Source organism: Paraburkholderia sp. (genome assembly GCF_004298475.1).
Lineage (GTDB): Bacteria > Pseudomonadota > Gammaproteobacteria > Burkholderiales > Burkholderiaceae > Paraburkholderia > Paraburkholderia denitrificans.
Window position 1 is genome coordinate 114,010 of record NZ_SCRP01000034.1, and the last position, 56,433, is coordinate 170,442.

At 66.5% G+C, this 56,433-nt stretch carries 54 protein-coding genes and 2 tRNA genes (2 of these 56 cut by a window edge); 29 read left to right on the forward strand and 27 right to left on the reverse strand.

The features are described from left to right. The 13 genes from EPN59_RS17290 to EPN59_RS17350 all read right to left on the reverse strand — a co-directional run. Nucleotides 1-377, reverse strand: the beginning of a protein-coding gene (locus tag EPN59_RS17290; protein WP_293038510.1) for a DegQ family serine endoprotease. It extends 1,132 nt beyond the left edge of the window; 377 of the gene's 1,509 nt are visible here — the first part of the coding sequence; its start codon is at nucleotides 375-377; its stop codon lies beyond the left edge, outside the window. Nucleotides 378-397: 20 nt separating this feature from the next. Further along, a complete protein-coding gene (locus EPN59_RS17295; RefSeq protein WP_293046490.1) occupies nucleotides 398-1,438 on the reverse strand; it encodes a MucB/RseB C-terminal domain-containing protein in 1,041 nt (346 codons plus the stop codon). Nucleotides 1,439-1,443: 5 nt separating this feature from the next. After that, complete coding sequence (locus tag EPN59_RS17300) at nucleotides 1,444-2,106, reverse strand: RseA family anti-sigma factor (RefSeq protein ID WP_293036812.1); 663 nt, start codon at nucleotides 2,104-2,106, stop codon at nucleotides 1,444-1,446. A 102-nt stretch (nucleotides 2,107-2,208) separates the two neighbouring features. Next, on the reverse strand, nucleotides 2,209-2,808 hold the full coding sequence (gene rpoE, locus EPN59_RS17305; protein WP_293036777.1) for an RNA polymerase sigma factor RpoE: 600 nt from the start codon (nucleotides 2,806-2,808) through the stop codon (nucleotides 2,209-2,211). A gap of 136 nt (nucleotides 2,809-2,944) precedes the next feature. Beyond that, nucleotides 2,945-3,439 carry a protein YgfX gene (locus EPN59_RS17310; protein WP_293036780.1) on the reverse strand — a complete coding sequence of 165 codons (495 nt, stop codon included), beginning with the start codon at nucleotides 3,437-3,439 and terminating at the stop codon, nucleotides 2,945-2,947. Continuing rightward, a complete protein-coding gene (gene fabF, locus EPN59_RS17315) occupies nucleotides 3,436-4,677 on the reverse strand; it encodes a beta-ketoacyl-ACP synthase II (protein ID WP_293036782.1) in 1,242 nt (413 codons plus the stop codon). Before fabF ends, EPN59_RS17310 begins: the two co-directional genes overlap by 4 nt. 216 nt (nucleotides 4,678-4,893) lie before the next feature. Next, nucleotides 4,894-5,133: an acyl carrier protein gene (gene acpP, locus EPN59_RS17320; RefSeq protein ID WP_004197638.1), complete on the reverse strand. Its 240-nt coding sequence runs from the start codon at nucleotides 5,131-5,133 to the stop codon at nucleotides 4,894-4,896. Between the two features lie 167 nt (nucleotides 5,134-5,300). Continuing rightward, entirely contained in the window at nucleotides 5,301-6,050 is a 750-nt protein-coding gene (gene fabG, locus EPN59_RS17325) for a 3-oxoacyl-ACP reductase FabG (RefSeq protein ID WP_293036785.1), read from the reverse strand. A gap of 45 nt (nucleotides 6,051-6,095) precedes the next feature. Further along, entirely contained in the window at nucleotides 6,096-7,043 is a 948-nt protein-coding gene (gene fabD / locus EPN59_RS17330) for an ACP S-malonyltransferase (protein ID WP_293036787.1), read from the reverse strand. 113 nt (nucleotides 7,044-7,156) lie between these two features. Then, the gene (locus EPN59_RS17335) at nucleotides 7,157-8,146 is read right to left on the reverse strand and encodes a beta-ketoacyl-ACP synthase III (RefSeq protein WP_293036789.1); all 990 of its coding nucleotides are present in this window, start codon (nucleotides 8,144-8,146) and stop codon (nucleotides 7,157-7,159) included. After that, complete coding sequence (gene plsX, locus EPN59_RS17340) at nucleotides 8,146-9,249, reverse strand: phosphate acyltransferase PlsX (protein WP_293036791.1); 1,104 nt, start codon at nucleotides 9,247-9,249, stop codon at nucleotides 8,146-8,148. The genes EPN59_RS17335 and plsX overlap by 1 nt, the downstream gene beginning before the upstream one ends. 142 nt (nucleotides 9,250-9,391) lie before the next feature. Continuing rightward, nucleotides 9,392-9,571 (reverse strand): 50S ribosomal protein L32, encoded by a 180-nt coding sequence (gene rpmF / locus EPN59_RS17345; protein ID WP_018441573.1) that lies wholly within the window; start codon nucleotides 9,569-9,571, stop codon nucleotides 9,392-9,394. Between the two features lie 121 nt (nucleotides 9,572-9,692). Continuing rightward, on the reverse strand, nucleotides 9,693-10,340 hold the full coding sequence (locus tag EPN59_RS17350; RefSeq protein ID WP_293036795.1) for a DUF177 domain-containing protein: 648 nt from the start codon (nucleotides 10,338-10,340) through the stop codon (nucleotides 9,693-9,695). A gap of 408 nt (nucleotides 10,341-10,748) precedes the next feature. Between EPN59_RS17350 and EPN59_RS17355 the strand changes: the two genes are divergently transcribed. Beyond that, the gene (locus EPN59_RS17355) at nucleotides 10,749-11,384 is read left to right on the forward strand and encodes a Maf-like protein (protein ID WP_293036797.1); all 636 of its coding nucleotides are present in this window, start codon (nucleotides 10,749-10,751) and stop codon (nucleotides 11,382-11,384) included. After that, entirely contained in the window at nucleotides 11,381-12,100 is a 720-nt protein-coding gene (locus tag EPN59_RS17360; RefSeq protein WP_293036799.1) for an SAM-dependent methyltransferase, read from the forward strand. Before EPN59_RS17355 ends, EPN59_RS17360 begins: the two co-directional genes overlap by 4 nt. Before the next feature lie 95 nt (nucleotides 12,101-12,195). On the opposite strand, the gene EPN59_RS17365 is transcribed toward EPN59_RS17360, so the two are convergent. The 4 genes from EPN59_RS17365 to EPN59_RS17380 form a co-directional block, all read right to left on the reverse strand. Further along, complete coding sequence (locus EPN59_RS17365) at nucleotides 12,196-13,200, reverse strand: S49 family peptidase (protein WP_293036801.1); 1,005 nt, start codon at nucleotides 13,198-13,200, stop codon at nucleotides 12,196-12,198. A gap of 15 nt (nucleotides 13,201-13,215) precedes the next feature. Next, the gene (locus EPN59_RS17370; protein WP_293036803.1) at nucleotides 13,216-13,626 is read right to left on the reverse strand and encodes a Rieske 2Fe-2S domain-containing protein; all 411 of its coding nucleotides are present in this window, start codon (nucleotides 13,624-13,626) and stop codon (nucleotides 13,216-13,218) included. Further along, complete coding sequence (locus EPN59_RS17375; RefSeq protein ID WP_293036805.1) at nucleotides 13,605-14,264, reverse strand: HAD-IA family hydrolase; 660 nt, start codon at nucleotides 14,262-14,264, stop codon at nucleotides 13,605-13,607. The genes EPN59_RS17370 and EPN59_RS17375 overlap by 22 nt, the downstream gene beginning before the upstream one ends. Before the next feature lie 64 nt (nucleotides 14,265-14,328). After that, nucleotides 14,329-15,390, reverse strand: coding sequence for an RluA family pseudouridine synthase (locus tag EPN59_RS17380; protein ID WP_293036807.1), 1,062 nt, complete (start codon nucleotides 15,388-15,390; stop codon nucleotides 14,329-14,331). 827 nt (nucleotides 15,391-16,217) lie between these two features. On the opposite strand from EPN59_RS17380, the gene EPN59_RS17385 reads away from it, so the two are divergent. The 6 genes from EPN59_RS17385 (at nucleotide 16,218) to EPN59_RS17410 (ending at nucleotide 23,626) form a co-directional block, all read left to right on the forward strand. Beyond that, nucleotides 16,218-19,430 (forward strand): Rne/Rng family ribonuclease, encoded by a 3,213-nt coding sequence (locus tag EPN59_RS17385; RefSeq protein WP_293036809.1) that lies wholly within the window; start codon nucleotides 16,218-16,220, stop codon nucleotides 19,428-19,430. A gap of 171 nt (nucleotides 19,431-19,601) precedes the next feature. Beyond that, nucleotides 19,602-20,714, forward strand: a complete 1,113-nt coding sequence (moaA, locus tag EPN59_RS17390) for a GTP 3',8-cyclase MoaA (protein WP_293046494.1) — start codon at nucleotides 19,602-19,604, stop codon at nucleotides 20,712-20,714. Between the two features lie 7 nt (nucleotides 20,715-20,721). Next, nucleotides 20,722-21,378 (forward strand): molybdenum cofactor guanylyltransferase MobA, encoded by a 657-nt coding sequence (gene mobA, locus EPN59_RS17395; protein WP_293046497.1) that lies wholly within the window; start codon nucleotides 20,722-20,724, stop codon nucleotides 21,376-21,378. Between the two features lie 102 nt (nucleotides 21,379-21,480). Next, nucleotides 21,481-22,776, forward strand: a complete 1,296-nt coding sequence (glp, locus tag EPN59_RS17400) for a gephyrin-like molybdotransferase Glp (RefSeq protein ID WP_293046500.1) — start codon at nucleotides 21,481-21,483, stop codon at nucleotides 22,774-22,776. Nucleotides 22,777-22,844: 68 nt separating this feature from the next. Beyond that, the gene (locus tag EPN59_RS17405) at nucleotides 22,845-23,120 is read left to right on the forward strand and encodes a hypothetical protein (RefSeq protein ID WP_293033670.1); all 276 of its coding nucleotides are present in this window, start codon (nucleotides 22,845-22,847) and stop codon (nucleotides 23,118-23,120) included. After that, nucleotides 23,120-23,626: a GNAT family N-acetyltransferase gene (locus tag EPN59_RS17410; protein WP_293033672.1), complete on the forward strand. Its 507-nt coding sequence runs from the start codon at nucleotides 23,120-23,122 to the stop codon at nucleotides 23,624-23,626. The genes EPN59_RS17405 and EPN59_RS17410 overlap by 1 nt, the downstream gene beginning before the upstream one ends. 147 nt (nucleotides 23,627-23,773) lie before the next feature. Here EPN59_RS17410 and rmuC read toward each other — a convergent pair whose 3' ends face one another. The 5 genes from rmuC to pncB form a co-directional block, all read right to left on the reverse strand. Further along, nucleotides 23,774-25,291, reverse strand: a complete 1,518-nt coding sequence (gene rmuC, locus EPN59_RS17415; RefSeq protein WP_293033674.1) for a DNA recombination protein RmuC — start codon at nucleotides 25,289-25,291, stop codon at nucleotides 23,774-23,776. Beyond that, the gene (locus EPN59_RS17420; RefSeq protein WP_293033703.1) at nucleotides 25,288-26,277 is read right to left on the reverse strand and encodes a D-glycerate dehydrogenase; all 990 of its coding nucleotides are present in this window, start codon (nucleotides 26,275-26,277) and stop codon (nucleotides 25,288-25,290) included. The genes rmuC and EPN59_RS17420 overlap by 4 nt, the downstream gene beginning before the upstream one ends. Before the next feature lie 77 nt (nucleotides 26,278-26,354). Beyond that, nucleotides 26,355-27,776, reverse strand: coding sequence for a sodium:proton antiporter (locus EPN59_RS17425; RefSeq protein WP_293046503.1), 1,422 nt, complete (start codon nucleotides 27,774-27,776; stop codon nucleotides 26,355-26,357). Between the two features lie 85 nt (nucleotides 27,777-27,861). After that, nucleotides 27,862-28,533, reverse strand: coding sequence for a lactate utilization protein C (locus EPN59_RS17430; RefSeq protein WP_293046506.1), 672 nt, complete (start codon nucleotides 28,531-28,533; stop codon nucleotides 27,862-27,864). Nucleotides 28,534-28,649: 116 nt separating this feature from the next. Continuing rightward, entirely contained in the window at nucleotides 28,650-29,852 is a 1,203-nt protein-coding gene (pncB, locus tag EPN59_RS17435; protein ID WP_293033680.1) for a nicotinate phosphoribosyltransferase, read from the reverse strand. A 380-nt stretch (nucleotides 29,853-30,232) separates the two neighbouring features. On the opposite strand from pncB, the gene fdxA reads away from it, so the two are divergent. The 8 genes from fdxA (at nucleotide 30,233) to EPN59_RS17475 (ending at nucleotide 34,953) form a co-directional block, all read left to right on the forward strand. Continuing rightward, entirely contained in the window at nucleotides 30,233-30,556 is a 324-nt protein-coding gene (gene fdxA / locus EPN59_RS17440; RefSeq protein WP_293033682.1) for a ferredoxin FdxA, read from the forward strand. A 270-nt stretch (nucleotides 30,557-30,826) separates the two neighbouring features. Then, nucleotides 30,827-30,902: transfer RNA gene (locus EPN59_RS17445), tRNA-Asn, on the forward strand. Between the two features lie 91 nt (nucleotides 30,903-30,993). Beyond that, nucleotides 30,994-31,069 (forward strand) — tRNA-Asn (locus EPN59_RS17450). A gap of 155 nt (nucleotides 31,070-31,224) precedes the next feature. Then, complete coding sequence (locus tag EPN59_RS17455; protein WP_293033684.1) at nucleotides 31,225-31,716, forward strand: CreA family protein; 492 nt, start codon at nucleotides 31,225-31,227, stop codon at nucleotides 31,714-31,716. A 46-nt stretch (nucleotides 31,717-31,762) separates the two neighbouring features. Continuing rightward, complete coding sequence (locus EPN59_RS17460; RefSeq protein ID WP_293033686.1) at nucleotides 31,763-32,659, forward strand: AraC family transcriptional regulator; 897 nt, start codon at nucleotides 31,763-31,765, stop codon at nucleotides 32,657-32,659. A 256-nt stretch (nucleotides 32,660-32,915) separates the two neighbouring features. After that, nucleotides 32,916-33,626, forward strand: coding sequence for an AzlC family ABC transporter permease (locus tag EPN59_RS17465; protein WP_293033705.1), 711 nt, complete (start codon nucleotides 32,916-32,918; stop codon nucleotides 33,624-33,626). After that, the gene (locus EPN59_RS17470) at nucleotides 33,623-33,946 is read left to right on the forward strand and encodes an AzlD domain-containing protein (protein WP_293033688.1); all 324 of its coding nucleotides are present in this window, start codon (nucleotides 33,623-33,625) and stop codon (nucleotides 33,944-33,946) included. The genes EPN59_RS17465 and EPN59_RS17470 overlap by 4 nt, the downstream gene beginning before the upstream one ends. A gap of 239 nt (nucleotides 33,947-34,185) precedes the next feature. Continuing rightward, a complete protein-coding gene (locus EPN59_RS17475; RefSeq protein ID WP_293033690.1) occupies nucleotides 34,186-34,953 on the forward strand; it encodes a DUF4088 family protein in 768 nt (255 codons plus the stop codon). 21 nt (nucleotides 34,954-34,974) lie between these two features. Here the strand turns inward: EPN59_RS17475 and EPN59_RS17480 are convergent, their stop codons facing one another. Further along, complete coding sequence (locus EPN59_RS17480; RefSeq protein WP_293033692.1) at nucleotides 34,975-37,101, reverse strand: ATP-dependent helicase; 2,127 nt, start codon at nucleotides 37,099-37,101, stop codon at nucleotides 34,975-34,977. A 315-nt stretch (nucleotides 37,102-37,416) separates the two neighbouring features. On the opposite strand from EPN59_RS17480, the gene EPN59_RS17485 reads away from it, so the two are divergent. From EPN59_RS17485 to fumC, 4 genes are all read left to right on the forward strand, one after another. Then, a complete protein-coding gene (locus tag EPN59_RS17485; protein ID WP_233863831.1) occupies nucleotides 37,417-37,638 on the forward strand; it encodes an RNA-binding S4 domain-containing protein in 222 nt (73 codons plus the stop codon). A 130-nt stretch (nucleotides 37,639-37,768) separates the two neighbouring features. After that, the gene (locus EPN59_RS17490; RefSeq protein ID WP_293033695.1) at nucleotides 37,769-39,166 is read left to right on the forward strand and encodes an MATE family efflux transporter; all 1,398 of its coding nucleotides are present in this window, start codon (nucleotides 37,769-37,771) and stop codon (nucleotides 39,164-39,166) included. 396 nt (nucleotides 39,167-39,562) lie between these two features. Continuing rightward, nucleotides 39,563-41,182, forward strand: a complete 1,620-nt coding sequence (locus tag EPN59_RS17495; protein ID WP_293033707.1) for a phospholipase D family protein — start codon at nucleotides 39,563-39,565, stop codon at nucleotides 41,180-41,182. Between the two features lie 130 nt (nucleotides 41,183-41,312). Then, nucleotides 41,313-42,713: a class II fumarate hydratase gene (fumC, locus tag EPN59_RS17500; RefSeq protein ID WP_293033697.1), complete on the forward strand. Its 1,401-nt coding sequence runs from the start codon at nucleotides 41,313-41,315 to the stop codon at nucleotides 42,711-42,713. Between the two features lie 116 nt (nucleotides 42,714-42,829). On the opposite strand, the gene EPN59_RS17505 is transcribed toward fumC, so the two are convergent. Further along, nucleotides 42,830-43,336, reverse strand: coding sequence for an acyl-CoA thioesterase (locus tag EPN59_RS17505; RefSeq protein WP_293033709.1), 507 nt, complete (start codon nucleotides 43,334-43,336; stop codon nucleotides 42,830-42,832). A 72-nt stretch (nucleotides 43,337-43,408) separates the two neighbouring features. Then, nucleotides 43,409-43,552: a hypothetical protein gene (locus EPN59_RS17510; protein WP_293033699.1), complete on the reverse strand. Its 144-nt coding sequence runs from the start codon at nucleotides 43,550-43,552 to the stop codon at nucleotides 43,409-43,411. A gap of 226 nt (nucleotides 43,553-43,778) precedes the next feature. Here EPN59_RS17510 and EPN59_RS17515 point away from each other — a divergent pair, with 226 nt between their 5' ends. Next, entirely contained in the window at nucleotides 43,779-44,492 is a 714-nt protein-coding gene (locus EPN59_RS17515) for a helix-turn-helix transcriptional regulator (protein WP_293033701.1), read from the forward strand. Between the two features lie 272 nt (nucleotides 44,493-44,764). After that, on the forward strand, nucleotides 44,765-47,401 hold the full coding sequence (locus EPN59_RS17520; RefSeq protein ID WP_293046508.1) for a DUF6600 domain-containing protein: 2,637 nt from the start codon (nucleotides 44,765-44,767) through the stop codon (nucleotides 47,399-47,401). Nucleotides 47,402-47,503: 102 nt separating this feature from the next. Here the strand turns inward: EPN59_RS17520 and EPN59_RS17525 are convergent, their stop codons facing one another. Both EPN59_RS17525 and EPN59_RS17530 read right to left on the reverse strand, forming a co-directional pair. After that, nucleotides 47,504-48,484 carry a thymidylate synthase gene (locus EPN59_RS17525; RefSeq protein WP_293034713.1) on the reverse strand — a complete coding sequence of 327 codons (981 nt, stop codon included), beginning with the start codon at nucleotides 48,482-48,484 and terminating at the stop codon, nucleotides 47,504-47,506. Between the two features lie 124 nt (nucleotides 48,485-48,608). Further along, nucleotides 48,609-50,000 (reverse strand): sigma-54 dependent transcriptional regulator, encoded by a 1,392-nt coding sequence (locus tag EPN59_RS17530; protein ID WP_293034711.1) that lies wholly within the window; start codon nucleotides 49,998-50,000, stop codon nucleotides 48,609-48,611. Between the two features lie 545 nt (nucleotides 50,001-50,545). Here EPN59_RS17530 and EPN59_RS17535 point away from each other — a divergent pair. The 7 genes from EPN59_RS17535 to EPN59_RS17565 form a co-directional block, all read left to right on the forward strand. Then, nucleotides 50,546-51,055: a hypothetical protein gene (locus tag EPN59_RS17535; protein ID WP_293034709.1), complete on the forward strand. Its 510-nt coding sequence runs from the start codon at nucleotides 50,546-50,548 to the stop codon at nucleotides 51,053-51,055. A gap of 71 nt (nucleotides 51,056-51,126) precedes the next feature. After that, the gene (locus EPN59_RS17540) at nucleotides 51,127-51,624 is read left to right on the forward strand and encodes a hypothetical protein (protein WP_293046511.1); all 498 of its coding nucleotides are present in this window, start codon (nucleotides 51,127-51,129) and stop codon (nucleotides 51,622-51,624) included. Further along, a complete protein-coding gene (locus EPN59_RS17545) occupies nucleotides 51,621-52,256 on the forward strand; it encodes a hypothetical protein (RefSeq protein ID WP_293046514.1) in 636 nt (211 codons plus the stop codon). The genes EPN59_RS17540 and EPN59_RS17545 overlap by 4 nt, the downstream gene beginning before the upstream one ends. A 28-nt stretch (nucleotides 52,257-52,284) precedes the next feature. Next, nucleotides 52,285-53,691, forward strand: coding sequence for a hypothetical protein (locus EPN59_RS17550; RefSeq protein WP_293046517.1), 1,407 nt, complete (start codon nucleotides 52,285-52,287; stop codon nucleotides 53,689-53,691). A gap of 61 nt (nucleotides 53,692-53,752) precedes the next feature. After that, nucleotides 53,753-54,466 (forward strand): C39 family peptidase, encoded by a 714-nt coding sequence (locus EPN59_RS17555; RefSeq protein WP_293043372.1) that lies wholly within the window; start codon nucleotides 53,753-53,755, stop codon nucleotides 54,464-54,466. 15 nt (nucleotides 54,467-54,481) lie between these two features. Next, a complete protein-coding gene (locus EPN59_RS17560; RefSeq protein WP_293043369.1) occupies nucleotides 54,482-55,321 on the forward strand; it encodes a peptidase C39 in 840 nt (279 codons plus the stop codon). Between the two features lie 139 nt (nucleotides 55,322-55,460). Next, a protein-coding gene (locus EPN59_RS17565; RefSeq protein WP_293043366.1) for a hypothetical protein crosses the window boundary here: on the forward strand, nucleotides 55,461-56,433 show its 5' portion. Its footprint extends 512 nt past the window's final position; only the first 973 of its 1,485 coding nucleotides appear in the window; it begins with the start codon at nucleotides 55,461-55,463; its stop codon lies off the right edge, out of view.

Genomic DNA, 56,433 nt, shown 5'->3' on the forward strand with positions numbered 1-56,433 from the left:
AAGCCCGAGCCGACGCCGCTGTTCTGCTCTGCGTCGCTGCCGCTGTCGGGCGGCGACGCGTCCTGACCACCGCCCTGCCCGCCCTGGCCACCACGAGGCGACTGGCCATGCGGGCCCTGCGGCAGCGGAATGCCGAAGAAACGGCGGAAGAATTCCGACATGTCGCCGTCGTCCGTGCCCGGCGGCAGGCCGTGCGGCGAGGCGCTCACGTGCGTCGTAGTGCGGATGTTGACGACAGATGGCCCGACCTTGTCGACCAGATCGGTGAAGTCCGGCAGATTGGCGGCGGGCGCCGCCGACGCCGCGTGCGGTGCGAGCGGCAGGCACGCTGCCACCACCGCGGCCGCGAACAATTTACGCAGCGGGAAAATCGTCATATCGTTGTCAGCCGAAGGATTTACCTGGAAGGTTTGTATTCTATGGCAGTCGCAAACTGCTGCAACGTGCTTTGAGGCACTTCCCCAAGCAGCGTGATCCAGTAGTCGCCGCTGCGCTTCACGAGGACGTGAGTCGCGCCGTTGCTACCGGCCCCTTCCTTGCGGCTGTTGTTCTTGACCGGCTCGACGAAGATCGAGATGGCAGCCAGCCCATCGGAGAAAACCGCCTGATCGACGGGGATGGGCGGCTCGTTCGCGTCGCGCGCGGCCATCGGGCGGCGCAGTTCGCGAATCTTGCGGAAACCGGGCACGGGCGAGCCGAATTTCCAGCCCTGTGCTTCCATGTCGACCGGTTCGAGCGGCGGATGCACCACGGTCCAGCCAGCCGTGTTGTGCATGCCGCTGACGATCGGCGCCTTGTCGAGCGGCACGCCGATGCGGATCTGCGTGAACGACAACTGTTCGAGCACCTGTCCGCTCGCCGGGTCGATCGTCTGCGCGCGCAGCAGGAGGCCGGTTTTCGTGTCGGCCCAGAACTTGTAGGCGAAGCGGTAGCCGTCCTTCGGGTCGAGTTCGATGACCTGGCTTTCGATGCCCGCGACACGGTCGGTGCCGAGCATTTTCGGGGTGTAGACGGACAGCACGTGGTCGCCGCTCGTGGCGAGCAGCGCGGGGAACGTATCCTTGTTCTGGCGCTTTTCGACTACACAGAACTTGCGCTCGGGCACGAACGTGTAGATGTCGTCGTTATGGCGCAGGAGCTTGCGCGGCTTGCCGTCGAGACTTTCGAGCTGCTCGTACTCGCCGTCGTTCTTCGTCCCGTAGTGCGTGATACGCGACGATTGCACGAACGGGCCGCGCTGATAAACGAACGTGCCTGCGTAATTCTGCTGCTGGGCCGCCTGCTGGATGCGGTCGAGCCACTGGGCGGCGTCTTGCGGCGCGGGCTGCGCGGCGGCGTGCGCAGCCGCGGACAGTACGGTCAGCAATACGGCCGCGTAGCACAGGAATGCCGGCAGCCGCCCCCAGAATGTCGTGTTATAGCGCTGCGGTGTCGGCATCAGGCTTACTGGCGAGGCGTGGTGAGGGTAGCGGCCCGGATCAGCGGCATGGAATCGGACATGACTGGCTGTTGCGCGAACTGCTGATGCGCTTCCAGATACGCGTCGAGACGCGCGTCGCGAATGATGTTGCCGTCCTGCACCGCAGCGGTCTGCACCGGCACCGCGTTCATCGCGACACGCTGCACGCCGTCGCCCGAGGACGATACCGAAGCGACCTGCGCGCCGCCGACGTTGCCCATGCCGTGCATCTGCGGCACGACGATCCACGTGAGCGTGGCGGCAGCAGCGGCAACCGCGAGCGTCGGAACGATGCGGTGACGCAGCGCGAGAATGCGTGCGGCGCCGCGCTTCGCACCATCCGTAGCACCACCCGTAGCGGGACGCGTGACCGGCAGCGCGGCGGGCGCGAGCACGTGCGGCTCCGCCTCGAAACGCGCGGCGAAGCCCGCCATGAACGACTGGCTTGCGGCTGCGCTGAGCGCGAGATCGTCCGAGCGCAGCACATCGCCGATCAGGTGGTACGCCGACCAGCGCGCACGCCCTTCTTGATCGAAATCAGAAAATATCCCATCTGGACGCTCGCCAGCGGTCAATTCTCCGTCAACAAAAGCAGACAGACGCTCGCCGCGCGAGCCTGGCACCGATTGCATCGAGACCGATCCCATGATGCTCCCCATTTCCTTTCAGACTGCCCTGTTGTGATACACGCGGTCACACCAACCCGGTGAATCGCATTCGTGCCCGGCGGGCACTGGTTACCAGCCTGGTTACCAGCGCTTGCCTTCCGGCGTGTCCAGCAACGGACGCAATTTTGCCGCAATGGCTTCGCGAGCGCGGAATATCCGTGATCTGACGGTGCCTATGGGGCACCCCATCATCTCGGCAATTTCCTCGTAGCTCAAACCTTCAATTTCCCGAAGTGTAATGGCGGTGCGCAATTCCTCCGGCAGCATCGCCATGGCAGCATTGACCGTTTGCGCGATCTGCTTGCTCATCAACATCGACTCGGGCGTGTTGATATCCCTTAGTTGATCGGCATCCGAGAAAGTTTCAGCCTCTTCTGCATCTGCTTCGGTGGATGTCGGGGCGCGTCTACCCTGGGTCGCAAGGTAGTTCTTCGCCGTGTTGACGGCAATCCGGTACAACCACGTATAGAAAGCGGACTCGCCGCGAAACTGCGGCAACGCCCGGTACGCCTTGATAAAGGCGTCCTGGGCCACATCCTCGACCTCCGCGGGATCCCGCACAAGGCGCGAGATCAGACGGATGATCTTGCGGTGGTACTTGGAGACCAGAAGCTCGAACGCAGCTTTGTCGCCTTTTTGCACGCGCTCAACCAGCATCTGGTCGATTTCTTTTTCGCTCACCTGAAAAATCCGTTAGCTCATGGTAGATGCGGGGCACCATTGTAGCGCCCTGTCCCTCCCGTCACGTTACGCGCATATTGGCCGTTACAGTCGTTACAGCGATTCCTGCTGCAGGCTGTCAGACGGCGTTCGGCGCTCAGCGTCCAGCCGCGCACCGCGCCCGCACGGCGAGCGTGCGAAAGGCCTCGGGATCGAGCGCATCGGCAGCGACCAGCACGGTTGTGCGCCTGGCGCGCCCCTCGACCGACAGCGCGAGCAGGCTCGTACCCCACTGGGACGCGCCGGTCAAACGCCCCCGCGCGGTGCAGGCGCCATCCTTTCCATAGACCGCAAGAAAATCGGGCCCCATTTCGATGACGGCAGGTTGCGCGCGATGCCACGCCACAGCGGCCAGTCCGCAGAGGGCAAGGAAAGCGAATGTGGGAGCAATGGCGCGAGCGGCGCCCAGCCAGGGTGCGAGCGACGTATGGACGGCGGCGGCCGCCACGCCGATACCGACGGCCAGAACGAGATGAAGCGCCGCGGAGCGGCGCAACAGGATGCACGGCGCACCAGGGCGCCGCGTGAGAAAAACGGAATCGCGGCTGGCCGGAGCATCCGGCGCAGCCGCTTCACGCTCGATGCGGATCAAACGTAACGTTTGAAGACCAGCGTGCCGTTCGTGCCGCCGAACCCGAACGAGTTCTTCAGCGCGATGTCGATCTTCATGTCCCGCGCGGTGTTCGCGCAGTAGTCCAGGTCGCACTCGGGATCCTGGTTGAAGATGTTGATCGTCGGCGGCGAGATCTGGTTGTGCACGGCCAGCACCGTGAACACCGATTCGAGACCGCCCGCGCCGCCGAGCAGGTGCCCGGTCATCGACTTGGTCGAGTTCACGACGATGTTCTTCGAGTGGTCGCCGAATGCGCGCTTGATCGCGGTGGTTTCCGCGAGGTCGCCAAGCGGCGTCGACGTGCCGTGCGCGTTCAGCCAGTTCACCTCGTCGGCATTCACACGCGCGTTGCGCATTGCCGCCAGCATGCAGCGGCGCGCGCCGTCGCCATTTTCGAGCGGCGCGGTCATGTGATACGCGTCGCCGCTCATGCCGTAGCCGGTGACTTCCGCATAGATCTTCGCGCCGCGCTTCTTCGCGTGCTCGTACTCTTCGAGGACCATCACGCCTGCGCCCTCGCCCAGCACGAAGCCGTCACGATCCTTGTCCCACGGACGGCTCGCCGTTGCCGGATCGTCGTTGCGCTGCGAGAGCGCGCGCGCCGCCGCGAAACCGCCGACGCCGAGCGGCGAAATGGTCGATTCCGCGCCGCCCGCGATCATCATGTCGGCATCGCCGTACTCGATGAGACGCGACGCTTCGCCGATGCAGTGCAGACCGGTCGTGCAAGCCGTGACCATCGCGAGATTCGGGCCCTTGATGCCGTACTTGATCGACAGATGGCCGGAGATCATGTTGATGATCGAGGCGGGCACGAAGAACGGCGAAATACGGCGCGGGCCGCGGTTCAGCAGTTCGGTCTGGGTGATTTCGATCATCGGCAGGCCGCCGATGCCCGAGCCCACCACGACGCCGATGCGCTCGGCATTCTCCTCGGTGATCTCGATACCGCTGTCCTGCATTGCCTGGATGCCTGCGGCGATGCCGAAATGGATAAACGCATCCATATGGCGCGCTTCTTTCCCGGGGATGTAATCCTCGACGTTGAAGCCCTTCACCTCACCGGCGAAGCGGGTCGAATAGTTCGCGGCATCGAACTTCGTGATGTTGGCAATGCCGGATTTCCCGGCGACCACATTGGCCCAGCCGTCGGCAACATTATTGCCAACAGGCGAAATCAGCCCCAGGCCTGTAACAACAACTCGACGGCGGCTCACGGTAACCCCTTTTCCATAGATGACAAAAACGAAAGCCACAGAGGCCGCAGGAGATGCTCCTGTGAGCCCTGTGGCTAGTTGACCGGCAAGAGCCCGGCAGCGGGTGCGGGCGTGTGCGGGTTCACTGACGAGAGTCCTGTTGGGCCGCGCGCGCCATGGCGGTGCAGGCCCCTGTTACGCAAATGCGCAACCGCGGACAAAAGCGCCTGAATGCCCTTAGGCCTTGACGTTCGCGCGAGCGTAGTCGATGGCTTGCTGAACCGTCGTGATCTTCTCGGCTTCCTCGTCCGGGATTTCCATGCCGAATTCGTCTTCCAGAGCCATCACGAGTTCGACGGTGTCGAGCGAGTCGGCGCCCAGATCGTTCACGAACGATGCTTCGTTCTTGATTTCGGCTTCGGCGACGCCCAGTTGTTCGGCGACGATCTTCTTCACGCGCTGTTCGATGTTGTCCATTACCCCTCCAAGGGAAAAAAAGTTAGTTCATGAATGCGAGTGCGCGCATTTTAGCAGGTTTGACCTGGCAGAAAAGCGGCGCTCGAGGTTCCGGATGGGCTATCCGCAACGGCGTTTGAAAACGGCTGAAGCAAACGCATCGAGGCGCGGATAGTACCCGAATCTGGTTACGACATGTACATGCCGCCGTTCACGTGCAACGTCGTGCCGGTGATGTACCCCGCCTGCGGCGATGCAAGGAACGCCACCGCGTGAGCGATGTCGTCCGGGCTGCCGAGGCGGCCAAGCGGAATCTGCTGCTTCAGTGCTGCCTGCTGTTCGGCGGGCAGGTCCTTCGTCATATCGGTGTCGATGAAGCCCGGCGCGACACAGTTCACCGTGATGCCGCGGCTGCCGATCTCGCGCGCGAGCGCGCGGGTCAGGCCCGCGACGCCGGCCTTGGCCGCCGCGTAGTTCGCCTGGCCGGGATTGCCCGACGCGCCCACCACCGACGTGATGTTGATGATGCGGCCCGTGCGCGCCTTCATCATCGGGCGCAGCACGGCGCGCGAAAGACGGAACACCGACTTCAGGTTCGTGTCGATGACCGCGTCCCACTCGTCGTCCTTCATGCGCATCGCGAGGTTGTCCTGCGTGATGCCCGCGTTGTTCACGAGAATCGCGAGGCCGCCGAATTCCTTCACGGTCGCGTCGATGAGCGCTTCGGCCGCTGCCGCGTCGTTGACGTTCAGCACCGCGCCGCGGCCCTTCAGGCCCGCTTCTGCGAACGCCGCCGTGATCGCCTGCGCGCCCGATTCGCTCGTCGCGGTGCCGATCACCGTCGCGCCCTGGCGCGCCAGTTCGAGCGCGATTGCCCGGCCAATGCCGCGCGAGGCGCCGGTCACGATTGCGGCTTGATTATCGAGAGTCTTGTCCATGTATCTATCTGTCGAATCCGTTGCGGATGTCGCTCGGGTCACTGCTCAGGCGGCCACGAGCTTGAGCGCTTCTTCGAGCGACTTCGGGTCTGCCACCGAAGCGCCCACGAGGTTGCCGTCGATGCGCTTCGTGAGGCCCGCGAGCACCTTGCCCGGACCGCACTCGATCACGTGCGTCACGCCTTGCGCGGCAATCGCCTGCACGCATTCGACCCAGCGCACCGGGCCCGCGGCCTGGCGCACGAGTGCGTCGCGGATCGCAGCGGGATCGGTGGCGAACGCCACGTCGACGTTGTTCACGACCGGAATCTGCGGCGCGGAGAGCGTCACGTTCGCGAGATACTCGCGCAACTGATCCGATGCGGGCTTGAGCAGCGACGAGTGAAACGGCGCGGAAACCGGCAGCGGCAGCGCGCGCTTGGCGCCCTTCGCCTTGGCGACTTCGCAAGCCTTTTCGACCGCGGCCTTGTGGCCCGCGATCACGACTTGCGACGGCGCGTTGAAATTGACCGCTTCGACCACGCCGCCGGGGTTGCCCACGGCCGCGGAGGCTTCGGCGCAGACCGCGCGCACGGTGTCGTCATCGAGACCGAGCACGGCAGCCATGCCGCCCTCGCCCACCGGCACCGCGCTTTGCATCGCCTGAGCGCGAAAACGCACGAGCGGCACCGCGTCGCGGAACGCCAGCACGCCAGCGGCGACGAGCGCCGTGTATTCGCCGAGGCTGTGGCCGGCGACGATCGCCGGGGCCGCGCCGCCCGCCTGCTGCCAGGCGCGGTAGACCGCGTACGCCGCGGTCAGCATGACCGGCTGCGTGTTGGTGGTGAGGTTCAGTTCGTCAGCGGGGCCTTCGGCGATCAGCTTGCCGAGATCCTGATTGAGCGCATCGGAGGCTTCCTGCAGCGTTTCGCGCACGATGGCGCTATCGGCGAAGGCGTCGAGCATGCCTACGGCCTGCGAGCCCTGGCCCGGAAAAACGAAAGCGAATTTCATAACGTCCCCAAATTCTGTCTATGCAGACGGGCGGCGCGCCACGGCGAGCCGCGCGCCACAGCAAGCGGCGCGCGCATCAGCCGAAAAGCGTGGCGCCGCGCGCCCGGTCGGAATCAATAGCGGATGACGGAAGCGCCCCAGGTGAAGCCGCCGCCCACGCCTTCGATCAGCACGTTCTGGCCGCGCTTGATGCGGCCGTCGCGCACCGCGACATCGAGTGCGAGCGGGATGGAGGCTGCCGAGGTGTTGCCGTGCTCGCCCACCGTGACCACCATGCGTTCGGCGGGGAGGCCGAGCTTGCGGCAGGTGCTCTGCATGATGCGGATGTTCGCCTGGTGCGGAATCAGCCAGTCGATCTGTTCGGGCTTGAGCTGCGCCTTGTCCAGCGCCTCGTTAGCGATCTTTTCGAGCACGTTCACCGCGAGCTTGAACACGGCCTGGCCGTCCATGTGCAGGAACGCGTTGCCCGCGATCACGCCGCCATGCACGTTACCCGGCGTGCAGAGGATGTGCGCGTAGCTGCCGTCGGCGTGCAGCACGCTCGACAGCACGCCCGGTTCGTCGGACGCCTGCAGCACGACCGCGCCCGCGCCGTCACCGAACAGCACGCAGGTCGTGCGGTCGTTGAAGTCGAGAATGCGCGAGAAGGTTTCCGCGCCGACGATCAGCGCCGTGCGGTGCTGGCCGGTGCGAATCAGGCTGTCGGCGAGTGAAACGGCATACGCGAAGCCCGCGCACACGGCCTGGACGTCGAACGCCGCGCCGTGATTGCGGATGCCGAGCTTGTTCTGCAGCAGGCAGGCCGTGCTCGGAAACACGAAATCGGGCGTGGAAGTCGCAACGATGATCAGGTCGATCGACTGCGGATCGACGTCGGCGGCGGCAATGGCGCGCTGCGATGCGGCAAGTGCGAGATCGCTCGTGGTGACGTCGGGCGCGGCGAAGTGGCGCGCACGGATGCCCGTGCGGGCGACGATCCACTCGTCGCTCGTCTCGACGCCCTTCGCAGCGAGACGTTCAGCCAGTTCCTGGTTGGTGACGCGCTCAGGCGGAAGAAAGCTGCCCGTGCCGAGCACGCGGGAATATAAAGTCGATTGAACCATTATGCCTTCGAGGAAGATGCGGTACCGGGCGGCGTCTCGCCTGCAAGCGGCCCGCCGGACTGCCTGCTGCCGGATTCGCCGGCAGCGCGTTCGAGTGAACCGGCGTTCTCGTCCATCGCGCGCGCGAGGCGCTCCAGCACGCCATTTTTGACGGCATCATACCCGCGTTTGATCGCCCACTCAAACGCGTAGGCATCCGCGGAGCCGTGACTCTTGATGACGAGCCCCTTGAGGCCGAGCAGCGCCGCGCCGTTGTACCGGCGATGGTCGACGCGCTTCTTGAAGCGCATCAGCACGGGCAGCGCGGGCAGCGCCATCAGCTTCGTGAGCCACGAGCGGCCGAACTCTTCCTTGATCATGCCGTTGAGCATCTGCGCGAGGCCCTCCGACGTCTTCAGCGCGACATTTCCAACGAAACCGTCGCAGACGATCACGTCGACGGTGCCCTTGTAAATGTCGTTGCCTTCCACATTGCCGCGGAAATTCAGCGTACTCGCGCGCAGCAGCTCGCCCGCGCGCTTGATGGTGTCGTTGCCCTTGATGACCTCTTCGCCGATATTCAGGAGCCCGATGGTTGGGCGTTCCTTGCCTTCGAGCGCGGCGACGAGCGCATGGCCCATCTCGGCGAACTGGAGCAGATGATGCGGTTCGCAGTCGACGTTGGCGCCAAGGTCGAGCACCGTCGTGTAGCCGGCGGGATTCGGCAATGCAGAAGCGATGGCCGGGCGTTCGATGCCTGGCAGCGTCTTGAGCACGTAGCGCGACACGGCCATCAGCGCGCCGGTGTTGCCAGCCGACACGCACGCCTGGGCCTCGCCTTCTTTCACGCGATTGAGCGCGACGCGCATCGACGAATCTTTCTTCTTGCGCAGCGCGACCTCGACCGGATCGTCCATTTCGACGATCTCGGTGGCAGGGACGATGGTGAACGCGGGATTATCCAGCGCCCTCAGCTTTTTCAGCTGGGCGCGGATAGCCGTTTCGATGCCGACGAGCAGAAGATGCGCGTCGGGATACAAGCGAACGAAATTGACTGCGGCAGGCACGGTCACGGACGGACCGTTGTCGCCTCCCATGCAATCTATCGTGAGCGTAACAGTCATGGAATGCGACGGATTTCAAGCACAAAAAAGCGGCAGTTGAATGCCGCCTTTTTTGCCAAGCCGAAAAATTGTCAAGCGAACGGGATCGCCATGCGCAGCAGTTTGTGGTTGGTTATCCAACCGGCGCCGCACAGTAGAACGATTAGTCGTTCTTGGTCTTGACGACTTTCTTGCCGCGGTAGTAGCCGTTCGGGCTGATGTGGTGGCGCAGGTGCACTTCACCCGTGCTCGGCTCGACAGCCAGCGGAGCGCCCGTGAGGAAATCGTGCGAGCGGTGCATGCCGCGCTTCGACGGCGACTTCTTGTTTTGTTGAACTGCCATGATAACTCCTGAAAATTTTCCGAATTCTAACACAGCCCGATCCGGCCGCCGCCACCCTGGGGATAGCCCGACTCCGGGGCGAGGCCCATGAATCTAGTACTGCACGCCACCTGCAGCTGCTTTAGCGTCCGCTGCCGGGACCGTCCTTCTTGAGCGATTCGAGCGCTGCAAACGGATTGACGCGCTCTTCCGGCTCGACTTCCTGCTCCGGTACGTCGTCCACGGAATCCACGCCGTCCGCACCATCGGCACCCGAGGCGAGACTTTCATGGATCTCCGGACAAACATCGTGCTTCGGCACGAGCGGCAGCGTGAGCAACAGCTCCTCTTCGATCAAGTCGACGAGATCGAAATGGCGCGAGCCTACGATCACTTCGGCTTCATCGTCGTCGAGCGGAAACTCCTCCGCCTCTTCTTCCGTCTGGACGATACGGAAGGCCGGGTCTGCGTTGAACGCCTGCTCGCAGGGAGCAAGACAACGCTGACACGTGAGCCACGCGCTGCCGTGAAGCGCGAGCCGCAAATACGGCTGCGGCCCCTCGGTGCCGTCGTCCTGCAGCTCCGTTTGCGTGAAGCCCGCCGCCTGCCACGTGAACGCGGTATCGCGATCTGGCGCGTCGGCAGCGACTTCGTTTAACATGCGCGGCAGTTGCGAAAGACGCACTGCCCCTGCGGCCTCGCGAGCACTACGCGCAAATTCGAAAATATCGAGATCGCGCGGATTCAGCGAATCGATGGTGCCCGCAGGCTTACCCGTTGGCTCGGTCATATGCGCTCCTGCTATCCGTGCTCCCCGTGTCGTCACTTGCCACTAAAAGCAACTGCCGACCTCGGAAAGCGGCTTCGATGCGTTCAGACGGCCTGCTCACGTCGAACCGGACACTCCCCGGACAGGCCCGCGAATCGGCGCAGTTCAGATCTGCCAGCCCCGGCGAAGCATGTTTCAACGCCTCGTTTTCCGCGATGCTCGTTGAGATGCTTGTTGAATGCCGCACCGGCGGGCATCCGCCTACCGCGCCAACAAAGCGAAAAAGCGCGCGAAATGAGCGTACCGATGAAAAGCCCAAAATCATATCGCTATTGTCTTTACGAGTCAAACACTTAAGATCACGCATGCAAGTGCCTGTGCAGCCTCGCAGTTCCGGCGTCCAGCCCCGTTTTCTCTAACCGATCGACCATGCAGGATTCCTCGCTCCCCAATCCGGCCACGAGCCGGCCCGCTCTGATTCTCGCCTCGACGTCGCGCTATCGACGCGAGTTGCTGGAACGGCTGCGGATCCCGTTCCAGACCGCCGTGCCCGCCGTCGACGAAATACCGCTCGCCGGCGAAACGCCTGAAGCCACCGCCCTGCGCCTCGCCGCCGCCAAGGCGCGCGCCGTGGCCGCCGCCCTGCCCGCGACCACGGGCCGTGCGCTCGTGATCGGCTCCGATCAGGTCGCGACGTTCGACGGCAAGCAGATCGGCAAGCCCGGCACGCACGAGCGTGCGCTCGCGCAGCTGCAGTCGATGCGCGGCCGCGAAGTGCTGTTCCATAGTGCGCTCAGTCTGCTCGATACCGCTACTGGCCAAACGGATACCGTCGACATCGTGACCCGGGTACGCTTTCGCGATCTGCCCGACGCCGCGCTCGACGCCTATCTGCGCGCCGAAGAACCCTACGACTGCGCGGGCAGCGCGAAATCCGAAGGGCTCGGCATCGCCCTCCTCGAAGCGATCGAATCGGACGACCCCACCGCGCTCATCGGCTTGCCGCTGATCGCGCTCACGCGCATGCTGCTCGCCGCGGGCTACCCGCTGCTGGAGGCGCAATGACCGGCACGCTCTACCTGATTCCGAACACGCTCGGCGACGGCGACGAAGCCGCGCTCGCGGCGGTCCTGCCCGCGCCGGTGCGCGAGCGCGCGGGCACACTCGCGAGCTATATCGGCGAAAACGCGAAGACGACGCGTGCGTTTCTGAAGCGCGTCGGCACGACGCGGCCGATCCAGGAAATCGAGATCCGCGAACTGAACGTCAACACGCCGCCCGGAGAAATCGACAAGCTGCTCGCGCCGCTTCGCGCCGGGATCGATACCGGACTGGTTTCGGAGGCGGGCGTACCCGCCGTGGCCGACCCGGGCGCCCTGCTCGTGCGGCGCGCGCACGAACGCGGCATCAAGGTCGTGCCGCTCGTCGGGCCGAGTTCGATCCTGCTCGCGTTGATGGCCTCGGGCCTGAACGGACAGAGCTTTGCGTTCCACGGCTATCTGCCCGTCGACGCCAACGAGCGCGCGAAGAAGCTGCGCGAGCTGGAACAGCACTCGCGCAAGGCGAAGCAGACGCAGATCTTCATCGAAACGCCGTACCGCAATCGCACGATGCTCGACGCGCTGCTCGCGGGCTGTGCACCGTCGACGCTCGTCTGCGTCGCCGCCGACCTCACGCTGCCGACGGAGACCATCGTGAGCCGCGCGGTGTCCGACTGGAAGAAACTGCCCGCGCCCGATCTGCACAAGCGGCCGGCCATCTTCCTGCTGCTCGCCGTCTGACCGGCCCGCTGAGATCAGGCCCTGAAACGACAACGACCGCTCGCGCGGCGCGCGAGCGGTCGTTCGTGGGGTAACGCCGAAGTTCGGCGCGAAGGTTAGCGCACGACCATGTTCCCGCCCGCAATCAGCGCATGCACCGCCGCGGTACCCACGGCCGCGCCGAAGCGCTTGGCGAGCCGGTCTGTCAGGCTCTGCTTGACAGTGTAGTCGACGATATCGGGGGCCTTGATGACTTCGCGCGCGACGTAGTCGGTGTCGCCGAAATCATCCGCCAGACCCAGTTCGACGCTCTTCTCGCCGGTCCAGAAGAGCCCGGAGAAGATGTCCGGGGAGTCGTGCAGACGGTTGCCGCGGCCGGCCTTCACGGCGTCGATGAACTGCTGGTGGATCTGGTCGAGCATGACCTGGGCGTGCGCGTCCATCTTCGGCGTATCCGGCGAGAACGGATCGTAAAAGCCCTTGTTCTCGCCCGATGTGCGCAGACGGCGCTGAACACCGAGCTTGTCCATCAACCCGGTGAAGCCGAAGCCGTCCATCAGCACGCCGATCGAGCCAACGATGCTGGCCTTGTTCACGTAGATCTTGTCGGCGGCGGCGGCGACGAAATAGCCGCCCGACGCGCACATGTCGCCCACCACGACGTAGAGCGGGATGGCTGGGTGCTTCGCGCGCAGACGCCGGATCTGCTCGTTGATGATGCTCGCCTGGACGGGGCTTCCGCCCGGGCTGTTGATGCGCAGAATGACACCGGCCGTGCCGTCGTCGTCGAATGCATCGTTGAGCGCGTTGCCGATATCCTCTGCGTTCGCGTTCGTATCCGTCGAGATTTCGCCGTCAAGCGACACGAGCGCCGTATGACGCGCGCCGGTTTCGACGCGCGTGCCGGACAGACTCAGCACGCCCCAGGCGATTGCCAGCAGCACACCCAGAAACGCAAAGCGGAAAAAGATCTTCCAGCGGCGGGCGGCGCGCTGTTCGTCGATGGCGGCGAGCGCGATCCGCTCGAGCACCTCGCGCTCCCAGCCGGGTGCGGGCGCATTGCGGTTCGCCGAAGAGGGGCGAACCGGCTCGTTCGGTTCAGGGGTCGGATTATCGGGCATGCGTGCGGTGAATGATCAGGGTTGATGCGGGCGCAGATCGTGGTCGGGGAGCCAGAATACCGCTCGGCCGTCAGGCGTATCGCGTTCTTCGACGCGCACCCGTCGCAAACTCCCCCCGCGGCACGGTCCGCCAACGCATTTGCCGGTATCGGGCTGGTAGATCGCGCCGTGCGTCGCGCACATCAAGTATAGACCGGAGGACTCGAAGAACTGGCCCTCGACCCAGTCGAGCTCCATCGGGACGTGGGCGCAGCGGTTCAGATAGCCGTAGACCTCGCCGCCGTAGCGCACGAAGAACACCACGGCGTCGCCGCCCGCCCAGGTCGCACTCAGGCGCAGCCCCATGCCGCCTTCGAGCAGTTCCTCCGCCGCGCAGACGCGCACAGGATCGATTGCCGGTTCGCTCACGCGTACGCCCTCAGCCATGCCGCCAGCGACGCAACGTCCGGCGCGACGTAGCGCGGCGAAAGCGCCTCGAGCGAATTCGCCGGATGCGCGCCGTAGCCCACGCCGACCGCGGCCACGCCCGCGTTGACGGCCATCTGCAGGTCGTGCGTCGTGTCGCCGATCATGACCGTACGGCCAGTATCCTGCCCCAGTTCGCGCGTCAGTTCGTGGAGCATCGCCGGGTGCGGCTTCGAGAAGGTTTCGTCCGCGCAGCGCGTGCCGTCGAAGACACTCGTCAGGCGCGCCTCGTCGAGCGCGCGGTTCAGGCCGACGCGGCTCTTGCCGGTCGCCACGGCCAGCAGGTAGCCGCGCTCGCGCAGTTCGGCCAGCATCTCGCGCACGCCGACGAAGAGTTCGGTCGTCTGCTCGCGGATCAGGAAATGGACGCGATAGCGCTCGACGAGCAGCGGATAGTCGGCCGGATCGAGTGTGGGCACGGCGATTTGCAGCGCCTCGCGCAGGCCGAGGCCGATCACATAGTTCGCGGCCTCGTCGCCGGGAACGGGCAGGCCGAGATCGCGACAGGCGGCCTGAATGCTGCGTGTGATATGGGTGGTCGAATCCATTAGCGTGCCATCCCAGTCGAACACGATCAGGTCAAATTGCTCTCGGGCCATGCGGTCCTTCTCCAAAAACGGTGGCGATCCAATCGTGCTTCCAGTGGTGCTTCTGGTCGCGCTTCTAGTCCTGTCGTGCGGCGGGCCTGGCCGCGCCTTGCTGACCTTCCTGGCTTTCCTGTCCTTGTGCGCCGTCACGCTGCGCGCGCAGTTCGTCGATGAAGCGGCGGCATTCGGGCGGCAGCGGCGCATCGAACTGGAGCGTCGCGCCCGTGACCGGGTGCGCGATCTTCAACCGGTACGCGTGCAGGAACATGCGTTTGATCCCCGGATTCGCGCCCTGCCGGGCAAGCGCCTTGTTGAGCGCGAAGTCGCCGTACTTGGCGTCGCCGACAATCGGCAGCCCGACGTGCGCGAGGTGCACGCGGATCTGGTGGGTGCGGCCGGTTTTCAGCTCGGCTTCGAGGAGCGCGTAGGCAGGCCAGCGCTCGACGAGGTTGAAGACCGTATGCGACGGCAGGCCGTCGGGCTGCACGCGCACGCGGCGCTCGCCTTCCGGGGTCAGATACTTGTGAAGCGGCTCCTTCACCGCGCGGCGGCGGCCCCAGTCGCTCGCCCAGTCGCCATGGACGCACGCGTAATAGCGCTTGTCCATCGCATTTTCGCGGATCTGCTCGTGCAGGCCGACCAGCGCCGCGCGCTTCTTGGCCAGCATGAGAATACCGGAGGTCTCGCGGTCGAGCCGGTGCACGAGTTCGAGGAACCGGCCTTGCGGGCGCGCCTCGCGCAACTGCTCGATCACGCCGAACGCCACGCCGCTGCCGCCGTGGACGGCGACGCCGGACGGCTTGTCGATCACGAGCAGCGCCTCGTCCTCGTAGAGCACCGGGAACTGTCCGGCAGGCACCGGCGCCGCACTGGCGACGGCGCCCGACTGCGCCGTGCGCACGGGCGGCACGCGCACGACGTCGCCCTCGGCGAGCCGGTACTGCGCATCGATCCTGCCCTTGTTCACGCGGACTTCGCCGCTGCGCAGAATCCGGTAGATATGGCTTTTCGGCACACCTTTGCAGATGCGCAGGAGGAAATTGTCGATGCGCTGCCCGGCCGCGTCCTCGTCGATCTCGACGAACGAAACCTGGTCGCCTGCGACCTGATTCTGGGATGTTTTGCCTAACCCTTTCATTCTGAATATAATTTGCCCAGCGCCCACGCGACGGTCGACCGAACGGCTACAAGTTCCGTCAGGTTCTCGAACCGCGCTGCCGGCGCAGGCAGCAAGCGATAAACCGATATTTTACTTGCGCCCGGGGCTGGTTGCTCACCCCGCATGATGAGAAGCAACGAGTTGCACGCACGGAAAACCGCAGCGGCAGGGACGGCGCCCACAGGCACGTTCGGTCAGTAGCGGTTTCCGACGGTAACGGAAGGTTGGTATAAAGAATTCATCCGGCGAGTCCCGCCGCACGGTCGAAGTGACCGGCGAGAGGACGCGCCGGTGGCGAAATACGGCGAGCGCCTGAAGCATCCCGGCAACGTGCGGGACAAGGCGACGTCAAAAGGTGGCGAGACACCCCGAGGGGGAAGACGGGCGTTCCTTGAATGCTTCCCGTTTGCGGCATGGGCCGCGAACCCGAATCTGCCGGCAGCGCGCGCGGTTCGCCGCTGCGGCAGGGCTGCATCGCTTTTTGTGTGTGCGCACGCCTTGCATCGCGCACCCGGCGAGCAGACCGGAAGCTCAGGAACAACGCGCCGTCGCGCTCCCGCGGCAAGTCACGCCGCTTGTTGAAGCCGTATTCGCATGTGCCCCGCGGCCCATCCAGGGTGGCGCAGCCGTATGCTGCGCACCGCCTGGCCGGGCGCCCTGAAGGCAATTCTCCCCGCCATCGTTCCTGCTCCAGCGTGCTTGTGAAAACACAATAAGGCGCGGCATGCCGCTGCCCGTACTGTGCCGCCAGGTTTCTTGCCTGGCGCCGGCACGGGCCGCGCGCAAAGCCGCTCTGGAGCCGTTCAATGAAACGAATGCTGTTCAACGCGACGCAGCAGGAAGAACTGCGCGTCGCCATCGTCGATGGTCAGAAGCTGATCGACATCGACATCGAAACCGCCGGGCGCGAACAGCGCAAAGGCAATATCTACAAGGGGATCATCACGCGCATCGAGCCGTCGCTCGAAGCGTGTTTCGTGAACTACGGCGAAGACCGCCACGGCTTTCTGCCGTTCAAGGAAGTCGCCCGCCAGTACTTCCGCGAAGGCGTCGACATGCGCTCCGCGCGCATCCAGGACGCCCTCAAGGAAGGTCAGGAACTGATCGTCCAGGTCGAGAAGGAAGAGCGCGGCAACAAGGGCGCGGCGCTCACCACGTTCATCTCGCTCGCGGGCCGCTACCTCGTGCTGATGCCGAACAACCCGCGCGGCGGCGGCGTGTCGCGCCGCATCGAGGGCGACGACCGTCAGGAACTGCGCGAAACCATGGCGCAGCTGCAACTGCCGGACGGCATGAGCATCATCGCCCGCACGGCCGGCATCGGCCGTTCGGCTGAAGAGCTCCAGTGGGACCTGAATTACCTGATGCAACTGTGGCGCGCGATCGAAGCCGCGTCGCAGGCCGGCCAGAGCGGCCAGCCGATGCTGATTTACCTCGAATCGAGCCTCGTGATCCGCGCGATCCGCGACTATTTCCAGCCCGATATCGGCGAAATCCTCATCGACACCACCGAGATCTATGACCAGGCCCGCGCCTTCATGGATATCGTGATGCCGGACAACGTCAACAAGGTGAAGCGCTACCACGACGACGTCCCGCTCTTCTCGCGTTTCCAGATCGAGCACCAGATCGAGACGGCGTACTCGCGCACGGTGCCGCTGCCCTCGGGCGGCGCGATCGTGATCGACCACACCGAGGCGCTCGTCGCCATCGACGTGAACTCGGCGCGCGCTACCAAGGGCGCCGATATCGAGGAAACCGCCGCGCGCACCAACCTCGAAGCAGCCGACGAAGTCGCGCGCCAGTTGCGTCTGCGCGACCTGGGCGGCCTGATCGTGATCGACTTCATCGACATGGAGTCGACCAAGAGCCAGCGCGAAGTCGAGCAGCGCCTGAAGGACGCGCTGCGCCACGACCGTGCGCGCGTGCAGATGGGCAAGATCTCGCGCTTCGGCCTGATGGAGCTGTCGCGCCAGCGTCTGCGCCCCGCCCTCTCGGAAGGCAGCCACGTCACCTGCCCGCGCTGTAACGGCACGGGCCATATCCGCGATACGGAATCGTCGGCGCTTCAGGTCCTGCGCATCATCCAGGAAGAGGCGATGAAGGAAAACACCGCGGCGATCCACTGCCAGGTGCCGGTCGAAGTGACCGCCTTCCTGCTCAACGAGAAGCGCTCGGAGATCAACAAGATCGAGTCGCGCTTCAAGGTTGCCGTCGTCCTGATCCCGAACAAGCATCTCGAAACGCCGCACTACAAGCTCGAGCGCCTGCGTCACGACGATACGCGCCTCGACGACCCGCGCGCGTCCTGGAAGATGGCCGAGGAAGCGGCTCGCGAACTCGAATCGGAAACCGGCTACAGCAAGCGCACCGCCGAAACCAAGCCGAAGCAGGAAGCCGCGGTCAAGGGCATTACGCCGGAGCGTCCGGCCCCGACTTCGGCGGCGAAGGCCGCCGAGGCCGCACCGGCGGCTGCACAGGCTGCCGCGGCGGCAACCGGCGGCGGTTTCTTCGGCTGGCTCAAGCGCCTCTTCGGCGGCGCGCCGGCTGCGGCCCCCGCACCGGTCGCGACCGAGCAGCAGGACAAGGCTGCCCGTCCGGCCCGTGGCGAACGCACCGAGCGCGGCGAAAAAACGGGCGACCGTAATCGCAACCGCCGCCCCGGCGGCCGTGATGGAGCAGGCCGCGGCGAAGGCGCTGGTGGTGCACGCACCGGCCAGCCGTCGTCGCGCCGCGAAGAACGTGAACCGCGCGAGGGTCGCGAACCGCGTGAAGGTCGCGAGCCCCGTGAGGCACGCGAATCGCGTGAAGGTCGCGAACCGCGTGAGGCGCGCGAGCCCCGTGAAGGCCGCGAGGCACGTGAAGCACGCGAGCCGCGCGAAGGACGTGAGGGTCGCCAGGGCCGCGAAGGCCGTGAGGCACGCGAACCGCGCGAGCAGCGCATCGAACGTGTAGAACGCGGTCAGGACCACAGCGAGACGGCGGAAGCCGGCGCGCCGCGCGGCGAGCGCCGTGAACGTGGTGAGCGCGGCGAACGCGGCGAGCGCCGCCGTCCGCAGCAGTCGGAGGCAGCCGAAGCCCAGGAAGCGCGTCTCGATGCGGCCGCCAGCGAAGCCGCTGACGCCGTGCAGTCCGAAGGCCTCGCACCCGGCGCTACCGACGAGGACGCAGGCGCATCGCGCGACGGCGAGGAACGCCGCCGCCGCCGCCGCGGCCGTCGTGGCGGCCGTCGCGAGCGTGAAGAAGGCACCGCAGGCCTGACGGCCGAGGGCGCGCAGGAAGGCGGCGCGGACGTCGAGGAATCGGCGCCCGTCCAACCCGTCGACGTCGCTCCGGTTGCCGCTCCCGTTGCAGCACCGGTCGTCGCGCAGCCTGAAGTCGAGGCCGAAGCGCCCGCGCCCGGCGTGACCGTGCACGAAGTCGTCGCCGAAACGGTCGTCGTGACGCCGTTGCCGGAAGCGGCGCACGCCGTCGAGACGAAGCTCGAAGCGCACGAAGGGCACGCTGCCGCGCCGGTCGAAAAGGTCGAACAGGCCGCTCCGGTGCACGCCGCTCCGGCAGCAGCCGAGGTCGCCGCTCCGGTCGCAGAAGCTGCAGCGACTGCAGAAGCGCCCCGGGCCGAAGCCCCCGCCGCTGAACCGGCTCCGGTCGAACCGGCCGCTCGCGAGCACCACGCCGAAGCCCCGGTCGCCCGGCCGTCGGCCGCCACGGCAGAACCGGCGCCGCAGCCGGTCGAGCCCGAAGCACGCGTCGAAGCGCCCGCTGCTGCCGCAGAGCCCGTGACGCAAGCCGTTGCACGTCCTGCTGCCGCCAGCGCGCTGTCGTCCGAGGCGCTGGAGCCGATGCTGGCGTCCGCCGGTCTCGTCTGGGTCAACACCAACACCGAGAAGCTGCGCGACGCCCAGGCGGCCGCCGCCCAGGTGGTGAAGCCCGCACGCGTGCCGCGTGAGCGCAAGCCGCTGCCGCCGGTCGATACGACGCCGATGCAGCAGGTCGAAACGCATCACGAGGCGCAGTAAGGTCCGTGCAGACGGGAGACGCCGGGCATCACGCCCGCCGTCTCCGCGTCGATACGCGCAAGCAAGCCCGCCCGCCACGGCGGGCTTTTTTTTGATATATCAGCGTTCTCTCTTGTCGGTGGCCGGGCAGCGGTTCGGCTAGAATCTTTACAACATCTGAACGAAACCATCATGCCCCGACGCATCATCCCCGTTGCCGATGCTCGCTCGCTGCCGCCCCTGAAGGCCGGCGACAGTCTGCACACGCCGTCCGGCGAGGTGCTCGACACGCTCGCGCGACCGTTGAAGGATCTGCGCATCTCGGTCACGGACCGCTGCAATTTCCGTTGCGTCTACTGCATGCCGCGCGCGGTTTTCGACAAGAACTATCAATTCCTGCCGCACGCCGCACTCCTCACGCTCGAAGAAATCGAACGACTTGCGCGGCTTTTCGTCGCGCAAGGCGTCACGAAGATCCGCCTGACCGGCGGCGAACCACTGCTGCGCAAGAACATCGAATTCCTGATTGAACGTCTTGCCGCATTGCGTACGCCCACCGGCGAACCGCTCGATCTCACGCTCACCACCAACGGCTCGATCCTCGCGCGCAAGGCGCGCGCGTTGCGCGACGCGGGGCTCACGCGCGTCACAGTGAGCCTCGACGCGCTCGACGACGCCCTCTTTCGCCGCATGAACGACGCCGACTTCGCCGTCGCGGACGTACTCGACGGCATCGAGGCGGCACACGCCGTCGGGCTCGCGCCGCTGAAGCTCAACATGGTGGTCAAGCACGGCACCAACGACGGCGAGATCGTGCCGATGGCACGTCACTTCCGCGGCTCGGGCGTCACGCTGCGCTTCATCGAATACATGGACGTGGGCACGTCGAACGGCTGGAACATGGCCGAAGTGATGCCGTCCGCCGAGGTCGTCGCGCGCATCGCCGAACACTTCCCGCTCCTGCCGCTCGAAGCGCACAGCGCAGCCGAAACCGCGCAGCGCTGGGGCTATGCCGACGGCGCGGGCGAGATCGGCGTGATTTCGAGCGTGACGCGCGCGTTCTGCGGCAACTGCACGCGCGCCCGCCTGTCGACCGAGGGCAAGGTGTATCTGTGCCTGTTCGCTTCGATGGGCTACGACCTGCGCGCGCTCGTGCGCAACGGCACGAGCGACGAGACGATCTCGGCCGCCATCGCGCAGATCTGGTCAGGCCGCGCCGATCGCTACTCGCAGTTGCGCGGCAGCGCCGCCGCACCGGCCGTCTCCGACGAGCACCGCATCGAAATGTCCTACATCGGTGGCTGACGCATCGATGGTTCCCGCTCTGCCTACCGCCGTCATCACGGGTCTCGTGCTCGCGGGCGGGCGCGGCCAGCGCATGGGCGGCGCCGACAAGGGCCTGCAATTGCTGCGTGGCCGGCCGCTCGCGGCGCACGTGCTCGCGCGGCTCGCGCCACAAGTCGGCGCGCTGGCCATCAGCGCAAACCGGCATCAGGACGTGTACGCGGCGCTCGGCGCGCCGTGGCACGCCGCCGTCCTCGCCGATACGTTGCCCGATTTTCCCGGCCCGCTCGCGGGTCTGCTCGCCGGACTTCAGGCGGCGAAAACGCCATGGCTGCTCACCGCCCCGTGCGATTCGCCCTGGCTGCCTGCCGATCTCGCTGCGCGCCTCGCTGCGGCCGCGCTCGCGCAAGACGCCGACATCGCCACTGTCGTCACGACGAGCGCCACGGGCGACAGCGCGGGCGACAGCGCGGGCAACAGCGCAGGCAACAGCACGCTGCATCCGGTGTTCGCGCTCGTGCGCACGTCGCTCGCCGACGATCTCGCCGCCTTTCTGGGCGCGGGCGAACGCAAGGTGCGCGCGTGGTACGCGCGCCACAAGACAGTCGAAGTGAACTTTGCCGACGAGCGTGCGTTTTACAATATCAATTCCTTACAGGAACTCGCCGACCTCGACCGTGCCTGAAGAACGCGACCGGCCCGCTTCCTGTCGCCGTCCATTACTCTCCGGCATGCCCACCAGGACGATCGCCGCACTCATGGTGCGGACGCGATGCTGCTCCCCCCGATGACCACGCATAACACTCTGTCCGGTTGCGTCACCCATTACGATCCCCAAGCCTTGCCCGTCAGCGCCGCCGAGGCCATCGTGCTGCAATGGGTCACGCCGATCGCGGCCAGCGAGCGGGTGCCGCTGCCTGACGCGCTTGCGCGCGTGCTCGCCCACGACGTGATCTCGCCGATCGACGTCCCCGCTCACGACAACTCCGCGATGGACGGCTACGCCTTCGACGGCGCGGCGCTTGCCGCTGCCACGGGCATGCTCACGCTGAACGTTGCGGGCAAGGCCTTCGCCGGGCACCCGTTCACGGGCGAGATGCCGCCAGGCGCCTGCGTGCGTATCATGACCGGCGCGCCCATGCCCGCCGGTTGCGACACGGTCGTGCCGCAGGAAAACACCCAGCGCGAAGGCGATAGCGTCACGTTCGCGGCGAATGCCGTGTCGCGCAGCGCGAACCGCCGCCGCAAGGGCGAGGATCTTGCGAAGGGCCGCGCCGCGCTGCGCGCGGGCCGCGTGCTGCGCGCCTCCGACATCGGCTTGCTGGCCTCGCTCGGGATCGTCGATGTCGACGTGAAACAGCGCCTGCGCGTGGCGTACTTCTCGACCGGCGACGAACTGCGCACGCCAGGCAGTCCGCTCGATGCGGGTTGCATCTACGACAGCAACCGCTACACGCTCGGCGCGATGCTCAAGCGCCTCGACGTCGAGGCAATCGATCTCGGCATGGTGCGCGACGAGCCGGCCGCGCTTGCGGCCACGCTCAAAGCGGCGGCACAGAGCGCCGACGTCGTGCTGACCTCGGGCGGCGTCTCGGTCGGCGATGCCGACTTCACGCGCACGCAGTTGCAGACGCTCGGCGACGTCGAGTTCTGGAGCCTGGCGATGCGCCCGGGCCGCCCGCTCGCCTTCGGGCGCATCTGGTCGGGCGGCCAGCCGGGCGCGGGGCATGCGGCGCTCCTCTTCGGCTTGCCGGGCAACCCGGTTGCGACGATGGTCACCTTCTACCAGATCGTGCGCCCGGCGCTGCTCGCCATGGCCGGTGCGGCGCCGCAGCCCGTGCCGCTGATCCCGGCCCGTTGCGAGATACCGATCAAGAAACGTCCGGGGCGCACCGAATTCCAGCGCGGCGTCGCCGTGCGCGACGGCGACGGCCACTGGCGCGTCGCGCCGACCGGCTCCCAGAGTTCCGGCGCATTGAGCACCATGAGCGAGGCAAATTGCTTTATCGTGCTCGCCCATGAAGCCGCCAGTCTCGATGCCGGCGACACGGTCGACATCATGCTTTTCGACGGACTCGTCTAACACGGGCCGCCCCCTCACCAGCCATTGTCAAATTCGACACGTCCACTACGTCATACGGACCGACTCATATGAAAAAACAAATCTCGTTCATCGCTCCGGGGCAAACGGCCAAGGCGCTGATCCTCGTCTATCTGATGTTCAGCGTGCCGATCGTCCTGCTTGGCGTGCTCGTCGCGTTCATCCGTTACGGCTCGGTCGAACTCTCGACGATTTTCAGCGCGCTGCTGCTCAACGCGATTCTCGGCTTCGTGCTGCTGTGGATCGCATGCCACGCGTACAACTGGGTCGCGTCGCGCTTCGGCGGCATCGAGATCCACCTCTCCGACGTGCCGGAGGAAGCGTAATGGCGGCGGCGATTCGCACGGCCATGCCCGCCGACGTCGGCGCGATTCACGCGCTGATGTACGAGCTGGCCGAGTTCGAAAAGCTCACGCATCTGTTCGTCGCGACGGAAGATCTGCTCGCCGATGCGCTCTTCGGCGTGCGGCCTGCGGCTGAAGCGCTCGTCGCCGAGGACGCGGGGCGCATCGTCGCCTACGCGCTCTTCTTCCATAACTACTCGACGTTCCTCGGACGCCGCGGGCTGTATCTCGAAGACCTCTACGTCCAGCCGTCGCAGCGCGGCACGGGCCTCGGCACCGCGATGCTGCGCGCACTCGCGGCCATCGCCGTCGAACGGCAGTGCGCCCGCTTCGAGTGGACCGTGCTCGACTGGAATCAGCCCGCCATCGGCTTCTACGAGAAAATGGGCGCGACCGTGCTGCCCGACTGGCGCGTCGTACGCATGACCGGCGACGCGCTCGAACAGCTCGCCGCACCCGCCGAACAGGCCGCCAGCCAGGCGGGTTGACGGCGCAGCGCCGCCACTACTCGCAGAAAAAAACGGGCCGCCTGCGCTTTCTCGCAGGCGGCCCGTTTTGCGTCGGCGCTTAAGTCCTGGGTTTCGAGTCTCTCGACTGTTGAATCGCGCGGCTTGCTCGTCTACGCGACTACGCGACTACTCGTCGCCAGCGCCGTTGCGCAGCGCGTCGCCGAGCAGGTTCGTCGCCTCTTCGCCCGGCAAGGCCTCCACGTCGCGCAGCTTGCGGTTCATCGCACGCGTGCGCACCTCCGCAGCCTCGATCGAGCGCGTCACCGTCTCAAGCTGCGTCTTGGTCTTCGCGAGCACGTCGCCGAACTTGCCGAACTCGGTCTTCACCGCGCCCAGCACCTGCCACACTTCGCTCGAACGACGCTCGATCGCCAGCGTCCGAAAACCCATCTGCAGGCTGTTGAGCAGCGCCGTCAACGTGGTCGGCCCCGCCACCGTCACGCGGAAGTCGCGCTGCAACAGATCGGTGAGACCCGGGCGGCGCAGGATTTCGGCGTAGAGACCTTCGGTCGGCAGGAACAGCAGCGCGAAGTCCGTCGTGTGCGGCGGCGCGACGTACTTCTCGGCAATCGTGCGCGCCTCCGCCTTGATGCGCGCCTCCAGCGCACGGCCAGCCTCGTCGATAGCTGCGACATCCGCGCGCTCCTGCGCGTCGATCAGGCGCTCGTAGTCCTCGCGCGGAAATTTCGCATCGATGGGCAGCCACACCGGCGCGGCCGTGTCGCCCGCGCCCACGCCCGCGCCGGCATCCCCGCGGCCCGGCAAACGAACCGCGAACTCGACCCGCTCGCTGCTCTTCGGCACCGTCGCGACATTCTTCGCATATTGATCGGGCGTGAGCATCTGTTCGAGCAGTGCTTCGAGCTGCACTTCGCCCCACGTGCCGCGCGTCTTCACGTTCGTGAGCACCTTCTTCAGGTCGCCGACGCCGGCCGCGAGCGTCTGCATTTCGCCGAGCCCGCGATGCACCTGTTCGAGCCGATCGGACACGAGCTTGAACGATTCGCCAAGGCGCTGTTCGAGCGTCGCGTGCAGTTTCTCGTCGACGGTGCGGCGCATTTCCTCCAGCTTCGCGGCGTTGTTCGCTTCGATGTCCTTCAAGCGCTGCTCGAGTGTTGCGCGCACTTCGGCGAAACGGCGGTCGTTCGCCTCGGTGAGCTGCGCAAGCTGCTGCCCGAGCACGTTGCCGAAGTGGCGCAGCGCCGCGCCCTGCTCGTCGCGCGCCTGCTGCGCCTGCTGCTGCAGGCTCTGGCGCACGGCGTCGAGCTGCTGCGCATTGGTCTCGGTGAGCTTGACGAGTTGCTGTGCGAAACCGTCGATCTGGTTGTTCTGCACCGTCGCAATGCTCGTGAGATGCGACGCGAGTGCCTGCTGCACCTGCGCGAAGCCGCCGCCGAACTCGCTGCGCGATGCCTGCGCGGTGCGCGCGATCTCGTTGCGCAGTTCGCGCTCGATGCGCTCGGCGGCGCGCGCCTGCGTGTCGGTCGAGGCGGCGAGCCGGTCGCTCAGGGCGTCGAGCGCGTGGTGGAGCGCGTCGGTTTCCGCTTCATCGCTGCGGCGCGCGCGCTGCAACGCGACGAGCGCCACCACGAGCGCGACGGCAACCAGCAGCGTCGCGGCGGACATCAGGAGCAACGGGCTCATGAACGGGCTTTCCCCATCACGGCGGGATTGATCGGATTGGGCGGACGGCCCGCGCGCGGACCAGCGCCCAGCGCGGCGATGAGGTTGTCGGCGGCGAGGTTCGCCATGGCGCGGCGCGTCGCTTCGCTCGCGCTCGCAATGTGCGGCGTCAGCACGACATTGGGCACGGTCAGCAGCGCCGGATGCACGCCCGGCTCGCCCTCGAAGACATCGAGGCCCGCAGCTGCGATGCGCCGCGCGCGCAGCGCCTCGGCCAGCGCCGCGTCGTCGACGATGCCGCCGCGCGCGATGTTGGTGAGCGTCGCAGTGGGCTTCATCAGCGCGAATTCAGCCGCGCCGATCGTGTGGTGATTGTCCGCCGTGTACGGCAGGACGAGCACGACGTGATCGGCTTCGCGCAACAGCGCTTCTTTCGTGCGGTATTCGGCGTTCAGTTCCGCCTCGATTTCGGGCGCGACGCGCGAACGGTTGTGATAGACCACGCGCATGTTGAAACCCTTCGCGCGCCGCGCAATCGCCTGGCCGATGCGGCCCATGCCGACGATGCCGAGCGTCGAGCCGTACACGTCCGCGCCGAGCATCATGTCGTACGCCCATTTCTGCCACTTGCCCGCGCGCAGGAAGCGCTCCGATTCGGTGATGCGGCGCGCCGTGGCCATCATCAGCGCCCAGCCGAAATCGGCGGTGGTTTCGTTGAGCACGTCGGGCGTATTGGTGCCGAGCACGTTCGCGGCATTGAACGCGGCCATGTCGAAATTGTTGTAGCCGACAGCCATGTTCGCGACGACGCGCAGCTTCGGCGCGGCGGCAAGCTCCGCGGCGCCGATCGGATCGCCCGCGGTCAATGCGCCATCCTTGTCGGCGAGACGGCGTGCGAGTTCATCGGCGGGAAGTGCGTCGCCGTTGTTCCAGTCGACGTCGAAATATTGCTTGAGCCGCTCGATCACGTCCGGAAAGATCGGCCTCGCCACAAGGATCTTCTGCATCATTGCTCTCCACTTCAGGTTCGATTGCGCATGCGTTGCCCGCGTGGCGTCATTGTCGGGCACCGCAGGCGGCGCCGCTAGGCGAAAAAGACCCAGGCCGTCGCCAAAAAGACCGGCACGAGGATCACGCACGACCAGCCAAGATAGCCGAAGAAGCCCGGCATGCGCACGCCGCGCGATTCCGCAATCGCCTTCACCATGAAATTCGGCGCGTTGCCGATGTAGGTCATCGCGCCCATCAACACCGCACCCGCCGAAATCGCGGCGAGCGTCTTCGCTCCGGCCGTCATCAGCGTCGGGGCGTCGCCGCCCGCGAGGTTGAAGAACACGAGATACGTCGGCGCGTTATCGAGAAACGACGACAAAAGACCGGTCGCCCAGAAATAGGCGACACCGTCGGTTTGGCCCGGCGTCGTGTTCACGAGCCGGATCAGGTGCGCGAATGCGCCCGCCTCCCCCGCGCGCAGGATCAGGATGACCGGCGTGATCGTCGCGAAGATGCCCGCAAAGAGCTTCGCGACTTCGACGATGGGCGCCCAGCTGAAGTCGTTGGCGGCGCGGACCGTGCGCGGCGTGAAGGCGAGCGACGCCAGCGCGAGCGCCACGAGCCCCGCGTCGCGCAGCAGGTTCTGCAGTTCGACGTGCGCGCCCGCGAAGGCAAGCGACAGACCGGGATTCCAGACGCCGCTCATGAGCACGAGCGCGACGGCGAGCGCGAGCAGGACGAAGTTGATCTTGCCGCCGATGCCGAGCGGGCCGGTGTCCGGCGTCGCGTCGAGGAACGCGGCACGCGCTTCGCCTGCACGGGTAAAGAGCCACCTATCGAGCGCATAGAACATCGTGAGCAGCACGCCGCAGACGAACAGCATCGGCAGCGCGAGATTCTGAGCAGTCCAGAAGAAGCCGACGCCGTTCAGGAAGCCGAGAAAGAGCGGCGGATCGCCGAGCGGCGTCAGCAACCCGCCGGCATTCGCGACGAGGAAGATGAAGAACACGACGACGTGCGCGTTGTGACGCCGGTTGTCGTTGGCGCGCAGGAGCGGACGGATCAGCAGCATGGCTGCGCCGGTCGTGCCCATGACGCTCGCGAGCAGCGTGCCGAGCGCGAGAATCGCCGTGTTCGTGCGCGGCGACCCGTGCAGATTGCCGTAGACGCTGATGCCGCCCGCGATGGTGTACAGCGCACCGACCAGCGCGATAAACGGCAGATATTCGTCGATGAGCGCGTGCAGCAACATCGGCCAGGTGGCGCCGATGCCGTGTAGCGCGGCGAACGGCAGCGCGAATGCGAGCGACCAGGCGGCAGTGATCTTGCCGAAATGGTGATGCCAGAATGCGGGCGCCAGCATCGGAAAGAGCGCGATAGACAGCAGCAAACCCGCGAACGGCAAGGCCCAGCTTGCGGATAGCGTGGCCGCTTCGACGCCCTCGGCATGCGCGTACTCGGGCATCAAACCCCAGACCAGCGCGGCGCCTGTGCCGGTCGCTGCGCGCCGCATTCCATGCATGACTTGCCCGCAACGGCGCAGCGCCGCACGCGAACTCCCCGTGTGCGCGCGTAGCCCGCGCGCCGGCATGTTCCCCTTACGCGCCATGCACGACGACGACATGTACGCGGTACGGCCCGTGCGCGCCGAGGACGATGGTCTGCTCGATGTCGCCGGTGCGCGACGGCCCCGAGACAAAGTTGACCGCGCGCGGCAACTCGCCGCGTTCGGTGCGAATCAGCGCGAAGGCGTCTTCCTGACCGGCCACGATGCGCGAGGCAGGCACGACCGCGATGTGCGTCTCGGGCAAGAGCGCGCCCGAGGCCCACGTTTGCGGGCTCGACAGCAACACGAGCGTTCCGGTCTCGGCAACCGCGCAAAAGCAGCCCGTGAGGCCGACGAGATCGCGGTCGCCCGGCTTGCGGAATTCGACGGAAAGTCCTGCGGCGGCCCAGTCGAACGCGTCGAGCGTCTGCCAGGCGACGGCCTGCATCGGGAGGTTGTGTTGAGCGAGATAGCGCTCGACGGCGGCGGGAACCGCGGCGAGGCCTTCGACCTCGTCGACGGTCGACGACATTTTCTGCGCCTCGCGTACGAAGTGCGCGACGAGATCGCCCTCGATCGGCGGACGCGGGCCTTCGGGATGGCGCTCGAGGTAGTCGGCTACGGCCTCGCGCTCGGCGGCGTCCGGCGTCGCGCTGCGACCCTGGGCCGCGCGAATACGCGCGAGTATGCTGCGGCGGGCGGCCGTGGTATCCGCGATATCCATTTGCAGTCCTCGTTATGTTGAAGTCGGGCGTGCGCCGATTATACCGGCGCGATGTGCGCCGAAAACGGCGGCTGCACGCACATGGACCGCAAGAGCGTCACCTCGCGCCGCTGCGGCTACGCGTTCGCGCAGTCCTCGCCGGCCAGCCTCTCGATACCGAACACCTGGCGCAGATACGCGAGATACGCGCGGTCGTTGCACATGTTCTTGCCCGGCGAATCGGAAAGCTTGGCGACCGGCTGACCGTTGCAGCGGACCATCTTGATGACGATCTGCAGCGGCTGATAGCCGAGGTCGTTGGTGAGGTTCGTGCCGACGCCGAACGCAAGCTTGCAACGTCCGCGAAAGCGCTGGTAAAGACTCAGCACCTTGGGGATGTCGAGCGCGTCCGAAAAAATCATCGTCTTCGTGCGCGGGTCGCAGCGATTGTCCGCGTAGTGCTGGAGCAGGCGCTCGCCCCAGTCGAACGGATCGCCGGAATCGTGGCGTGCGCCGTCGAAGAGCTTGCAGAAATACATATCGAAATCGCGCAGGAACGCCTTCATGCCGTAGACGTCCGAAAGCGCGATGCCGAGGTCGCCGCGATACTCCTTCGCCCACATCTCGAAGCCGTAGATCTGCGAGTCGCGCAAACGCGGGCCGAGCGCCTGGCAGGCCTGCAGATATTCGTGCGCCATCGTGCCGAGCGGCGTGAGATTGTGCTTCATCGCGTAGTACACGTTGCTCGTGCCGGCGAACTGCTCGCCGAGATCCTGCTTGAGCGTGAGGATCACCTCCTCGTGCCAGCGCTTCGAGAAACGGCGGCGGGTGCCGTAGTCGGCGATCTTGCAGTCCGCGAACTCCGGCTTCGCGCCGAGCAGTTCGATCTTGTGGCGCAGGCGCTCGCGGCCTTCGCCGTACTGAGGAGCCTGTTGCGTATTGCGGAAGTACACCTCGTTGACGATCGCGAGCACGGGGATCTCGAAGAGGATCGTGTGCAGCCACGGGCCCGTGATTTCGATGTCGATCTCGCCGTTTTGCTTCGGCGAGGGCGTGACGGAAATGTATTTCTCGCTCAGATGGAAAAGCGCGAGGAAATCGAGGAAATCGCTCTTGATGAAGCGCAGGCGGCGCAGGTACTCGAGTTCGGTTTCGCTGAAGCGCAGACGGCAGAGCTTCTGGATTTCGCTCCTGATCTCGTCGACGTAGGGCACGAGGTCGATGTCCGGCGTGCGGCAGCGAAAGCGGTATTCCACGCTCGCCGCCGGGAAGTGATGCAGCACCACCTGCATCATCGTGAATTTGTAGAGATCGGTGTCGAGCAGCGAAGTAATGATCATGGTGAATCGGCCGGACTGCATTCTGAGGACGCGGGCCTGCGAAAACCTGCACAACACCCGGACCCGTGACGCAATGGCGCACGCGCGGGTCCCGGCAGGCGCCGCGCCAGCGGTGCGACAATGTTACCCGATTGCATGCACGCCTTGCCGGGCGGACTGCACGCGCACACGCACGCCGCTGCACGGCGGCACGCCCGCGCGGACAGCAGGGACAATGAGCACGCACGCTCGCGGCTGCAATAAACTAATCACTAAACGATCTGATAACGGGCGCTTGCCTCTGGCTGGGAGAATTCACGTTCAGTTACAATAGCGTTTTTGGCGCAGGCGCCTGGCGCACGCACCATCCCCCCGATACAAAGCATGCAGGAGTTGCCTGAATGACCCACGTTGTGACCGAAAGCTGCATCAAGTGCCGCTATACCGATTGCGTCGATGTGTGCCCGGTGGACTGCTTTCGCGAAGGTCCCAACTTCCTCGCGATTGATCCGGACGAGTGCATCGACTGCGCAGTGTGCGTAGCGGAGTGCCCGGTGAACGCCATCTACGCCGAAGAAGACGTGCCTGGCGACCAGCAGAACTTCATCGACCTGAACGCCGAACTGGCAAAGGGCTGGCCGAGCATCACGAAGACCAAGTCGCCGCTGCCCGAAGCCGACGAATTCAAGGACGTGAAGGACAAGCTCGGGATGCTCCAGCGCTAAACAGCGCTTCTGCCGTGCCTCGCGCCGCGTTGTAGAAGCGCGGTGCAAGGCGGTGGCTGTGCGCAGTCTCTGCCGAGACTATCGCTGCGGGTGCTGCCGGGGTTGCTGCTAAAGCTGCCACGGCTGCGGTGAGCACGCTCATCACACTCTCTCCATGACGGTCTTCGCGACCGTTGCGTCGTCCGGCAAGCGAATTGTCTTAAGGATGGCGCAAGAGGTGTTGACAGATCCCACCGCGCCCCATAGAATCTCGTTCTCTGCTTTTGTTGATCCCCGATAGCTCAGTCGGTAGAGCGCCGGACTGTTAATCCGTAGGTCCCTGGTTCGAGCCCAGGTCGGGGAGCCAAGAATCTGGCACAGGAATTTGCATAGAATTGCAAAAGCCCGTTGACCATAACGGGTTTTTTTATGTAGTGAAGATTTTGCTGTATTGCTGTTCCCCGATAGCTCAGTCGGTAGAGCGCCGGACTGTTAATCCGTAGGTCCCTGGTTCGAGCCCAGGTCGGGGAGCCAAAAATCGAAGGCGTTGCGCGAATTTCGTGCAACGCCTTTTTTCTTTTTCGCGGCTTCTCATGTCATGCGCCTCGCGGGCAGACGACGGCAGGTCAATGCGACAGCAGCGTCACACCCTGCCCGATAATAGCGTCTGGTCCTCTTCGGGAATCCCCGTGAAAGTGTTTCGTCTCGCCTCCCTGCTGTCGCGCGCCGCCGTCGCCGGTGCATGCCTCGGCGCACTCGCCGCCGCACACGCCGAAGAGATCGGCAGCGTGAATACGAATTTCCGCTTCACCGGATCGGACCGCGTGGTCGTCGAAGCCTACGACGATCCGCAGGTGAAGGGCGTCACCTGCTACGTCTCGCGGGCGCGCACGGGCGGCGTGAAGGGCACGCTTGGCATTGCCGAGGATCCCACCGAAGCGTCCATCGCGTGCCGCCAGGTCGGGCCGCTGTCGTTCACGGGCCCGCTCAGGCAGCAATCCGATGTCTTCAGCGAACGCATGTCGTTTCTCTTCAAGACGCTGCACGTCGTGCGCGTCGTGGATGCCAAACGCAATGCCCTCGTCTACCTGACCTACAGCGACCGCGTCGTGAGCGGCAGCGCGAAGAACAGCGTCAGCGCCGTACCGGTGCCGCCAGAGACCGCGATCCCGCTGCGCTAGCCGCCGCGCTACACGCTAAACTAAGGGCCTGCTTCGGACTCCCGTCATGACCGCCCGCCGTTTCCGCGATTCTGCCCGCTACTGGCGCACGCCGCTGTTGCCGGGCGCGGATCTGCTCACCGCCGAATATCACGAGCACACGTTCGCGCCGCACTGGCACGATGCCTACGCGATCCCCGTGATCGAAGAAGGCGCCGAGTGCTATCGCTATCGGGGCACGCAGTACGTCGCGGAAGCGGGCACGGTGCCGGTCATCAGTCCGGGCGAGCTGCACACGGGCTCGCGCGCCGTCGACGAGGGCTGGCGCTATCGCGTGATGTACGTTCCCGTCGACTACCTGCAAGCTCTCGCCGCCGAAATCGCGGGCCGCGCGCAGCCGCTGCCGTGGTTCGGCGCCGATGTGATCCGCGATCCCGATCTGGCCCGCCGCCTCTCGCGCGCCCACCAGCTGCTCGAAACCGATACCGACCGGCGCCGCTCAGGCTCAGGTTCAAGCTCAGGCTCAGGCATCAGCGCCGGTTCCGTACCGGCTGGTGACGCGCTCGCGGTGGAAGGCGCCTTGCTCGACGCGCTCTCGACGCTGCTCGTGCGCCACGGCAGCACGGCCGAAGCTCCGTTGCGCCCGCAGACGAATGATCCGCGCGTCGAGACGATGAAAGCCCTGCTCGCCGCCGACCTCGCCACGCCGCTGCGCGTGGCCGATCTCGCCGAAGCGGTCGGCCTCTCGCCGTTCCATGCGACGCGGCTCTTCACCCAGGCGACCGGCCTGCCGCCGCACGCGTGGCGCACGCAGCTGCGTTTGCAGCGCGCACTCGCGCCGCTGCGCGCGGGCGCCTCGGTCGCCGACGTAGCCGCCGCCAGCGGCTTCACCGACCAGAGCCACTTCACACGGCACTTTCGCCGCGTGTTCGGCGTGCCGCCGGGGCGCTGGCAGTCGTCGTAGGGCCTGGAACCGGCAAAACCCGCAAAACCCGCCGCAGAACCCACGGCAGAACCCGCAGAACCCACGCGCACCCGGCCCATCGGTTCCGGCCCCGCGCCGCACGCTCCCGTCCGTCCCCACCCGCCGCTGGCGCAAGAACGTACAAGCCGCGCACACGCGCGCCCGTTATGCTGTCGTCCTGTATCAGGAGGACAGTTTGACCACGCACCCCACCCGCTCCCAGGAATTCGTCTCCGGCGCACGCGACACCCTCCCCATGATGGTCGGCGCCGCGCCCTTCGGCGTGATCTTCGGCACGCTCGTCACCTCGGGCCCGCTCGCGCTCTGGCACGGCCAGTTGATGTCGCTCGCCGTGTTCGCCGGTTCCGCGCAATTCATCGCGCTCGGCCTGATCGCCTCGCACGCGAGCTTCGTCGTGATCTGGGCGACCACGCTCGTCGTTAACCTGCGCCACGTGCTCTATAGCGCGACACTCGCACCCTACGTCTCCCATCTGCCGCTGCGCTGGCGTCTCGTGCTGGGCGGCCTGCTCACCGACGAAGTCTTCGCCGTCGCCTGGGCCCACTTCCGCCGCCACCCGCCCGGCGACGACGTCTCGCCGTGGCACTTCTTCGGCTCCGGCGTCGCGATGTACGTCAACTGGCAGATCTGGACCGCCGTCGGCCTGCTGTTCGGCGCCGCGTTTCCCGGCCTGCAGTCGCTCGGCCTCGACTTCGCGATGGTCGCCACCTTCATCGCCATCGTCGTGCCGCAGCTCGTCGCCGTGCGCTACATCGCCGCTGCCGTGACCGCCGGCGCGCTCGCGTTCTTCTGGCAAGCCTGGCCGTACAAGCTCGGGTTGCTCGCCGCCGTGCTGGCGGGCGTCGCCGTCGGCGTCGTGCTCTCGCTGCCGCGCGGCTCGCGCGACAGCGCCGGTACGGCACGCCCGGCGGGCGCCGCGCGCAATACCGCAGGAGCCGGTCAATGAGCTACGTTGTCCTCATTCTCGGCATGGCCGTCATCACCTGGCTCGTGCGCACCGCCGTCTTCGTGCTGGGCGAGCGCCTCGTGTTCCCGCCGCTCGTGCGCACCGCGCTCGGCTTCGTGCCCGTGACCGTGCTGACCGCGATCATCGTGCCGATGGCCGTTTCGCCGCATGGCCAGGGCGCCGAACTTACGTGGCGCAATCCGCAGCTGGTCGGCGCGCTCGCGGCGATCGTGGTCAGCGCGCTCACGCGCCGGCCGCTCGTCACGATCGCGGTCGGCCTCGCCGTGTTCTTCCTCTGGCAAGGCGTCGTCCTGCGCTGACGGATCAGGCAAAAGCGCAGGCAAAAGCGCCAGCAAAGCCGCGCGCAAAACCGCAGGCGGGATCGCCGCGCGAGGCGCGGCCCGCGCGGCCCCGCTCAAGTTTCCTTTCGTTTCGCCGTTAATCCCGTCAAAGCCTGCTTTGGCGCCACTGACCACGCGCTCGCGGCCGGTGGTTCATGCTCGCGGTGCATCTTGCGCCGGCACGATGCAATACGGCACGGATTACACGGGACGACCACATGGGGCACATCACCCTCAATCTCAAGGACGAAACCCTTGCGACGCTGCGCAAGGACTTCGAAGCCTTCTTGCGCGTGTCGCTTAAGCTCGATCCGCAGTTCGCGACGCCGTCGTTCGAGGATTTCCTGCGCGCCAAGCTGCTCGACAACATGGTGCCGCTCACGGAGCACGCGGTGCAGCGCATGCTGGCGGGCGGGCAGTATGCCTGGGCCAAGCGCACGCTCGACAAGGAATTCCCCGAAGTAGTCTCGATCCTGATGCGGCAGGCGACCGAATTTGGCTTCGGCTTTGCGTCGCGCCCCGAGTGGACGCCCGAGGAGCTGACCAAGCAGTGCCGCGATTGGGCCGAGGCGATCGTCACCGAGGCGCAGGGCGAATCGGTGCTGATCGATCCGCTCGCGGCGCAGATCAAGGCATCCGTGCAGGACATGCGGGTGCTCGAAGAGACGATGCAGACGCCCGCGTGGCGCCTCTCGGAATCGATGCGCCAGCGCATCTACGAAGCGAAGATCGGCTGCGAAACGAGCACCGGCAGCATCGCGCGCGAGCGCCTTGGCGAACTGCGCGGGCTGCTGCGCCTCGCGATCAACCACGGCGCGTTCCAGAAGCAGGAAGCGCAGCAGATCGTCGAGTATCTGCGCCTGTTGAAGCCGGAGATTTTCGTCGAGGAACCCGACGACCTCTTCTCGCGTCTCGCCGCCTGGTTGCGCAACGTGTTCATCCCACCCCGGAACAACGAGCAGCACGGCCACACCAACTCACACTAAGTTGCACCAGGCCGAAGCGGCCTACTCCCACATCTTCCTGAGCTTCGCGCCGATCTCGATCTTCGCTTTCGCGGCGGCCGCAAGGCCTGCCGCGCCCGGCGCCGTCACCACGGGCGCGGGCGGCCAGGCGCACGACTCGAAGAGCGGCAGCGCACACGCCCCAATGAAACGCGTACGCGACGCCCAGACATGGCGGTCGCCCGACGCAGTCTGGTTGTGCACGTAGAAACGCTGCGGCACGACGATGTGCAGATCGTCCTTCGCGCGCGTCATCGCCACATACAGCAGACGCCGCTCTTCCTCGAGTTCCTCGTCGCTGCCCGCGCCCAGATCGGACGGAATGCAGCCGTCCACGCCGTTGAGCACGAACACGTTGCGCCACTCCTGCCCTTTGGCCGAATGGATCGTCGAGAGAATCAGGTAGTCCTCGTCGAGCAGCGGATCGGCCGATTCGGCGCTTGTCGCATCGGGCGGATCGAGCGTGAGTTCCGTGAGGAAGCGCTCGCGCGACGCGTAAGTGCTCGCAATGCTCTCCATTTGCAGCAGATCCGCGAGACGCGCCGACGCGTCTTCATGGTTGCGCTCCAGATGCGGCTCGTACCAGCGCCGCACCAGTTCGAATTCGGCGGGCCACGGCGTCGCACGCGTGCCGATGCTCTCGATCAGCGCGACGAACGCAGCCCAGTCGGCTGCCGCGCGCGGCGGCGGCGCGAACGCGGCAAGCGCCTCGGCGGCGCGGTACGCGCCCGTGCACGCCGCAACCTGATCGAGCAGCCGCGCAGCCGTTGCCGGACCGACGCCCGGCATGAGCTGGGTCACGCGAAAGCCCGCGACGCGGTCGAGCGGATTCTCGGCCCAGCGCAGCACCGCGAGCACGTCCTTGACGTGCGCGGCATCGAGAAAGCGCAGCCCGCCGAACTTCACGAACGGAATGTTGCGGCGCGCAAGTTCGATTTCGAGCGTCGCGCTGTGGTGCGCGGCGCGAAACAGCACGGCCTGCTGCTTGAGCTTCATGCCCTCCTCGCGCGCCGCGAGAATCTGCTCGACGACATAGCGCGCCTGGGTGGCTTCGTCGGCGACGGTCACGAGGCGCGGACGCTGCGCCGATGCCTGCTCGCTCCAGAGGTTCTTCGTGAAGCGCTCGCGCGCGGCGTCGATCACGGCGTTGGACGCGGCGAGAATCGGCTGCGTCGAGCGGTAGTTGCGCTCGAGCGTCACCTGGCGCGCAGGCGGATCGAACTGCGCCGGGAAGTCGAGGATGTTGCGCACGGTCGCGCCGCGAAACGAATAGATGGCCTGCGCGTCGTCGCCGACCACCGTGAGCCCGCGCCCGTCGGGTTTGAGCGCGAGCAGGATCGCGGCCTGCAGGCGGTTGGTGTCCTGATACTCGTCCACCAGAACGTGATCGAAGCGGCTCGCGAGATCGGCGGCGATCGACGGTTCCGCCGCCATGTGCGCCCAGTAGAGCAGCAGGTCGTCGTAGTCGAGGACGTTCTGCTTCTGCTTCGCATCGACATACGCCGCGAAGAGCGCACGCAGTTGCGGCTCCCATTCGAGGCACCAGGTAAACGCGCGATTGAGAACGTCCGCGAGCGAGTCCGTGGTGTTGACGACCCGCGAGTAGATGGCGAGACACGTGGACTTCGACGGGAAGCGCTTGTCTTTCGCCGACAAACCCAGCTCATGGCGCACGAGGTTCATCAGATCGGCGGAATCCTCGCGGTCGTTGATCGTGAACGCGGGCGACAAGCCGATGTGGTCGGCGTACTCGCGCAGCAGGCGCGCGCCGATACCGTGAAACGTGCCCGCCCACGTGAGCCCCTGGGCAAGCGTAGCCGCCGCGCCCGGCACACCGGCGGCGATGCGGCCGACGCGGCGCGTCATTTCGAGCGCCGCGCGCCGCGAGAACGTCAGCAGCAGGATGCGATGCGGATCGGCGCCGTTGACGACCAGATGCGCGACGCGATGGGCGAGCGTGTTGGTTTTGCCCGAACCCGCACCCGCGATGACGAGGAGCGGCGGCGGCAGCGGCGCGCCCGGAGCGAATGCGCCGGGGCCGCCATGTTCGACGGCGGCGCGCTGCGCGTCGTTGAGCTTCGCGAGCCAGGCGGCGGTGCTCGGTACGGGGTTGTCGACAACGGTGGACACGGCAGTGGGCGTCAGGGATCGGGGGCGGCGACGCATACTGTATATCCATACACCCCGCGCCCGCAAGCGCCGCTCGCAGCGCGATCTGGCGGCATTTATCGCCGACATCGCCGAACGGCAGCGGTTCGGCGCAGCGCATGCCCTGGCGTATCCTCTCTGAAGCACGCCGAAGCCATGTTGCGAGCGAAAACACCGCCATTGGGTCAACGCACAGCACATGGTCGCAGCACATGGCCGCATCACATCGCTTATGATGCGAACCCTTCGACTCACCCGATTCCTGCCCGCCTGATTGGCCGGAGAACCCCACACGCCATGCCCAACCTCGATTTCACGCTGACCGGCGATTTCGTCGAACTGCACAACCTCCTGAAGATCACCGGACTCGCCGATAGCGGCGGCTCGGCCAAACAGATCGTCGCGTCGGGCGCGGTCAAGGTGGACGGCGAAGTCGAACTGCGCAAAACCTGCAAGATCCGCGCGGGCCAGGTGGTGCTGCTCGGCGACACGCGCATCGCCGTGCGCGAAGCCGATTGAAAGAATCCGCACCAAAAACGGGCCTCGTGATCGACAACGCGGCATTCCCGCCATAAGCTGTCAGCTTCGACGGAACGCCCTCTCCTCTCTAACGTATACGCGGCGCGATTATTCGCGCCGCTTGTTTTTCATGACTCGACCGACGCTCGCCACGCGCGCCATCGCGCCGCCCACGCTGACCGGCCACGCCGCCGACACCGCCCGTCTTGCCGCGCCGCTCGCCATCGCGCAGCTTTCGCAGATGGCAATGGGCGTCACCGACACGGTGCTGCTCGGCTCGCTCGGCGCGGATGCGCTCGCCGCAGGCGGGCTCGGCGCGAACCTGTTCTTCGTCGTCGTGACGGTGCTGCAGGGCGTGCTGACTTCGGTGAGCGTAAGCGTCGCGCAGGCGCGCGGCGCGGACAATGAGAGCCACGTTCCGCACATCTACTGGACCGGTTTCGCGCTCTCGCTGATGCTCGCGCTGCCCGCGTTCGCGTTGCTCTCGTTTGCCACGCCCATCCTGCTCGCACTCGGCGAGCCGGCGCTGCTTGCGCGCCACGTCGGCGAATACGCAGCCGTGCTGCGCTGGGGCGCGCCCGCAAGCCTGATCGGCGTGGGGCTCATGCGCTCGTTCCTGCCCGCGATCGGTGCGGGAAAACGGCTGCTCTGGGTGTCGATCGCGTGCGTGTTCGTCAACGGTTTCCTCAACTACGGGCTCATTCACGGCGTGTGGGGCCTGCCGCGGCTCGGGTTCCTCGGCTCGGCGGCAGCCACCGCGATCACGGTCTGGCTCATCGCCATCGTGCTGATGGCGCTCTTGCACCTGCGGCCCTCGCACCAGCATTTCGTTGCCGCACGGCGGCCCACGGCGCCGCTGATGGGCGAACTCGTCTCGATCGGCTGGCCGGTTGCGATCACCTACGCCGTCGAAGCCACGCTGTTCCTCGCCACCGGCCTGCTGATGGGCCTGCTCGGCGCGATGCCGCTCGCGGCGCACCAGATCGCGCTGAACGTGGCATCCGTGTCGTTCATGGTGCCGCTTGCGATCGGCCAGGCGGCCAACGTACGCGTCGGCTACTGGGCCGGCGCGGGACAACCGCATGCGGCGCGCCATGCGGGATTCGCCGCGCTCGGGCTCGGCGTGGGATTCATGTCGATGTCGGCGCTCGTGATGGTGCTCGCGCCGCGCTGGATCGTCGGCCTGTACCTGCATCTGGACGACCCCGCCAACGCGGCGACCGTCGCGCTCGCAACGTCGCTGCTCGGTGTGGCTGCGCTGTTCCAGATCGTCGACGGCGTGCAGACGGTGGGTTCGGGCTGCCTGCGCGGACTCAAGGACACGCGCGTGCCGATGCTGGCGGCCACGCTCGGCTACTGGGGCATCGGCTTTCCCACGGGCTATGTGCTCGCGTTCCACTTCGGCCTTGGCGCGCGCGGCCTCTGGTGGGGCCTCGCCGCCGGACTCGCCACCGTCGCGCTGTTGATGACGCTGCGCTTTCACCGCAGGAGCCTGCGCCGCGACGCTGGATCCGCTGCGCGCGGCTGAAGCGCCGCGCGCGGCACGCCATGTGCGGCACATTCCGCGTGCGACGTTCAAGGTCGTCACAGGCTTCGCTGCAGGCATCGCCATCTCCATTCGTTCAGGACGAATGCAGTGTCGCGTGCGCCCGGGTCTCGACGTTTCCAGCCGGTCTGAAACGACGGCTGCCGCCGGGACGGCTCGCGGCGCCCGCCGCGCCGCTTCCCGTAGAATCCTCGCGAACGCCGTAAAACGAACACGAAACGCTGCGCGCCCCGTTCGCCCCGGAGACTCTGCTTGACCGCGCATCCCGCCCTGACCGTTTCCTCGCCATGCCGCAACCGCGCGGCCCCGCACGCGCAGTGCGTCTCGCCGTCCCCCGCCCGCTCCCGCGCGAGCCGCACACCGCGCATCGTCTTCTTCATGCGCGCCTGTTTCGCCCTGGTTTGCGGGCTGCTTTTCGCCTCGCTCGTCACAGCATGCGCGACACGCCCGCCCGCCACGGCGCTCCCGCGCCAGACCACGCACGCACTGTCACCCTCCGCGGACACGCCGCTTCACGCCGCGCTCGCAGCACCCGAGGCCGCGCATCCGGGCCAGTCGGGCTTTCGCCTGCTCGCGACCGGCACCGACGCGCTCCAGATGCGCATCGCGCTCGCCCGCGCGGCGACGCGCACGCTCGATCTGCAGTACTACATCGCGAACGAGGACGCGACCGGCAAGCTGCTGCTCGGCGCGGCGCTCTACGCAGCCGATCGCGGCGTGCGCGTGCGCATGCTCGTCGACGATCTGAACTTCCACGACATCGACAGCCTGATGGCCGCGCTGAACACGCACCCGCTGATCGAGATCCGCGTGTTCAATCCGTACGGCAGCGCGCAGGAGAGCATGTTCACGCGCACGGCAAACCTGTTCACCGACCTCGACCAGTTCACGCGCCGCATGCACAACAAGGCGATGATCGTCGACAACCAGTTGGCGATCGTCGGCGGCCGCAATCTCGGCGACGAATACTTCAGCGCAAGCCCGACGCTGCAGTTCACCGACCTCGACGTGCTCGCGGCGGGTCCGGTCGCCGCCCAGGTGTCGGCGAGTTTCGACGACTACTGGAACAGCAGCCTGTCGTATCCGCTCAGCGCGCTGAATCATCAGACCTTCGATCCGCACGAGCTCGACAACGCGCGCAACATGTTGCGCGCGCACTGGCACAACAACGCCGACCCATACGATGCGAAGCCGCTGAACGCCACGCCGCTCGCCGCGCAGATCGCCGGGCACCAGTTGGGGCTCGACTGGGCGGATTGCACGTTCGTCGCCGATTCGCCCGGCAAGATCGCCAACGCACAAGAGACGCAGAGCGCGCAGCCAGGCGACGCGATGCGCTCGCTGATCGAGCGCATCCGCACCGCGCAGACGAGCGTGCTCGTGTTCACGCCGTATTTCGTGCCGCACGATACCGGCGTGCAGGAAGTGCGCAAGCTGAGCGCGCGCGGCGTGCGCGTTGCGTTCCTCACCAACTCGCTCGCCGCGACCGACGCCATCGTCGTGCAGGCCGGCTACAGTCCCTACCGCGTGCCGCTTCTGCGCGCGGGCGCCGAACTCTACGAGTTCAAGCCGACCCATCCGGGGCGGCAAGATCTGCACCTGCACGGCATCGCGGGTTCGCGCTCGCGGGCGAGCCTGCACGCGAAGGCTTACGTGATCGACGAACGCACGCTCGTGATCGGTTCGCTCAATCTCGATCCGCGCTCGGCGCGCCTCAACACAGAACTCGCACTCACGATCGACAGCCCCACGCTCGCGCACGAAGTCGCCAGCTATTTCGCGCGCGCGACTTCGCCCGAACTCAGCTACCGCGTGACACTCGCCACGCCTGAAGAACGCGCGATGCTCACGGGCAACACCGCCGCACATTCGCCGCTCGTCTGGACCGACGTCGAGGACGGCGCGGTTCACACCTACAACCTCGATCCGCACGCGGGTTTCTACCGGAATGTGCTAACCGGGCTATTCTTGCTGTTGCCGCTCGACAATCAGCTTTAACTGCGAGCTTTAACCGCGAGCTTTAACCGCGAGCCTTGACTGCAAACGCCGACCGCGCGCTTTGAGTGCGCGATCCGGCGTCGGGCTTCGACCCCGCGAGCCGACGCCGCACCATCCACCGGAGTGGACCATGACCGAAGACACAAGAATGGAACGCGACACGTTCGGCGAAATCGCCGTGCCGGCCGCGCGCCTCTGGGGCGCGCAGACGCAGCGCTCCCTGCAGAATTTCCGCATTTCCACCGAGAAGCAGTCGCCGGAGCTGATCACGGCGCTGGCCACGATCAAGCGCGCGGCGGCCGAGGTGAATCTCGGGCTCGGCGTGCTCGACGAGAAAAAGGCGCACGCCATCATGCAGACCGCCGACGAGATCATCGCGGGCAAACATCCCGGCGAATTCCCGCTCGCGGTCTGGCAAACCGGCTCCGGCACGCAGACCAACATGAATCTCAACGAGGTGATCGCGAACCGCGCGAGCGAGATGCTGGGCGGCGAGCGCGGCGAAGCGCGCCTCGTCCATCCGAACGACGACGTGAATCGCGGTCAGTCGTCGAACGACGTGTTCCCCACGGCGATGCACGTCGCCGCCGCGTACGGCATCGTCAGGCATCTGCTGCCCGCGTTGAAGACGCTGCGCGACACGCTCGACGGCAAGGCACAGGCTTTCGCCGACATCGTGAAGATCGGCCGCACGCACCTGCAGGACGCCACGCCGCTCACGCTCGGCCAGGAGTTTTCCGGCTATGTCGCGCAGCTCGATCAGGGCATCCGCCATGTGCAGTCGGCGCTGCCGCATCTGTACGAACTCGCGCAGGGCGGCACGGCGGTCGGCACGGGACTGAACGCGCACCCGCAGTTCGCGCAGAAGGTGGCCGAAACGATCGGCAGGCTCACCGGCGTGCCCTTCGTGACGGCGCCGAGCAAGTTCGAGGTGATGGCCGCCGCCGATGCGCTGGTCTTCGCGCACGGCGCGCTCAAGACCGTTGCCGCGAGCCTCATGAAAATCGCCAACGATATTCGCTGGCTCGCGAGCGGACCGCGCTGCGGGCTCGGCGAATTGTCGATTCCCGAGAATGAGCCCGGCAGTTCGATCATGCCGGGCAAGGTGAATCCTACGCAATCCGAAGCAGTCACCATGCTCTGCTGCCAGGTGTTCGGCAACGACGTCGCCGTGAATGTGGGCGGCGCGAGCGGCAACTTCGAATTGAACGTATTTCGCCCGATGATCGCGCATAACGTGCTGCAGTCGATTCGACTGCTCGCGGACGGCGCGCTCTCCTTCAACGATCACTGCGCCGTGGGCATCGAGCCGAACCGCACGCGCATCGACACGCTGCTCAACGAATCGCTGATGCTCGTCACCGCGCTCAATCCGCACATCGGCTACGACAAGGCCGCGCAGATCGCCAAGAAAGCGCACAAGGAAGGCACGACGCTCAAGGCCGCCGCGCTCGCGCTCGGCCATGTCACCGAGCAGGAGTTCGATCAGTGGGTGCGTCCCGAGGAGATGGTCGGGAATCTGAAGACGTAGCGGCGTTCATTGCGCACGCACCTTCGCACTCACCTTCGCACGCGCGCAAACATGCAAACGGGCGGCCCAGGCCGCCCGCTTTTATCGATGCTTCAAACGAAGCCCTGAAAGACGCACTAAACGACGCCCTTCGCAACTTCGTCGGGCTTCAGTTCGACGATCGCGTCGAGCGCTTCCTTCACGTCGAGCGCGTATTTGGCGAGGCGCTTCTGCTCGTCGGTTTCCGGCACGAACGACGGCACCGGAACCGGATTGTTGTTTTCGTCGACGGCGACGAACACGATCAGGCAATCGGTCGTGAGCCGCAACTGGCCGCTCTTCGGATCGCCCGCGTGCACGGTGATGTGAATGTGCATCGACGTGCGGCCCGTCGCGACGACGCGCGCGCGCAGTTCGACCATGTTGCCGACCTGAATCGGCCTGCGAAAGCGGATATTGCCGACGCTCACCGTCACGCAATAGCGGCCCGACCAGACGGCGGCGCACGCGTAGGCGGTTTCGTCGATCCATTTCATCAGCGCACCGCCGTGCACTTTGCCGCCGAAATTCACCGAGGTCGGCTCGGCAAGGAAGCGAAACGTCGTTTCCGAACGGTCCAGCGGCTGGGATGGCGTACTCATGATGGGCTCCGCTCGTGGGATGTCCGCTCGCGCGGGGGGTTGTCTCGAAAGGCGTCGATTATACGGGCGCGGCGATCAGTGGCGGATGACGATGCCTTCGTCGAGCGTGCCGTACATCGTGATGCCGCTTGCGTCGCTCGACGGCATGGAGCCGCCGGCGCACGCCGTGCACAGAATCGCGAGCGAGCACGCGGCCGCGATGGCAAGAAAACGCGTCATTGCAGTGGATGAAGTCGGGATAAGAACCTGAATTCTAGCGCCGTGGGCATGCGGCCTGCACGAACGCGGAATTCGATATTTCATGCCGCACTGAAACGTCGCATGCTGCGTGCGGCTAAAGTGACGTTATGCGCACGCTGGCGGGCGCAAGCAGGCACAAGCAGGCAACTGCGGGGCAACTGCGAGCACCCGCATGCCGCCGCCGGACCACCATCGAGGAATCGCCATGCCAGCCACACCCGCCGCCGATACGCGCCATTTTCCCGGTCTCTCGCGCATCGGCGCGCTGCTCGCCGATCCCGGCCGCGCCGCCATGCTGTGGGCGCTGATGGACGGCAGCGCCCGCCCGGCCGGCGAACTCACGCTGATCGCAGGTCTTTCGCCATCGGCTGCGAGCGCGCACCTCGCGCGCCTCGCCGAAGGCGGCCTCCTTGCACTCGACGTGCGCGGCCGTCACCGCTACTACCGGATCGCAACGCCCGATGTCGCCGCGGCAATCGAAGCGCTGATGAACGTCGCCCAGGCGAGCACGGCGACATTGCCCGCGACGAAGCCCGCGCGCACCGTACCGCTCGAAATGCGCCATGCACGCACCTGCTACGACCACATGGCGGGCGAAGTCGCGGTGCAGGTGTTCGAGCGGCTGGTCGGCGACGGCGTGCTGGTGTGCGAAGGCGAGAACATCGACGCGACACCGGGCGGCGCCGCGCGCCTGCGCGACTGGGGCGTGGACATCGGCGCGCTGCGCTCGCGACGCCGCCGTTTCGCGTGCACCTGCCTCGACTGGAGCGAGCGGCGACCGCACCTTGGCGGCGCACTGGGCGCGGCGCTGCTCGACGCGTGGATCGCGGGCGGCTGGGTCGAACGCGCGAGCCTGCCGCGCGTGCTGCGTATCACGCCGAAAGGTCGGCGCGCGTTCGACACGCTCATTGCGAGCTGACGCGTTTCCCCCCGCGATTACGCTTCGCCGCGCGGCACCGCATACGCCGCGCGCCCGGTCTTTTCACCCGCGATTTCACCCCCGATTTCACCCGCGTTTTCACCCGCAAAACCGGCGCTTTTCCGCACGATCTTGCACGCTCAGCCGGCGACACACGTTCTGTTACATATCGGGGATGGCCCATTACAATTCCGCGCGCATGGAAACAAGCGAGGCCGCTACAGTTCCTGACAGAACACGCCGAACAAGAAGGCGTGCTGTGGAGAAACAACGTGAAGCACCGCACCGCTACGATCATCCAGTTTCGCCGGACCACCGGCCGCACGCTCATCGCCTGCGCCGCGCTGGCGGCGATTAATCTCGCTGCAGCGCCGACGTTCGCCCAGTCGGCGCCCGGCGGCGCACCCGCCGCCCAGAACGCCAGCATCGATCCGCCAGGGCGCGTCGCGCGGCTCGACTACATGGCGGGCCCCGTCACGACCGAACCCGCAGGCGCGACCGACTGGTCCTACGCCCAGCTCAACCGCCCGCTCACGACCGGCGACCAGCTCTGGGACGACGCAAACGCGCGCTCCGAGTTGCACATCGGATCGACGGCGGTCCGCGTCGGCGCACAGACGAGCGTCGACGTCCTGAATCTCGACGATTCGACAGCCCAGTTGAAGGTCGCGCAAGGCACGCTCTCGACGCGGGTGCGCGAACTGCCCCGCGGCACCGCCTGGGAAATCGACACGCCGAATCTCGCGCTTGGCGTGAACGGCCCCGGCGACTATCGCGTCGACGTAGCGCCGGACGGCAGTTCGACGACCGTGACGGTGCGTAGCGGCAGCGCGACCGTCTACGGCGAGAACGGCCAGTTGCCGATGTCGGCGGGCCAGCAGATCCGCTTCGCCGGAACCGACCTGCAGGAAGAGGCCAGCGAACCCGCACCGCCGCCTGATTCATTCGATCGGTGGGCGCGCGCGCGTGACGCCGCGGAGGACCGCTCGATCTCGGCGCGCTATGTTTCGCGCGACATGCCGGGCTATCAGGACCTCGACGCCAACGGCACCTGGCACGACGACCCGCAATACGGCGAAGTCTGGGAGCCGAACGCGCAGCCCGAGGGCTGGGCGCCGTATCACGACGGCCAGTGGGTCTGGCAGGCGCCGTGGGGCTGGACGTGGGTCGACGACGCGCCCTGGGGTTTCGCGCCCTACCACTACGGACGCTGGGCCAATATCGACGATGAGTGGGCCTGGGTTCCGGGTCCGCTGATCGACAGCGAGCCGCCGGTCTATGCGCCTGCGCTCGTCGCCTTCGTCGGCGGCGGCGATGGCGGCCCCGACTGGAGCATCGCACTGAGCGGCGGCGGCATCGCGGCGGCAGGCGTCGCGTGGTTCGCGCTCGGCCCGGGCGAGCCGTGGCATCCGCGCTCGGCGGACTGGAGCCCGGACTACTACGAGCGGGTGAACCGGACCGTCGTCAACAACATCAACATCCGCAATACGTACGTGAACAATACGTACGTGAACTATCGCGTCCCAGGCGCAGTGACGGCGGTGCCCGCGACAGCGTTCGTCCACGGCCAGCCGGTTGCGCGCTTCGCGCAGCGCGTCGATCCGCAGCAATGGCGCGGCGCGCACATCGCATCGGGCACGCCGGGCATCGCGCCGGTGTCGGGCAGCTTCGGCGGCAACATGCGGCGCGCCGACTATCGTCCGCCGGGTGCGCTCGCACAGCGCCAGGTCGTGGCGACGCGCGCGCCGGTAACACCGCCCGCCTTGCACGACAATCTCGCCCAACGCTTCGCGCGCGAGCACGGCACGGTGCCGGGCGCGGGCGCGCCGGTAGTGCGTGCTTCCGCGCCCGCGCATGCGCCGTTCGGCGCGCCGCAGCGGACATGGGGCCAGCAGAACGTGCGCGTGGTGCCGCCGCATTCGCCGGTGATCGCCGGGAACGGACGGCCCGCCAGCGTGGCGCCGCAGCCCGGCCGTGCACCCGGCTTCGCCGCGCATGCGCCCGTGCAGGACCATGCCCAGGCGGGAATGGTGCCTGCAATGGCGAATCCGCGCGGTCCGGGTCCGGCAACGCAGGACCACGGCGTGCCGCGTCCGCCGCAGTTTGCGGGCCGGCCGACGGAGGCCATGCGCGGCGGTATGCCTGGCACGCCCGCTCGCGAGCCAGGCCGCGCACCGAACGCGGCACAGGTTGAAACGCATCAGCCGATGTGGACGCAACCGCATGCGCCGATGGCCACGCGCGACCAGCCCGCCGCGCGCGAGAACAAGCGCCCGCCGCAATTCGCGATGCAACAGCCGCGCGATGTCTCCCGCAGTCAGCCGCAGCCCCAGATGCGCCAGATGCGCGAAGCCGCGCCCGAACGCATGCCGCAGCCGCCGCAGCAGCAAGCGCATCCTGAGGTTCGTCCGCAGCCGCCAGAGCAACATGCGGCATTCCAACCGCAACCGCAACAGCAATCGCAGCCTCAGCCTCAGCCGCGCGCTGAGTTCCGTCCGCAACCGCAGCCTCAGCCGCAGCCGCGCGCCGAGTTCCGCCCGCAACCGCAGCCTCAACCGCAGCCGCAGCCGCGCGCCGAGTTCCACCCGCAGCCGCAGCCTCAACCGCAGCCGCGCGCTGAGTTCCACCCGCAACCGCAGCCTCAACCGCAGCCGCGCGCTGAGTTCCGCCCGCAACCGCAACCTCAAGCGCAGCCGCGTGCGGAGTTCCGTCCGCAACCGCAGCCTCAAGCGCAGCCGCGTGCTGAGTTCCGCCCGCAACCGCAGCCTCAACCGCAGCCGCAGCCGCGTGCGGAGTTCCACCCGCAGCCGCAACCCCAGCCGCATCCGGCTCCGCCTCCGCCTCCGGCCCCTGCGCCGCATCCGAATCCGAACGCGAACAGCGGCCACGACAATCATCAGCATGGCTAAGCGCCTGCACCGCACGCGTCACAGCGGCGGCAGCGCCAACAAAAATCCCGCAGTCCTCTTCAGGACTGCGGGATTTTTATCGGGGATGAGAACAGCGAGGAATCAGACCGCCATCGGCGCGGTCAGCGGCTCGTGATGCCGGTAGCCGACGAGCGAGAAGTCGGCGGGCTCGACTTTCTCCAGCCACTCGGGCGCGTAGACGCCCGTCTTCGCATACTCGGGCACGCGCTCCGAAATCGCGAGCTGCGGGCTGTCGAACGGCTCGCGGCGCAGTTGCTCGTTGAGCATGTCGAGCTGGTTTTCGTAGATGTGCGCGTCGCCGATGAAGTACGTGAACCAGCGCGGCGTATAGCCGGTCAAGCGCCCGACGAGGTGCAGCAGCACCGCGCCTTCGGTCAGGTTGAACGGCGTGCCGAGCCCCACGTCGTTACTGCGGATATACAGGCACAGCGAGATCTCGCGCTTCACCGGATTCGGCAGGAACTGGTACAGCAGATGGCACGCGGGCAGCGCGATTTCCTCGAGCACCGCCGGATTCCAGCCATGAAACAGGATGCGCCGGTCGGTGGGGTTGTTCACGATCGTGTCGAGGCACTGGCGCAACTGGTCGATGGCCTTGTATAGCAGCACCTTCGGACGGCCGTCCTCGACGAACTGCGCCACGCGCGCGTAGCCGCGCGTTTCGGCGTCGGCGAGACGGGCCGCCGCAGAGTCGGCGTCGGCGTCGAGCACCTTGTACGCCGGCCAGCGCCGCCACTGCACGCCGTAGACGTCGCCGAGATCGTCGGTGCCCTCGCGATACGGATTCGCGAGCCACTGCGCGTTGTCGTTGGCATTGGCGTCCCAGACCTTGCAGCCGAGCGCACGAAAATCGGCCGCGCTGCTCGATGCACGCAAAAAGCCGATCAGTTCGCCGACCGCCGACTTGAACGCCAGTTTTTTCGTCGTCACGGCGGGAAAGCCCTGCTGGAGATCGAAGCGCAGCATGGCGCCGGGCTGGCTGATCGTGCGGATGCCGGTGCGGTTTTCCTGCCAGGTGCCGGTGTCGAGAATCGAGCGGACAAGCTCGAGATACTGTTTCATGCGGGGTCCCTTCGGCGGGCGCGCGGCACCCGGTTCGGATCGATAAACCCCGATTCTAGCAAGCGCGCCGCCGGGGCCTGGAAAACCGGCCCGGCGCGCGTGGAAGATGATATGCGACCCGGACTTACAGGCTGCCCGCCGAAAGCATCCCGCCCGGATGCGGCGAGAGCGGCTCGCTTTCCATGTGGCGCATGCCGTGCGCGCACAGCAGCCGGTAAAGCGTCACGCGCGAGATGCCGAGTTCGTGCGCGGCGTCGCCAAGGCGCCCGCGATGGCGCAGGAGCGCGAGTTCGATCGCCTGGCGTTCGGCGGACTCGCGCGCCTGCGCGAGCGACACCGGCATCACCTCGACGTAGTCGCCCAGTTCGAGATCGCGCGCCGTGATCGAGCGCCCTTCCGACATCACGATCGCACGCCGCACGCGGTTGATCAGTTCGCGCACGTTGCCCGGCCAGCTGTAGTTGTGGAGCGCCGCGATCGCGTCGGGCGAGAAGCCGCGCAGACGCCGGCTGCCATCCTTGCGGAAGCGCTCGAGCATGTGCCGCGCGAGCAGTTCGATGTCCTTGCCGCGCGCGCGCAGCGGCGGCTCGTCGATCTGCAGCACGCACAGGCGGTGATACAGATCCTGGCGGAAGCGCCCTTCGGCCATGGCGGCGCGCATGTCGACGTGCGTCGCCGAAATGATGCGCACATCCACCGGCATCGACTGATGTCCGCCGAGGCGCTCGATCTTGCCCTCCTGGAGAAAGCGCAGCAGGCTCGCCTGGCTTTCCATCGGCAGGTCGCCGATTTCATCGAGAAAGAGCGTGCCGCCATGGGCCGCCTCGACGCGCCCGATCTTGCGCTGGTTCGCGCCCGTGAACGCGCCGCGCTCGTAGCCGAACAGTTCCGACTGCAGCAGATGCGGCGGAATCGCACCGCAGTTGATCGGCACGAACGGCGCACCGCGCCGCGACGAGCGCTCGTGAATGGCAACAGCGGTGAGTTCCTTGCCGGTGCCCGACTCGCCCGAGATGAAGACCGGCGCATCGGTCAGGGCAACCTTGCGGATGGAGCGAAAGAGCGCGAGCATCGCCTCGCACGAGCCGACCATCTCGCCTTCGGCGCCGCCCGTCGTGTCGTTCGAGGCCGTCTCGCCCAGCGAAACCATCCCGTACGCGTGGCCGACGGAATCAACGATGCGCTCGCCGCTCCACGGGACCGTTACGTAGTCGAAACAGTAATCGCGCACGAGGCGGCGCAGCGTGGCGTCCTGGAGCTGGCCGGTCGTCGTGGCGGCGACCCAGCCGACGTTGGGCAGCGTGAGGCACGGCTCGAACGAGCCGATCTCCTCCAGATGGAAATGGCTGGAGAGGTCCAGCAGGCCGCCTGCGGGCGACCCGGCGCGCAGCACCCGGCGCGCGTCACGTGCGTTGCCGACCACTTCCACCTGCCAGCCGCGCTCGTGGAACCGCTCATTCAGCGCGTCGCTTGGACTGCGTGATACATACACCAGTTGCCGCGTTGCGGGTTCCATTATTCAGATCCTCTCGCCGACATCTTGTTTGTAAATGACGACACGCACCTGAATGCCCAGATACGGAGCATAAAGCACCGGTCATTCTGCCTCGATCAGAAGCGAACGAACATGCTTTTGGCGACGATGAAACCCCGAGACGCGGCGTGTGTGTCATTGCCCCCGAGGGGGTCTTATTCTAATTTGCTCAAGCGTGTTTTGATCAAGCTTACTCTATGCGCAACATTTCTGGATAGAAATTATGCCTGACGTATCAAAACGGGTCGGATGGAAAGGCTTCCAGCGTCAGCCGTCGGCTATTGTCGCAAACCAGATTAATAAAGCAGTTGTTTTCAACATAACAGCAACATTAATGTGGCGTTTCCAGAATGTATTACCCGTGCAATACGAAACTGTGTTTTAAGGGGCTCACGTTTCAGCGCTGAAACGTTTTGGTGAAAATCCGCCATTCGAGAATCGGCGGAAAAAGCGCTCTCCAAAGTACATCAATGGATTGCGGCGCATGGCACACGTTTCGCTAAATCTCCTGCACGAGGAGATACGCCATGCGACTCAACCACCTCATCGTCAGGCGCCATGCCACCGGCAGCACCGCAGCCCTTGTGACGTTCACAGCGGCGGCGCTGCTCGGGTTTGCACCCGCGGTGCACGCGCAGACACCGGACGGCGCAGCCGGTACGCCCGCCGCCCAGGTGCAAGCCAATTCGTCTGCCGATGTCATGCCTGCAACGCTCCATACGTTGTCCGCGCCCGCGCTCGTCCCGGCGACGCTCGACACGAGTCCGCCGCCGACGGACAGCGGCGCGCTCGCTGAAAGCTCGACACCGCCCGCCGACGACCCCGTGGTAGCCGGCAGCCCGCTGGACGACCAGACGCTCGCGCACCAGCGTGGCGGCGCAGTCGGCATGTTGATGGTCGCGGCCACGCCGCAGCTCATGCGCGGCGGCGGCAGCGTCACCCTGTGGGATGAAATCGCCCCGCCCGCACCGTTGCCGATTCCGGTCGACAACTCACAGGCGGCGCAAGGAAACATCGCCAATTACACGAGAAAGTAAACCGGGCCGCTAGCGCGGAACGGCGTCCGGCATGGCGTGAGCCACACAAGCCGGACTCGTTGGAGACCAGCATGCCAGCCTGCATCACGACACCGGCCCACAGCCGGCGTTCGGCCAGGGGCGCCGCAGTTGTCTGCGGATTCCTTGCAGCCGGTGTTTCAGCAGTCGCCGCAGCGCAACAGGGCGACAATCCCGGCGACATCGTCGTCGCACGCGACATCACCCCGCGCAGCGCCTTCGCCAACGTGCCGAAGCGCCAGGATCCGGTCGCCGTGCGCGCGACCACCTTCCCCGCGAGCGGCTTCGATCCGGCGATGGCCGCCGTCGCCTCGGACGCCGATCTCACGAACGCGCGCGGCTCCGCTGGCGTCGCGCCGGGCAGCACGACCAACACCAACGCCAACGCCGCGGGCATGCAGGCGCTCACCGGCATCCTGAGCGGCCGCAACACCGGCAGCAATGTGGCGATGGGCGCAAGCGCCCAGCCGGGCGGCATCGGCAACACGATCTCGTCCGGCGTGAACGGCGCGCTCGCGCCGCTCGCCGCCGCCCTCGGAGCCCTCAAATGAGCGCGCCCCGCAGGTGCTCCCGCCGGCCGCGGCAGGCAACGCTCGCGCTCGCCGCATGCCTCGTCTGCGCAGGCGCGGCACAAGTACAAGCCCAGGCGCAGACGGTCAACAACGTGAGCGCCGACATCGGCGCGGGCGCCGCGAACGGCACGCTCGGCGCGGTCGCCGTCAACGAGGCAGCCGGCCTCAACAATGCGCAGGCCAATCAGCTCACGGTCACGAGCGGCAGCCCGGTCATGGTCAACAGCATCGGCGGCGAACAGTACGCAAGCGCGCGGGCGCGCCTCGGCAATGCGAGCGCGAGCATCGGCGAAGGCGCCTTTGCCAGCGCGTCGGGCGCAGTCATGGTCAACCAGGCTGCGGGCATGGGAAATACGCAGAGCAACAGTGCCCGGATCGGCACTGGTGCGATCGGCGTGGATGTCGCCTCGGATGCGGAACTGTCCGCGGCGGCAGCGACGAACGGGGGTCCGGGTCGATCGGACGAGACCCATGGCATTCGTGAAGCGCGTATCGGCAGTACAGCATTCAGGAATGCGACGGGTCTCGTGCAGGTGAACCAGACCGTCGGAGCCGGTAATGCTACGGCGAACAGTTTTGTGCTCCGTCCCCCGGCGGGCACTCTTTTCTAACTGAACAAATCAGTATCGGAGCGACATCATGAAGCGCACTCTCATCGCTGCGGCCGTGCTCGCAGTCTCCTCGGGCAGCGTCTTCGCCCACGGCGGGACGGATCCGTACATTTTCAACTCCACCGTCATCCATCAGGGCGTCGACCTGTGGGGCGGCGTCCTGATGTTCGGCTGCGTGGACGTGTCGAACACCACCGGCGCGGTCGTCAACAACACGCAGAGCGTCAACCTCGACGCCGTCACGCTGACACCGAACCCGCCGACAGGCACGTACACGACGGGTCACCTCACCACCCTCGTCCACAACACGTCGCGGACGGTCGACGCGGGCGGCACCGCGTCCGCTTCGGTCACGAAGACGAATTTCAGGGCATCGGGGGGTGCGCAAGGCTTCCAGGAATCGTCGGGATATTCCTACGCGAACCAGAAGGCGGGCGTGAGCGGCGGCGGCTACGAATATAGCCAGCAAAGCTCCGGTATCGGCGGCTACTTCTACGACGTGCACCAGAGCCAGGGCGCTCATGTATCGGGCGGCGGCCATGCCGGCGGCTCGTATGGCTACTACCGCTACGGCGACGAGAACTGGGGCGGCGGCGGAGGCTACGTGGCGGGCGGCTTCTCCGGCGGCTACCACGCGTCGAGCTACGCGAAGGGCTCGGGCATCGCCGGCTACTTCGAAGGCACGCAGGGTTCCGGTCAGCATGCCGCCTGGCACTTCTCGGCGAACGAGGGCTCGGGCTACCAGGCCTTCGGCGAGCAGTCCAGCCACTATTCGATATCCGGCTCCGTCGAGTCGCACTCGGTCACGGCCGACTGGAACCTGCAGGCGCATGACAACACCACCGACGTCACGACGGTCGGCGCAGTCACGACGCACTACAACGGCATTCCGGCCGGCTCGCTCGACGCGAATATCGGCGGCACCGGCGCGCCCGGCGCAGGCGTTTCGGGCAATGTCGGCATCAACATCTCGGAAGGCGTCGACAACGCGCAGAGCAACGAAGCGTCGCTTGCCATGATCGATGCGGGCAATGTGTTCGGCAACGCACAGATCTTCAACAACCAGTCGTCCGCGGGCAACGCGAAGATCAAGAACTTCAACGTCAACGCGTCGGTCGGCAGCAACGCGCTCGCCGGAGCAAGCGGCAATATCGGCGTGAACATTGCCGCGGGCGTGGGCAACGTGCAGAACAACAGCCTCGCCGCATCGAGCAGCATCGAGAAGTCGGCCCCGAGCAGCGCAGCGATGGTCGCCACCGACCAGAGCAGCCAGTCCGCCGGCCTGAACTTCAACGGGAGCTTCGGCGGCACCGCCTCGATGGCGCCGAACGCGCTCGCGGGCGCAAGCGGCAATATCGGCGTGAACATCGCCGGTGGCGCGGGCAACGTGCAGCACAACGGCCTCGCCATTGCTGCGCTGACCGTATCGAAGTAAGCGCCAGGACCCGCGCCGGCTGCGACGTTGGCAGCCGGCGCGATTTCGGCAGGAGGCAACCATGTCCGGGCTCGACCGGTTCCCGGCGCTGAAGGCTTGTGTCGCAGCGCTCGCAGCTTGCTCATTGTGTGCGCTCGCCCACGCACAGTCGAGCATCGACGCGACTAATCTCATCGGCGTGCCGGTCAAGTTGCCGATCCGCTCGATGAAGGACATCCGTTACAGCAGCATCGTCACCCAGCAGTTCGACTACAGCTGCGGCGCGGCTGCGCTCGGAACCCTCCTCAAGTACGGCTACGGCATCGACATTCCGGAAGTGGAGCTGATCCGCCGGATGATGACGTTTTCGAAACCGGAAGTGGTCCAGAAGAACGGCTTTTCGATGCTCGACATGAAGAAGTTCGTCGAAACGATCGGCCTGCGCGGACGTGGGTTCCGCGTCAACGCCGACGCGCTGTATCACCTGCAGATTCCCGTGCTCGTGCTCATGAACATCAACGGCTACGAACACTTCGTGATCGTGAAGCATGCCGAAGACGGGCGCGTCTTCCTCGCGGACCCGGCGCTCGGCAACCGCATCGTCGCCGAGGGCGACTTCGCGAAGACCTGGAACGGTCTCGTCTTCGCGGTGCTCGGCAAACCGTTCAAGGAGGATTCCCCCTTGCTGCAGAACAACGAGTCGCTTGCGCTGAAGCTGCGCGCCAATGCACTGGCGAACGGCACGGCGGCGACGCCCTTCGTCGATTACGGCCTTGAGCGGGCCGTCATGTTCTGATGTCTTGATCGAGCCATGAAACGCAGCCTATCACCACGCGGCGTCACGGCAGCGCTCCTCGCGCTCGCCTGCGGTCATGCGAGCGCAGGCAGCATTGACGCCCCGACGCCACCTGCATTCCTGAGCCCCGGCAGCGTCGCGCAGCGCGGCATCCAGTGCGAGAGCGTCGGCGACGACGTGCTCGCCAGTCAGACCGGCAAGTTTGCCGGCAGCGACATGATTTCCGGGTTCGTCCTGAGCGTGCTGACCCAATGGCACTTGCCGAACGGCGCCACGGCCATTGCCCAGGGCGCGCTCACGGTCGCGCACGACTTCACCAACCAGCTCACCGCGCAAATCGAGACCGAGGCCAGAGTCACCGATACGCGCCGCGGCACCAACCTGCACAACAGCGGCGCCGACCCCGCCGCGGTCGCCACGGGCGGCCAGAACGTGGCGGTCAACGGCGTGTCGCAGATCACCCAGGTCGCGGGCAACAACAACGTCGGCACCAACAGCGCGATCGTCGCATACAGCAACAGCACGCCGCAGCCGGGCATTCCGGCGGCAGGCGTCCCGGCCGCGAGCAACCAGACCGCCGCGTTTGCCGCGAACACGAACGGCAGCATCCAGGCGGGCATCACGTTCGCCAACAACAGCATCAACGTGACGGTGCAGACACCGGCCGGCATCGCCACGCAAAACATCGTGCCTGGCAACGCGCAACAGGCAAGCGCAGTCGCCCAGTTGCTCCAGATCGCAGGCAACAGCCAGCAGGTCGCCAATCAGTTGTCGCTCGCGCTGCAGACGCAGCAGATGGGCGGCGCCACGATCCGGCAGACCGGCGTGCTGCAGGCGTTGCGCAATCTGCACTGACCAGGAGAGAGCAACGCGGGCGCGCGCCCTGCCGCATTCGGCACAGCAGCACAGCAGGGACGAGGCACATCGCGACACGCGGGAGCGGATTGCACGACGACCGGTCGGCCACCCGCCTCGAAACCCGGGGGAAACAAGAATGAACTCGATGACCAGAGCGGGACCGCCGCGCCCGAAGCGCGCGGCCATACCCGTAGCCGCCGCGCTGTTCGTGCTCGCACATTCGGCCGGTGCCCAGGAGCTTCAGAATCAGTCGATCGAGGAGCGCGTCAACATGCTCATGCGAGTGGTCGACGAGCAGCAAAAGCAGATCCAGTCGCTCGAACGCCAGGTCACGAATCTGGAGATGGCGCAGCGCGGACGCGGCGTGCCGGGCGCCGCCGCTGCCGCCGCCGCTTCTGCCGCTTCCGATACGGCGGTCGCCGAACAGCCCGGCGACGATGGTCTGCCGATGCCGCTGCCGCCGCTCGCCCAGGCGCTGCCGGGCGCAACGGCGCCAGGCTCGCTCACGGGCACCGCGACCGGCGTGCCGGTCAATCCGCCTTCGCCCGACTCCGGGCCGGGCGGCGGCGCAACCGGCAGTTCGGCATCGAGCGGCCCGCAACAGGGCGCGCCCGTCGGCGTGAATCCCACGATTGGAGAAACGCAGAAAGAAGCGCAGCCGCAGCGCACCCAGGCCGAGCAGGCTGTCGTCGAGCGCGAGCACGCGCCGCTCTTCGACCGCCGGCTCACGCTCGACTGGGGCATCAGCGACACGTATTACGACCGCCGCCAGCTGCAGCTTTCGGGCTTCCTCGCGCTGGACGCGATTTTCCTCGGCAACATCAATCTGGGCGAAACGAAGTCGCACCAGCTTCAGGCCGATCTCGACACGCGCTATGGCCTGACCGACCGCATCAGCGTCGACGTCGACGTGCCGTATGTCTACCGCCACAGCAGCTTCATCATCGGCGGCGCGGGCGGCGCGGCGGGCACGCTCTCCGATGCCTCGGTCAACTCGTCCGACATCGGCGACGTGACGTTCGGGATCTACTACCAGTTCCTGAAGGAAACCAACAACCTGCCCGACGTGGTCGGCAGCCTGCGCGTCAAAACGCCGACCGGCAGTTCGC

Coding starts and splice junctions, on each gene's coding strand:
- EPN59_RS17295 (WP_293046490.1), bottom strand. CDS start 1,438: ATGCCGACACCGCAGCGCTATAACACGACATTCTGGGGGCGGCTGCCG.
- EPN59_RS17300 (WP_293036812.1), bottom strand. CDS start 2,106: ATGGGATCGGTCTCGATGCAATCGGTGCCAGGCTCGCGCGGCGAGCGT.
- acpP (WP_004197638.1), bottom strand. CDS start 5,133: ATGGACAACATCGAACAGCGCGTGAAGAAGATCGTCGCCGAACAACTG.
- fabG (WP_293036785.1), bottom strand. CDS start 6,050: ATGGACAAGACTCTCGATAATCAAGCCGCAATCGTGACCGGCGCCTCG.
- fabD (WP_293036787.1), bottom strand. CDS start 7,043: ATGAAATTCGCTTTCGTTTTTCCGGGCCAGGGCTCGCAGGCCGTAGGC.
- EPN59_RS17335 (WP_293036789.1), bottom strand. CDS start 8,146: ATGGTTCAATCGACTTTATATTCCCGCGTGCTCGGCACGGGCAGCTTT.
- plsX (WP_293036791.1), bottom strand. CDS start 9,249: ATGACTGTTACGCTCACGATAGATTGCATGGGAGGCGACAACGGTCCG.
- rpmF (WP_018441573.1), bottom strand. CDS start 9,571: ATGGCAGTTCAACAAAACAAGAAGTCGCCGTCGAAGCGCGGCATGCAC.
- EPN59_RS17350 (WP_293036795.1), bottom strand. CDS start 10,340: ATGACCGAGCCAACGGGTAAGCCTGCGGGCACCATCGATTCGCTGAAT.
- EPN59_RS17355 (WP_293036797.1), top strand. CDS start 10,749: ATGCAGGATTCCTCGCTCCCCAATCCGGCCACGAGCCGGCCCGCTCTG.
- EPN59_RS17360 (WP_293036799.1), top strand. CDS start 11,381: ATGACCGGCACGCTCTACCTGATTCCGAACACGCTCGGCGACGGCGAC.
- EPN59_RS17365 (WP_293036801.1), bottom strand. CDS start 13,200: ATGCCCGATAATCCGACCCCTGAACCGAACGAGCCGGTTCGCCCCTCT.
- EPN59_RS17370 (WP_293036803.1), bottom strand. CDS start 13,626: ATGGCTGAGGGCGTACGCGTGAGCGAACCGGCAATCGATCCTGTGCGC.
- EPN59_RS17375 (WP_293036805.1), bottom strand. CDS start 14,264: ATGGCCCGAGAGCAATTTGACCTGATCGTGTTCGACTGGGATGGCACG.
- EPN59_RS17380 (WP_293036807.1), bottom strand. CDS start 15,390: ATGAAAGGGTTAGGCAAAACATCCCAGAATCAGGTCGCAGGCGACCAG.
- EPN59_RS17385 (WP_293036809.1), top strand. CDS start 16,218: ATGAAACGAATGCTGTTCAACGCGACGCAGCAGGAAGAACTGCGCGTC.
- moaA (WP_293046494.1), top strand. CDS start 19,602: ATGCCCCGACGCATCATCCCCGTTGCCGATGCTCGCTCGCTGCCGCCC.
- mobA (WP_293046497.1), top strand. CDS start 20,722: ATGGTTCCCGCTCTGCCTACCGCCGTCATCACGGGTCTCGTGCTCGCG.
- glp (WP_293046500.1), top strand. CDS start 21,481: ATGACCACGCATAACACTCTGTCCGGTTGCGTCACCCATTACGATCCC.
- EPN59_RS17405 (WP_293033670.1), top strand. CDS start 22,845: ATGAAAAAACAAATCTCGTTCATCGCTCCGGGGCAAACGGCCAAGGCG.
- EPN59_RS17410 (WP_293033672.1), top strand. CDS start 23,120: ATGGCGGCGGCGATTCGCACGGCCATGCCCGCCGACGTCGGCGCGATT.
- rmuC (WP_293033674.1), bottom strand. CDS start 25,291: ATGAGCCCGTTGCTCCTGATGTCCGCCGCGACGCTGCTGGTTGCCGTC.
- EPN59_RS17420 (WP_293033703.1), bottom strand. CDS start 26,277: ATGCAGAAGATCCTTGTGGCGAGGCCGATCTTTCCGGACGTGATCGAG.
- EPN59_RS17425 (WP_293046503.1), bottom strand. CDS start 27,776: ATGCGGCGCGCAGCGACCGGCACAGGCGCCGCGCTGGTCTGGGGTTTG.
- EPN59_RS17430 (WP_293046506.1), bottom strand. CDS start 28,533: ATGGATATCGCGGATACCACGGCCGCCCGCCGCAGCATACTCGCGCGT.
- pncB (WP_293033680.1), bottom strand. CDS start 29,852: ATGATCATTACTTCGCTGCTCGACACCGATCTCTACAAATTCACGATG.
- fdxA (WP_293033682.1), top strand. CDS start 30,233: ATGACCCACGTTGTGACCGAAAGCTGCATCAAGTGCCGCTATACCGAT.
- EPN59_RS17460 (WP_293033686.1), top strand. CDS start 31,763: ATGACCGCCCGCCGTTTCCGCGATTCTGCCCGCTACTGGCGCACGCCG.
- EPN59_RS17465 (WP_293033705.1), top strand. CDS start 32,916: ATGATGGTCGGCGCCGCGCCCTTCGGCGTGATCTTCGGCACGCTCGTC.
- EPN59_RS17470 (WP_293033688.1), top strand. CDS start 33,623: ATGAGCTACGTTGTCCTCATTCTCGGCATGGCCGTCATCACCTGGCTC.
- EPN59_RS17475 (WP_293033690.1), top strand. CDS start 34,186: ATGGGGCACATCACCCTCAATCTCAAGGACGAAACCCTTGCGACGCTG.
- EPN59_RS17485 (WP_233863831.1), top strand. CDS start 37,417: ATGCCCAACCTCGATTTCACGCTGACCGGCGATTTCGTCGAACTGCAC.
- EPN59_RS17490 (WP_293033695.1), top strand. CDS start 37,769: ATGACTCGACCGACGCTCGCCACGCGCGCCATCGCGCCGCCCACGCTG.
- EPN59_RS17495 (WP_293033707.1), top strand. CDS start 39,563: ATGCGCGCCTGTTTCGCCCTGGTTTGCGGGCTGCTTTTCGCCTCGCTC.
- fumC (WP_293033697.1), top strand. CDS start 41,313: ATGACCGAAGACACAAGAATGGAACGCGACACGTTCGGCGAAATCGCC.
- EPN59_RS17510 (WP_293033699.1), bottom strand. CDS start 43,552: ATGACGCGTTTTCTTGCCATCGCGGCCGCGTGCTCGCTCGCGATTCTG.
- EPN59_RS17515 (WP_293033701.1), top strand. CDS start 43,779: ATGCCAGCCACACCCGCCGCCGATACGCGCCATTTTCCCGGTCTCTCG.
- EPN59_RS17525 (WP_293034713.1), bottom strand. CDS start 48,484: ATGAAACAGTATCTCGAGCTTGTCCGCTCGATTCTCGACACCGGCACC.
- EPN59_RS17530 (WP_293034711.1), bottom strand. CDS start 50,000: ATGGAACCCGCAACGCGGCAACTGGTGTATGTATCACGCAGTCCAAGC.
- EPN59_RS17535 (WP_293034709.1), top strand. CDS start 50,546: ATGCGACTCAACCACCTCATCGTCAGGCGCCATGCCACCGGCAGCACC.
- EPN59_RS17540 (WP_293046511.1), top strand. CDS start 51,127: ATGCCAGCCTGCATCACGACACCGGCCCACAGCCGGCGTTCGGCCAGG.
- EPN59_RS17545 (WP_293046514.1), top strand. CDS start 51,621: ATGAGCGCGCCCCGCAGGTGCTCCCGCCGGCCGCGGCAGGCAACGCTC.
- EPN59_RS17550 (WP_293046517.1), top strand. CDS start 52,285: ATGAAGCGCACTCTCATCGCTGCGGCCGTGCTCGCAGTCTCCTCGGGC.
- EPN59_RS17555 (WP_293043372.1), top strand. CDS start 53,753: ATGTCCGGGCTCGACCGGTTCCCGGCGCTGAAGGCTTGTGTCGCAGCG.
- EPN59_RS17560 (WP_293043369.1), top strand. CDS start 54,482: ATGAAACGCAGCCTATCACCACGCGGCGTCACGGCAGCGCTCCTCGCG.